The following is a 57,671-nucleotide window of genomic DNA, read 5'->3' as shown; positions in this document are numbered from 1 at the left end:
CCCGTACCTGGCGTTCTCGGCGCTGCTGCTCGCGGGCCTCGACGGCGTGAAGAACAAGATCGAGCCGGCGGAGCCGATCGACAAGGACCTCTACGAGCTGGCCCCGGACGAGCACGCGAGCGTCCCGCAGGTCCCGACCTCGCTCCCGGCGGTGCTGGAGGCGCTGGAGGCGGACAACGAGTACCTGCAGGCGGGCGGGGTGTTCACGTCGGACCTGATCGAGACGTGGATCGACTACAAGCGGACGAGCGAAATCGCCCCGATCCAGCTGCGGCCGCACCCGCACGAGTTCGAGCTGTACTTCGACATCTAAAGATCAGGTCTGGGTGACCTGGGCGGGAATCCTGAAAACATGCGTTGACCTGCGAAAACACTGCTCAGCAGTGCTCGCAGTTCCCGCTTGCTTTCCGCCCCCTTGTGCACCGCGTGTGCGCCGCCCGACCGATCCTCTGACGTAGCGTCAGTTACAGTGAGGCCGCCACTCCCCATCGGGGTGGCGGCCTCACTCGTTTTATGGCGCGGCCGCACCCGAGACCTACTCACGTGGGCCTGCAAGGTCGTGACGGGTGATGAGCCATGATCACGTCCGATCCGGTTTCACCTGGTCAGAGAATTGCAGGATTCGACCGTGTGACGTCCGATCCAGCGGGTGCTGAGCCGTCCGCCCACGCATCGCTCACGCAGAGAGGCACGCTGACCAGGCCGTTAAGCACGTGCGCAGCACAACTCTGACAGCGTCACCCAGCGCCCCACTCAGCACTGCCGGTTGTCGCACTCAACGGCTAGGAACCGACTGCGCAGTTGACCAAGGGTTGGGCTGGGCCCTAGTAGGACTCCGTTAGGTCGTTCTCGATCTTGGCGCGGTGTGTGTCCTGGCGGGCAGGGCTTGGTGGCATGTGGTGCAGATGCCGGTCCAGCACCTCAGTACGTCCTGGAGGGCGTCGAGGACTTGGTAGAGGGTGAGACCGGTCCGGGCGCTTTTGGGGCCAGGCGCTGTTCGGTGAGGAAGGCATGGGCGGCGGTCACGAGGGTGACGTGGTGGTGCCAGCCCGGCCAGGAACGCCCCTCGAAGTGGTCCAGGCCCAGGCCGTGTTTGAGTTCGCGATAGTCGTGCTCGATGCGCCAGCGGACCTTGGCCAGACGGACCAAGTCGGCGATCGGTGTGTCGGCCGGCAGGTTGGACAGCCAGTAATCGGTCGGCGCCTCGGCGCCGATGGGCCATTCGATCAGCAGCCAGCAGTCGGGCAGGACCCCGTCCCACCAGCCCTGTTCGGCCGAGGCGGCGGCCTTGACAGCGCGCTCGACTGCTTTGCCTGCGGGGCGCACACGCACGGCGGCAAAGCGGGAGCATAACTCCCCTCGCGAGCCGTTCCGCCAGGTGAGAGCGGTGAATGCCTCCTGTCCGAGGCCGGCGGCCAGGGCTGCCACCGACGGTGCGGGCTGCCGGTAGCGGGGCTGGGGCCAGCAGCCGATGGGACCGTTGCGGTCCGGGGCGACGGGTTTCGCATCAAACGGCTGGGCGGTGACATCCGCGCGGACGGCCAGCACGTAGGCGAGTCCGCGGTCGGACAGGGCGGCCCGTAGGTGCGCGTTGGTGCCGTAGGCGGCGTCGGCGACGATGACCGGCGGCGTCATGCCCCAGGAGGCAAGGGTGTCCAGCATGTCCAGGGCCAGCCGCCACTTCTCGCGGTGCGTGACATCGGGCGGGATACGGGTCGTGGACCGGCGGTCGGTGTCGGACGCCCAGTCCTTGGGCAGGAACAGGCGCCATTGCAACGGGCAGGAGGCGGTGTCGGTTGCCGCGTGGACGCTTACCGCGACCTGGCAGTTGGCCTGCTTGCCCAGGGCCCCGCAGTATTGCGGCGCAACGGCGACCGACATCCGGCCGTCCTTGGGCACCGACACATCGTCGATCACCCAGGCCGTCGGGGCGATCTGCGGCAGCATTCGTTCGCAGATCCGCCGTTGCACCGGCACCGGATCCCAGGTGGACTGGTTCACGAACTGCTGCAGGTTCTGCTCGTTGCCGTCCGGCAGCCGCGAGGCCATCGCCTGGATGGACTTGCGGCGACCGTCCAGCATCAGTCCCCGCAGATAGCAGTCGCCCTTGGCCCGCTGGTCCTTGCGCGGCACCGACGCGAATACGTCAGCCACGAATAGCGCCAACTTCGCCCGAACACGGTTCACTTGGTGTGCGTCCACACACACAACATGCTCCCAAACAGGCCCGACCGGAAGACCTAACGGAGTCCTACTAGGGCCTGTCTGATAATTGATCTTGTGGCGGGTCGTGGTGAGCTGACGGATGCGGCGTGGGATCGGATAGTTCCGCTGTTGCCGGGTGTGGACGGGCGGGGTCGTCCCTGGCGGGACCACCGGCAGGTGATCAACGGGGTGTTGTGGCGTTTGCGGACGGGTGCGCCGTGGCGTGACCTGCCGGAACGGTATGGGCCGTGGCAGACAGTGTATGAACGGTTCGCCCGCTGGGAGACGGACGGAACCTGGGGCCGCCTGCTGGAGCGCGCCCAGGTCCGGGACGACTCCGTCGGAGCGTACGCCGCGGATCGGCGGCCGGCAGACCACCGGCCTTCGACCGCGAGCTGTACAAGGCCCGCAACGTCGTCGAACGCTGTTTCAGCCGACTCAAACAGTTCCGAGCCATCGCCACCCGCTTCGACAAGCTGGCCGCCCGCTACCTCGCTGGACTTCACCTCGCCTCACTCATGCTGTGGCTGCGTGAGCCCGACATGAACGATTACCGGCCGGTTCTTAGGCCGGCTTGCGCACCATGAATACGTCCACCGGATCCTCGGTCTCGAGTGTGAACCCATGCCGCTCGTACAGCTGCCGGGCCGAACTGCCCTGCAGCACGTTCAGCCGGACAAGGGCGCCGTCGCGGTCGCATCGCTCCAGCAGCCCGCGCAGCACATCCGAACCGATGCCCCTGCCCTGCAGATGCGGAGCCAGGTAGAAGTGCTCCAGCCAGTGGGCGTCCTCAGCCTGTCGCAGCGCCACACAGCCGGCCAACGCGTCGCCCACCTCGATTACCCAGGTGTGCGTCGGGTCGAATTCGTCCCGCAGCCGCTGCCGCACCCGCTGCTCGTCGTACCGCCCGAGCCGCTCCAGGTCATCCCGCAGCACCAGGGCACGCAACTCGGCCACCGCCTCGACGTCCACCACCGACGCTGGCCGAACATCCCAGTCCACCATGATCGCCACGCTACTCCGCCGGACGCACCCTGGTTCCGTTGATCCTCTAACTCCACGGAACCACGCGGTGTTTGTCAGACAGGCCCTAGCAGACGCTCAAGCGAGTCAGTCGTACGCCGAAGGCCTGTTCCCGTCATTCTGCGCGATCTACCTCCGGAGCCTGGGAGCCTCTGGCACGCTGCTAAGGCAAGAGAACTGCGTGGACTGATGCTCGGCCGAGCGTCTCGGAGGGGCCCATGGAATGGTTCTTAGGACCAGGCATCGCTCTACTGGCGGCCTTCGCCGCATATGGCGCATGGAGGCTCTACAGAGAAGCCCATGAGAAACGGCGTGGCTCACATGCTCCGCCACGGCCACCTGAGCAAATTCTGCTGGATGCCTACAGGCAAGCCCTACGCGCGGTGGGCGACAATGCATGGCTAGCAACGGAGGATGCTGGAAGGGGGCAGCTCACCGACCTCCACGCGCGCTGGGACGAGGTCCACAAGAGAGAGCTGCCGACGAAGCAACCCTCCCCCGCACACCACGCACAGCTAAGCCGTCGCGAACCCCGCGAAGTACATCCGGTCCTGAGGCGGTCCACCGTTCCGCCCTCTGCACTCGATCTCCTCGCGCAGGCCCATTCGGGACTCAAAGACGCATCAACCATTGAAGATTCGAATTCACGGTATGCGGCCGCCCACCTCGCTGCTTTGCGGACCGCTGCTGCAGTTCTAGCAACCCGGGGACGTCCTGAAGGCACTCCGCGTCGCCGAAATCGAATCAGGAGCGCGTGGGAAGTACTACCTGAGATAGCCCCCGAGTTGGCAGATTGGAGCGCCTTATTTGCTTCCGGCGCGAGACGTAGAGCCCGGGCGGAGGCTGGAATTGAGAATGCAGCCACGCAGAGGGACGCCGACGAAATAATGCGCGATGCGTCGATGTTCCTCCGACTGGTCGAGCGAATGCTCGTAGCACCAAAGCCTGATCAGCCAACCTCGATTGACCTGATCGAATTGACAGAAAATCGCGACGCAAACACGGCAGTACGACACCTGTCGGAGGGCTTCGACGATCTGTTCAGAGCCCTAGGGCCACCACCTCCCGGGCTGAGGCAGAAGCAAACTGTGGGCGATGGCGGCGGGGGAACTGAGCGATGACGCGTGAGGCTTCGAACATACCGCGGCACGAGCAGACTGGCCTTGATATTGCCATGCAGTGGGCGGATCTTCCCGCTGAGCACTTGCAGGTAGCCCTCAAAGCACTAGAGCCTCAACTGCGCCGTGAGCACGAGCTGAGAATGGCGCAACAATCCGCTCTTCAACAGATGCAACTGGAGAGCCTCCGCCTCGAAACTCGGGAGAGGACAGCTCGACGGTCTCACTTCCTGCTAATTACTGGCCTAGTGGCAGGATTTCTACTTAGCGCAGGAATGCTTGTCGCGGCAGTACTGGTGGGAATGCAGGGGCATGTTGGACTGGCTTCGATGCTATCCGGCCCCAGCGTATTAGCTCTTGCGTCGCTGTTCGTATTACGCCGATCCGATGCTGCCCAAACTCGGGCGGTGGCGCGAGCACAAGCCAATACAATCCAAGCTGCAGCGCCCCCTCCGCCGTGACCTTCCAGGAGTTTTCCCGGCTGTCGTGACCTGGACGGAATCCAATTCTGAGGACCGGGGTCCACTGTCGGTGCGGCGAACCTGCCTTCGGGCCCGGCCCTTCACCGGTCAGGTCCCGTCGGTCACCAACCGTCGAGGGAAACCTCCGGGCCATCGTTGAGATAGCGGTGCAAGGCGCTGGCCGTCGTGTCCACGAACTCCTCGGGGATGGCCGCGGCATCGACCCAGCGGACCTGCGCATGCTTGTGCGGCTCGCAGTTCTCAGGTTCCCCGGTCCACTCATGAGCGGCGAAAACGACCGTGAGGAAGCCGTTGGGCGCCTCGACTCCCCACGCCCCGTGGATGATGTGGGCGACCATCAGCGCCTCCGGCTTCACCGTCAGCGCCGTCTCCTCGTACAGCTCCCGCACCGCAGTCTCAGTGATCGGCTCGCCGGGTTCGCTCTTGCCGACGGGGAGGTCCCACTTGCCCTGGGCGAACTTGGCGTTCTGGCTGCGCTGGAGGAGGACGACGCGGTTGGTGGCCTTGTCGTGGACGATGACAGCAGCGACCAGCAGGGTCATGGATTCGAGGGCGGGCTTGAGGGCTTTGGGCTGCTGTTCGTCGGTTGTCGGCTGAGCCACGATCTTCCCTTCGTCGGCCGGTTTGTTGGCAGCTTAGGCGAGTGCTTCGCGTGCGCGGCGGGTGAGTTCCGCGGCTCCGGGGACGCCGCGACGGTGGTAGACGGCGAGGGTGGATCTGAGCGACGTGATGGCCTTGCGGGTGCGGTCGGAGGTCATGCCCTCCATCAACGTCAGCGCTTGGGACCAGGCGGCGACGGCTTCGTCGGCGCGAGCCTGGGCAGCGAGGCTGTCGCCGAGATCGGCGTACGTGAGGGCGTGGACGCGCTTGTACTTCTCCGGGTCCCAGCGGGTGAGGGCGTCGCGGTGCTGTTGTTCGGTGCCGATGTGGTCGGCGAGGTCGGTCAGGGTGCGGGCGGTGTGGCTGGCCACGGTGCCGGCGGCGGGGCCGCTGACGCGGGAGTAGCTGGGCTGGGGACCGTCCTCGCGTAGGAGGGCGTCTTCGGCGGCGAGGAGGGCACGGGCGGCCAACGGGCTCTCGCCTGTGGAGGCGTAGGCGCGGGCGTGGGCGATGTGGAGGAGGGCTTCGGTCTGTCCGTCGACATGGCCTAGGCCGCGGGTGAGGGCGCCTTCAACGAGGTCGACACAGTGGTGGGGCTGTTTGAGGCTGAGGGCCTGGTGGGCGAGGGCGCGCATCATCCAGGCGGCGTGACCGTGAGGGTCGGCTTCGCAGGCGAGCTGGTAGCCGACCTGGTAGTAGCGCTGGGCGGCGCCTTCGTGGCCGAGGTCGTGGTGCTTCCAGCCTGCGAGGTAGGCGAGTTCGGCGACGGCACCGAAGGCGGCTTGGCGTAAGGCGTCGGAGGGGAAGCGTCCGCGGAGCATGGGGGCTGCGGTGTCGGCAAGGTAGGCGGTGACGGTGGTCAGACCGTGGCCCCCGCCGAGGCGTTCGTCGGCAGCGCTGAAGGCCGCAGTGATCTGCCGTACGACGTCGATGTCCTCGCGGCCGACGAGGGAGCGGGCTGTGCGGGCGCGGAGCATGCGGGACGTGGCTTCGTGGTCGTGCAGTAGCGGCATTGCGACGCCGGCCGTGGTGAAGGCGGCCACGGCAAGAAAACGGCGGCGCTCGACGTCTGCGCGGCCGAGGTCGGTGACCGTGGTGACCGGGTCGATGCCGGGTGGGAACTCCGTGTCTGGTGATTGGAGGCCGATTTCGGTCTGGGTGATGACGCGGCCCAGGCGGCGGGAGAGAGCTTCTGCCAGGTACTGGCCTGCCTGGCCAGAGGGAGTGCGGGTGCCAGTTGTCCAGTGGGAGATGGCCGACTTGTTGGTCTGGATCAGCTCGCCGTTCTCGGCTGCGATGCGGCGTACGTCCCTGGCGAGTGCCTCGTACGTGCATCCGGCGGTGGCGATGACCTCGCGCAGGCGGGAGTTGGGGTCGGTCGGCGCTGGCACGATCCTCCGTCCCGGAGCTGTAAACCGCGTATACCGCTTGGCCTCGGTCACACCGTACCCACTCTGCGTAGCGGCAGGTTCACTTATCGACAGCCGCCCCACTCTTGGGCCGGGCGGCCCCCAAGTTCCGTACGCCCTACCGGGCTCGGGCATTCCTATGCCTCGGCCCGGCCGATCAGAGACGGAGAAACGGTGACCACCATCGACACCGCCACCATCACGGTCGAGCTGCCCGACGCCTTCGACCCGCGCTGGAGCCGCCTGCCCGGCATCCAGGTGGACGGTCGGCGCATCACCATCGACCCGGCCGAGTACTTCTTCCGCTTTGAGTCAAACACCTGGCTCGTAGCCGATTGGGACCTGGTCAAGGCCCAGCTGCTCGACGCGAACGAGACGACCGAGAGTGCGGTCGAGCAGCTCGCGCTCGACTTCATCAAGAACCACAGCGAGTCCACGACGGATGCCGCCCGCGTGCTGGCGACGGCGTACTCGGTCTACTCGTACCTCTTCCGCAAGGAGCACCTCGAGTCGCTCGGCCTCCCGCAGATCACCGCCAGCCACCTGCGCATGCTGCGCGAGGCGGCCACGCTGATGGCGCTCAACAAGGTCGAGCTGGACGGGCACATCTCCAACGTCGGCCCCTGCTGGTTCTTCCCCGCCGCCACCTCGGTCGTCTTCGACCTGGACGACCAGATGGGCGGAATGCTGGACGAGGTCTACCACGGCGGCTGGTTCAACGAGCACCGCCGGATCGAGTCCATCAAGGCCCACGCCGCCCTCGGCGGCCGGCTCGTGCACGGCTGCCAGTCCGTGCCGGACCAGTCCGGCGGGGTCGTCGCGCCCTACGGTGCCTCGATGGCCAACTTCCGTGACGACCTGGCCGAGTTCAAGGCGGGCTGGATCGAACAGGTCTACGCCCACCGCGTGACCGCGGCCGAGTAACCCCACCCCGAGAACGGCTCCGGGGCGGGCTGACCCGCTCGCCCGCCCCGGAGCCACCAGCCCCTGGAGAACCCCATGAACCAGAGCCTGACCGCCGCCCTGCTGGACGACCTGTGCACCCTCGTCGGCCAACCCCTCCCCGAACGTGCCGAGATCCGCGTCTGGGGCATGTCCGGCGTCGAACGCGTCACCTACCCCGACGGCACCACGGCCGTCTTCAAGTACGCCAAGGAGCCCTTCGACCACGAGGCGCAGGCCCTGCTGGTGGCGCACCAGCGCGGGCTGCCGGTCCCCGAGCTCCACGCCACCGCCATGCAGGACAAGTGGCTCGGGATGCTCATGGACGACCTCGGCACCCCCGTACGGGATGCCGACGACCTCGACGGCATCGCCGCCGCCGTGATGCTCCACGCCGCCCGCCCGGCGCGCGGCCTGCCCCTCCTCGACGGCGCCGGCCTAGCGGCCCTGCCCGGCCGAGCCCTCGATCACCTCCAGCAGCTGAGGAAGGCCGACCGGTGGACGGACTGCGACGACATCGAGACCACGCTGGGGAAGATCTCCGCTGCGGCCGAGGCCCGCGTCCAGGGGGCGACGCTCGACCCATTCGGCTGGGTCCACTCCGAGTTCCACCCCACAAGCGTCCACATCGGGGAGAACGGCTGGCACCTCCTCGACTTCGCCCGCGCCTTCACCGGCCCCGGCCTGATCGACCTCGCCTCCTACCACGGCACCACCGACGCGCCGAGTCCCGTGCGACTTCGGGTGTTCCTGGAGCAGTACGTCACCGCAGGCGGCCACGAAGACGCCCTCGCCGCCCGGGGCGGCCTGGCCGCCGAGGCATGGGCCCTGGGCTGGCACCGCATGTGGGCCGTGGAGTGGTTCATGGAGCAGGCCATTCGCTGGATCAACGACCCGGCCAAGGACCCCGGCTATATCCCCGTCGTCCGCCGCCACCTGAACGACGTGGTCCAGCTCCTGGAGGTCTAGGTGCTCGCCCAGGTCTCTCCCTGGTACGCCCACGCCGCCCAGCGCATGGCCGCTGCCCCCGCTCACGCGCTCACCGCACCGGCCCGCATGGAATGGAGCACCCACCCGGGCCTCGGTCCCGGCGCCGAGATTCTCGGCCCGGACCTGCGCCGCAAGCGCCTCCTGGAGCTGGGCTGCGGCCCCGGCCACAACGTAGCCCACCTCGCGAAAGACCATGAGTCCCGCGTCACCGGCGTGGACCTGATCGGACTCCAGATACGCCGTGCCCGCTCCCACTACGGACACATCGACGGCGCCACGTTCGCCGCCGACCACGCACTGCACCACCTGCAGACCACCGGCCAGACCTTCGACGCGATCTACTCCGTCTTCGGCGCCATCGGCCTCGTAGACCCCGAGCTCCTGCTCGCCCCCATTTCGCGCCGCCTGAAGCCGGGCGGTGTCCTGGCTTTCTCCGTCCCGCACCCGGCACGGGCCGGAAGACATCCATCCGCGGACGACCGTCCGCGCGAGGACTACGTCACCGCGCCCGACAACACCCGACTACCCATCGCCCGATGGGAGTTCGACGCCCGCCGCTGGGGCGCCCACCTCGCCCGGACCGGCCTGCGCATCACGTCAGCCCTGGAGCTTCGCCACCCGCGCCGTGACCCGTGGCCGACCACCCTGCTGATCACCGCCCGCAAACGCTGACCCCGGAGGCACCGATGCCCCTGCCCTACCTGCTGCTGGACATCGACGGCGTCCTCATACCGTTCCCGGCTGCTGACGGCAGCACCCCGCCCACGCACGTCCGCCACACCGTCCTGCCCACCGGTCGGCACCTCAACGACCCTGTCCCCGTCTGGCTCGACCCGAACCACGGCGGCGTCCTCACCGCCCTCCTGACCAACGGCCTCATCACCCCCGTGTGGTGCACGAGTTGGCGCAAGGACGCGACCACGATCATTGGGCCCCTCCTGGGCCTGCCCGACTTCCCCTACCTCGACCTCCCCCGCCCTCAGATCACCACCAGCCACCCCAACGGCTACCTCTGGAAACGCGACCATGTCGACCCTTGGATCGGCAGAAACCCCGTCGTCTGGATCGACGACGACTTCACCGCCCTGGACCACGCCTGGGCCGCCGAACGCACCGCCCGCGGCCACCCCACCCTCCTCATCCAGCCCGACCCATACACCGGCCTCCAGCCGGACCACCTCGCGAAGGTACGTGAATGGGCTGCTCGCCAGACCACGGCGCCTGGGCGGTCGACGCCGCGTAGGACGCCAGAGCCCGGTGCCAGGGTGGCGCTCCCACACTTCGACGACTCCTATCGATAGCTGTACTTCGACATCTAATGACGCCGCGGGTCGGAGCGGGTTTCCGCTCGCCTGGGCTGTCTGTGGGCCGTCGGCCGTGTTCTTCCGTCACCGGAAGGGCGCGGCCGACGGTCGTTTCTGCGAGGGCACTCCCCCTGTACTGCTGGCCGCCCAGCCCGTGACATGTTCATCCCGATGCCAGCTGAGTAGGGTCGTGGGCGTGACCGTTTCGAAGAGCCGGTGGCCGAAGACGGACCCGGAGAGCGGCGTCGAGGACGCCGTTCTGCTCATCCTTGAATGGCTTGGCGAACAGGGCGTGGACGCCATGATCAGGATCGACGCTGAGCGGATGCGTGACGGGAAGCCACCGTGGACTTTCGTTGCCAGCGGTGGCCCACTGCCCAGTGGGCTCAGGGCCGATGGTGCTTCAGCTCATGAGTGCCTCGGCAAGGCGCTGGTCCGGCTACGTGACACCGGTCTACCGGTGCCCTTCTGAAGGACGTTATGAGCGCGAGGTCGCGGCCACCCGTGCCGCCCGTCCCCCGGAGCTGTCGAAGTGACCGAGCTCTCCCCCGCACACGACGCCGAAGTGACCGACCGTGGCCGCCTCGCCGGGAGCGCGTACAACGACGACCGCTACCTCGCCGCACTCCAGTCGCTCTACCGGTGGCAAACACCTCGCTACGACCTGCCCGGCATGGTCGGTAAGCAACTGAGCGCGATACGCGGGCTGGTTGTCGATGTCGGCTGCGGGAACGGCAAGTTCATCAAGCGCCTTCGGCAGGACCGACCCGACCTGAGCCTCCTCGGTCTCGACATCGCCGCCGGCATCCTCGCGGACGTCCCCGGCCCCGTCGCCGTGGCGGACGCGTCGCGTCTCCCGCTGGCAACGGCGAGCGCCGACGCCGCTCTGGCCCTGCACATGCTGTACCACGTCCCGGACATCGCCCAGACGGTCAAAGAGCTGTCCCGCGTCGTGACCGGCGAGGGCCCGGTGATCGTTTCCACCAACAGCGAACGTGACAAGGCAGAGCTGAACGATCTGTGGGTACACGCCGCAGGCGACGTCCTGGGTGTCGCTCGCGGCCCCTCCCGAATCTCGCTGAGCGCCCGATTCTCTCTGGAGAAGGCGCCGGCCTTCCTCGGGAAGGAGTTCAGTCGCGTCGAGACGATCGAGCTCCCCGGAACCATCACGGTCCGCGACCCGGAACCCGTGGTGGCGCACATGGCTTCCTACCGTGCATGGCGGACCAGCACGATGTGCCATTCGAGGTGACCATCGATCGGGCCCGCGTCATCCTGGTCGATCACATCGCCCGGCACGGGGCGTTCGAGATCACCTGCCAGGGTGGCATCCTCGTCTGCCGCCGCTGAATTTCGGCTCCGCTTGCGGCGTCCGAGAGAAACCGAGTGCGTACCGCTGGTGTCGTTGATTGGTGACTGCCGTCAGAGGGACTGAAGCTCAGCAGCGAGCCGCGCCGCTTCTTTCCGGGCGGGCTCCAGCCGGGGGTCCGCCTCATGCGGGTGCGGACCCATGACTTTCGCGCAGAAGAAGAGCGCTATCAGTCGGCCGGACCTGCTCTCAAGGTCCGGTCGGTGAGTCATGTCTCCTGGTGTGGTGTAGCGGCGAGCAACTGTTCTCTGCCCTGGGTGGTCAGCAACCTGTCGCGGTGCCCGTCGCGTCAAGTGGTGATGGCATGGACCGTCGCGTGCGCCGGGCCAGGAAGCGGTTCGCGAAGAAGGTGATCCATGGACTGTTTGCGGCCCGACCGCGATCGGCCGTTGTGGTTGCGGTACTTCGCTGCCGTACCGCCTCACGCCTCGTGAAGAGAGTGGCCGCCGACGACTGACTTGAACGTGTTCAAACACTGTGCCAGGGTACGGCGTGCGTTCTTGAGCCCATCGGTCGCGCACGCGGCCTGCGGAACCCGTTAGGGGTGGAGTGTGTTGCGTTCCTGTCGTGCTGCGCCGATCTTGCTCGCCATGGCCCTCGCCCTGACGGCCTGCGGCAGGTTGACCGTCATGCCGCCGCCCGAAGGCGATGCGGTCGTTCTGAAGCCGGCCGAACTTGCGACCACGTGGACCGATGCCGACGGCGGCACCCTCACGCTGAAGCCGGACGGGACGTTCATCGCCGATAAAGTCTGCATCGCCTACCGCTGGGACGAGGGTTTGACCGGGTCCGGAACAGGCACCTGGGTGCAAGACTCCAACAAGAAGCAAACCTTCGTCGGTGTGACCTTCGACGCCGCTCACCCTGAAACGGGTGAGCGGGAGCCCGACTCCTACGACGCCTTGAGGCAAGGCAAGGTCCTGAAGCTCTGGGTCGCCGTCGGCGATCCGGACAACGATTATCCGAACTGTGTCCTGACCAGCCCGGCGAGTTGACCAGGTTGCCGCGCGGCCGGGTGAGCTGCACATGGTCCGGCATCGCGCTTGAGCGGTTTTAGTCGATCGTGTCCCTCTGCCGTGATGGAGGGGATCAGCCCTCGGTAGTGCCGGGGAGGGCCTCGGTGTCGACGGAGCATTGGCTCCAGACTGTAGTCAGCCCGCCCGCAGCCAAATGTCGAGAGCAGCGAAGTCCGCGTCTGTGAGGCCTTGTCGATGGTCGACGCGATGCAGAAGGGCTCTTCCTGGGTGGTGCGCTGCTACCCAGGCCCGATCAGCATCGGTGATCTCATCGTCGACCCAGGCGAATGAGCGCCCGGCTGCCCAGTCGAGGAGAGTGCGGGTCTTCCAATGGAGCCCACCGTGCTCATCCTCGTCGGACGGCTCCGGCCAGATCACCACGGGCAACTCCGGCAGGCCGATCCGCGGTGCGATGCACTCGTTCGCGTCTGACATCCACGTCGTGGCCCACACCAGGTCGCACGGTAGCGCCAGCAATCGAGGCCCGTGCGCGGGGTTGATCCTGGTCAGCAGTGGATTCGCGTAGGCCTCCAGCGGTTCGGGGCCTGTCTGATACGTCGGATACCCGCTCGGATGCTGTTGCGGCGTCGCCCCGAACGGAATAAGTGGTCCGTCGACATCGAGAAAGAGTAGTGAATGCTGTGCAGAACCGGTCACGACTGCACGGTAGCGATCCTTCCCGCTGGTGCGGCAGCCGGTGAATATCGTGTGGACCCCACAAGCCGCAGCGCTGTCAGCAAAAGCCTGCGGTCGGTGAGGGCTGAATGAGGGCCGACACCCCGATGCGGTGTCGGCCCCTTCCACTCCAGCCCCGGCAGCCGATTCAGCCCTCGGACCGCTCCGGCGCCAGCAGCTCCCGCAGCTCCCCCACCGCCTCCCGGAGCCGTTCCGCGAACACCTCCATCTGGTCCGCCACCGCCAGCGGCGTGCTCAGATAGATGTTGAACCGCTCGGGCAGCAGCACATAGGCCACGCCGATGCACTGGAGGCTCGTCGAGCCGAAGCCGAAGTACTGGATGTTGTGCGACGGCGCCGAGCTGGTGCTCAGGTAGTCGTCTCGCATCGTCACCCAGCCCGGCGTCCGGTAGAGCGCGGGCTGCTCGAGCACTCCGAGCTCCGCACCCCGTCGGCGCTGGATCAGTTCCAGTTCCCACAGGTGCTGCTCGGGCACCTGGCCGGCCTGGCACTCCTTCGCGCGTGCCACATGGGCCTCCGCGGCGGCCCGGAACGCGGCGCGGCGGGTCGCCGTGTCCGTCGACGGGTTCTCCATCGCCGCCACGAACGCCACCATCTCGGGGGTGACGACACGCATCGCCTCGGTCCGCCCGTGCTGGTACTGCCGGGTGGCGATCGATTCGTACGTGGCGCCCAGGTGCCCCTTGGCGCGCTGGTGGGCGAGCTGGTAGGCGACCTGCACGAATGCGTCCGGTGAGACCCGCAGCGTCTTGGCGGCGGTGCTGCCGAAGTCCGCGAAGGACACGGTGCGGGTCGCGGTGTTCTGCCCGTACGCCGCAAAGGCATCGGCGGCCGAGCGCGCCTGGGCCCGCAGGGCGTCGTCCAGTTCGAAGACGATCGGCTCCAGCGCCGGGAGGCCCTGGGAGAGCGCGCCGGACTGGTGGGACTGTTCCTCGGCCGGGGTGCTGAGCAGTGCGTCGGTGAAGCTGAGGATGGTGGTTCCGTCCAGCTCGCAGTGCTCGACGTTGATGCCGGCCCGGCCGTCGGCGAAGACGATGAAGGACACGGCCTTGTCGAACCAGCGGTTGCCGCGGTCGCCGTACAGCAGCTCGTCGCACGCCTCCTGGATGTCCGCGGGTGTGAAGTCCTCCAGCGCGACGCAGAACAGCGCGGTCTCGATGTCGTCCAGTGCGTCCGCATTGCGGGGGTGGCAGGCGAGCAGGGACTCACGGGCGGCCGCCCATTCCGCCCGGGCCATGGTCGTGAGGTGGCCCACGGACGTGTCCGCCGGTTCGGCGCCGGCCTTCATGACGGCGCGCAGGCCGGCCTCGAGGTCGTCCAGGCTGTGCGGGACACCGTCGGCGCCGAGTACGTCCAGCCGGAACATGGCGCCCCGGAAGAACACCACGATGTGCCGGGCCTTGGACGGGCCCGGCTGCGCCTCGCTGTAGGGGGCGCGGACGGTGTCCTGTTGCGCGCCGGGGATCCGGGTGGTGGAGAACAGGTACTTGTTCTGCACCATCGACTGGGGCTGCCCGCGCTGCACCACCGGCGCGATGAGCTCCTGATCGAGCTGCCGCTTGTAGCTGAGGGCCCCGGCGATGAGGCCCGCCGCCCGCTCCAGCTGCGGTCGGTCGGAGTCCTGGAAGAGGAAGAAGAAGTTGGCGTTGAGCGCGATCCGGTCCCGGCGGCCCAGGTAGCGGTACGGCCAGAAGGTGTCGAGCCAGCTGTGTACGCCTTCCTTCGCGTCGTACTCCGCCAGCGCCGCGTGCAGCAGCCGGCCGGGGCCGTCGGGCCGGAGGAAAGCGGTCACCTCAGCCTCGGTCGCCGCCAGCTCGTCGGCGGTCAGCAGGGGCGCGCACCAGGCGAGGAACCTCTCGCAGCTCGCCTCCGGCGTAGGCAGCGGCACGCGCGGCAGCGTGTCCTCGTACGCGAAGGTCGTTGCTGCTCCCTGACTGGCCTGACTGGTGTTCAATTCTGTTCTCGATTCCATTCGTTGGGACCTGTCGTGCGTGTGCGTGTGCCGTGCGGCCGGGAAAGGTAGAGCTCTGCGTACAGCCAGCCTTCCGTTTCCAGGCCCCGCGCATCCACCCCGTTGGCAGACATCGTGTCCAACACGAGCGTCTGTTCCTCCTCAGAGGCGAACCGCCGCTGTTTGAAGACACCTTCGACGCGGACGGTCCGGTAGCCCAGTTCGTCGAGCGCGCGGTCGACGGGGTCGAACGGGAACATCCGCAGCACGAAGTGCGCCATCCAGGGCAGGCGACCGCCCTGCGCCCGCACGACGCGGGTGAGTGTCCGCTGGGTGACATAGCCGAGGCAGCCCGTCGAGATCACCAGGTCCGTCCCGGCGAGCTGGGCGCGCTGCGGCGGTGTGGGTTCGTGCTCCTCCAGGTCGGCGTGCACCGCGTCGTCGAGGAAACCTGCCCCGAGTGCGTACGACAGGGCACTGTCGGAGGCGTCCAGGCCGACGAAGCGGATGCGCTGCGCGGGCTGTCGTGACCGGGACAGCTCCCGGTCCCGGGCCAGCAGGGCTTCGCGGCTCTCTCCCCGGCTCTTCTCGTCGTCATAGCGCGCGTACAGCTCGTCCATGGTCGCGTCGTACTTCAGCAGGGCTGCGTTGATTCCGTACGAACACCCTATGTCCAGCACTTGCGGCACCGCGACGTGCTGGGAGTCCCGGTACTCCTTGATGAGTTTCGCGAAGTAGGGCTTGGCCTGTTGCGGAACGCAGTAGCCGAGCGGGCGCAGCACATTGAAATACGCGCGCGGATCGGGCTGCGTGTAGATGTGGTCGAGCGAGACTTTTCCGGTCGCGTCGAAACGCACAGGGCTTACTCCTCCGTGGATCGCAGAGTGGGGAAACGGCCTACGACGGCTGCGGTCGACCGCGCGCACGTACGTCCTCGCCGCCGCTAATCCAGCAGTCGATCGCCTCGCACCGCCCGGCCCTCGGCCGCCAGATGTTCGGGCAGTACCCGGCCGAAGAGCTGCCTGGTCCGTGCCACGCTCCCGATGACGCCGGGGCGCTCGCTGTAGGCGAAGATCGCGGAGTGGCGCGCGATCTCGCCACGCACGGGGCTTACGCGGTGCAGCGAGTAGCGGCCCTTGAAAAGCTGCAGGTCACCGGGTTGCAGGGGCAGGCGCCGGATCATCCGCTCGCCCCGGCCGTCCAGTACGTCCCGGACGTCGTCGAAGCTCTCGTCGTGCGCGGATCTGATGTTCGGGCAGTACTCGAAGACGCCGCCGGCCTGCGCTTCCTGGGTGAGCATGCTGACGGTGAACTCGTTGGTGTCGAAGTGCCAGGGGTGCTCCATGCCGGGCTCGACGACGTTGAGAACGAGCCCGGAGAGCGGGTCCGCCAGCTCGTGCAGCTGCGGCAGTCTGAAGCAGTCGGCGATGAAGCGCTGGAAGACCCGGTGGGAGTAGAGCCTGCTGATGAGGGAGCTTGCGGGGATACGGTCCCGCGCGACGAACGCGTTGCCCCGCTGGAAGGTCCTCCGGCCGGGGTGGTCCGCCGGCAGAGCCGAGTCGACCGCGATGTTGTAGACGTTGACCGTTTCGACGTCGAAGTGCGCGCGGGGGGCGATGGCCGAGCACTCCTGCCGCAGGACGTCGCGGAGCGAGGGGCGGATGAAGTCCGGCAGCACGGTGCAGCCGACAGCCGCCAGTTCGCGCCGGGCGCGGGAAATCACGGCCTGCCCCTCGGCGCTCTCGAGTTCGGACAGGGGATATCGAGCCGTGTCGACCACCTGGTCAAGCGTCATTGCTTCCAAAGTGCTCATTCGATCCTCTCCACGTGCGGGCAGATCGTCGACTCTTCAGCAACTCACCTGAGGAGTAACGGAGTTGAAGCTCCCACAGGCCCGCCGGGTTGTCTGTGACACGTCGCACTAAGATGGCGTGATTGCGTTTTGCACTAGTGCAACATAGGATTGCAACTAGTGCAGATGGCGGCTACCGTTTGCGTCATGCCTGCCAAGACACCACTGCCCGTGACGCTGACCGGCCACTACGTCCGTCTTGAACCGTTGACGATGGATCACCTCCCCGACCTTTTCGCCGCGGGCGGCGGGGACGACGAGGTCTGGCGCTGGCAGGGCGGGCCGACGCCCCATACGCAGGACGAGCTCGGCCTGAAGCTGCGCGCGCTGCTCGATGACGCAGAGCGGGGCGAGTACGTGGCGTTCGCCGTCATCCACCGGGCGTCCGGGCAGGCCGTCGGCTGGACCACGTACCTGGACGTCGACACGGTGGACGAGCGCCTGGAGATCGGCTGGACCTGGTACGGGCGCGCGTTCTGGCGGACTGCCGTCAACACGGAGACGAAGCTGCTGTTGCTGACGCATGCCTTCGAGGAACTCGGCATGGGGCGCGTCCAGTTGAAGACCGACCATATGAACCAGCGGTCGCAGGCCGCCATCGCCCGCATCGGGGCGCAGCGTGAGGGCGTACTGCGCCGCCACCGGCTGCGGCCGGACGGGACGTGGCGGGACAGCGTGTACTTCTCGATCCTGAGCGAGGAGTGGCCGGCGGCGAAGGCGCGCCTAGGTCCTGTCCGGTCGATCAGGCCGGATCAGTGAGTGGGGGTCCCCCCACGCCCCCAGGGCGTAGGGGGAGGGTCTGGTGCGTGCAGATGCAAGGCGGAGGAAGGAGCCGACGCGGAGCGTCGGCGACTGACGACAACGCAGCAGATGTGCGTGCCAGGGCACGCGAGCCCGGCAAGATCGGCCGGACAGGGCCTTAAGCGCGCGGCTCTGAAACCGGCCGGCCAAAGCCTCAGGCAGGCTCGGTCGCCGAGATGCGGTACTTCTGCACATCCGCATCGACGATCGCCACCAGTTGGTCCGGCGCCGGGCCCGAGTCGCGGAACGCGGTCAGGGACTCGTCCGACTCCCAGCGTTCGTAGACGTTGATACGGGTCGGGTCGAGCGGGTCCGGTGAGAGAGCGAAATCCAGGCAGCCGGGGGCCGTACGGGCATGGGTCACGACCTCGCGGCAGCCGGTGAGGAAATCGTCGCGGGCCGTGGCAGCGACGTGGAGTCGTCCGGACACGATGAGCATGTACGTCTCCCTGGTGGTCGTCCCGTTGATCGTCTCACCGGTCGGCGCGGGACGCACGTACGATCGGTCGGCATGGGGATCACTGTGCAGAAACTGACGTACTACCCGGTCAAGGGCTGTGCCGGTACCGCTGTCGAAACCGCCCGGGTCGGCGAGACGGGGCTGGAGCACGACCGCACGTTCATGGTCGTGGACGCCGCGGACGGTACGTTCCGCAGTCAGCGGGCGCTGCCCGCCATGGCCGCGATCCGGCCGGAGATCGTCGACGGGGGTGTCGCGCTGCGACTGTCCGCGGGCGGGGTCGAGAGCGTACTGCTGGAGGTGGACCCGGACGGGGAGCGGCGGCCGGTGAGTATGTTCGGCAGGGACATCGGGGAGGGCGCCGACCAGGGGGACGCGGCCGCCGAGTGGTTCTCCGAGGTGCTGGGGGCGAAGTCACGGCTGGTGCGGGTGCCTTCGGGCTTCGACCGGGACGGGTGGGGCGAGACGCCCGGCAAGGTCGCCTTCGCGGACGCGCATGCGGTGCTGGTGGCTTCACAGGCGTCGCTCGACGGGCTGAACGCGCGGATCGCGCAGCGCGGCGCGGAACGGGGCACGGAACGGGGCACGGAACGAGGTACGGAACGGGGCACGGAACGAGGTACGGAACGGGGCATGCGGCAAGCCGCGGCGCCGGTGCCGATGGACCGCTTCCGGGCGAACATCGTCCTCGACGGCTGCACCGAGCCGCACGCCGAGGACGAGATGCGACGGCTGGAGATCGGGACGGTCCGGCTCGCCTACGCGGTACGGGCGATGCGGTGCAGCGTCCCGCTGGTCGACCAGCTCACGGGACTGCGGGCCGGTCCCGAGCCGATCCGTACGCTCGCCACCTACCGGCGGGAGCCGGAGTACGAGAACAAGGTCAGCTTCGGCATGAAGGCGGCCGTGGTGCAGCACGGGACGCTCGCCGTCGGAGATCCCGTGCTGCCCACCTGGGCGTCCGGCGCGGCTGCCTGAGTCAGCAGCGGGGAACCGGCTTGCTGTAGGTCGTGTTGCTGGGTGTCGCCACGTAGTAGTCCGAGACATAGCGGCCGTTGTCCATCCGGTCCCAGACACTGGTGGTGCCGACCTTCGAACCCGGCCGCTGGCAGTACACCCACGCCAGGGACCCGTTGGGAGACGTCCCCGCCACGGGGTACGACGTGCCGGGGCCGGTGTGTTGGGCGAGGCCGCTCGCCGCGGTGGTCTGATACGGATACGTGCAGCGCGACAGCGGGGCGCTGTAGTTGGTGTTGGACGGGGTGCTCACGTAGTAGTCCGTGACGTACGTGCCGTCGGAGAGCTTGTCCCATACGCGGGTGGTGCCGACGGTGGAGCCGGGCGCCTGGCACACCACCTTGAGGGCCGCCCCGGGCGCGTACGACTTGGCGACGGGGTAGACCGTCGAGGGGCCGGTGCGGGCGTTGAGCGTGCTGGAGCTCGTCACCGTATGGGTGTACGCGACGGTGGCGACCGGTGCGTTGAGCCGGTCGGTGTCGATGTTGATGGTGACGCCGCCGTAGGTCTCGTTGTGGTCGCCCTTGAACTGCTTGGCCCGCTGGGTCACGGCCCATTTGGCGTCGGCGATGTTGGTCCAGCCCGTCAGGGAGTCGACTCCGTCGTAGCGGGCGATCCACAGCGCGTCGGGACGGGCGTAGGCGGTGGAGGTGTAGGCGTCGGAGAGTTGCTTGGCTCCCTGGTTGAGGTTCATGTAGACGCCGGAGACATAGCCGAGCCGGTGCAGCTCCTTCGTCCAGGCGGAGGCGTACGACAGGACGGCGATCTTGCAGGTGTCGTCGGTCTGGGAGTAGTTCTCGATGTCGTTGTAGAAGGCGCTGCCGGGCTGCATGCCGAGCGCTTTGGCCTTGGCGATGGCGTCCGCGGCCGCCGCGGTGCCCTGGGATCGGGCGGTCGCCGGGACGGTGCTGATCTTGGCGTCGGTGGGGCGGCCGCCGCACGGCGGCTGCAGGCCCTTGTAAATGGGCAGCAGACGCCACTTGAGCGCCGACACGGACGCGACCCACGACGCGGTCAGTTGGGGCTGGGCGCAAGTGCGGTTGACGCCCCCGATGTAGACACCGATGGCGCGGTACGGGGAGGCGCCCCACGCCTGGATCGCCGTCAGCGGCGGCGCGGTACAGGTGTCGAAGGCGAGTCCGGAGTATCGGGTCGCGCTCGCCCCTGCGGGATAGGCGACCGCCGTGGCCGGTTCGGCGGCGGCGGGTGGGGCGAAGGTGAGCGTGGTGCCGGCGCTGAGGACGCCGGCGGCGCAGAAGACGAGGAATCTTCGAAGGGTGCGGTACGGATGCGACATGGCTGGCCCCCGGGGCTGCTCGAACCGAGTGGGTTCAGAATGCCCCAATGTGTGCCAACTGCACCCTGTGCCGGTGTGGTTTCTTGCCCGTGTCGAACCTGCCGCCGTCACCCGGGGTGACGGCGGCAGGTCATGCCCCTTGCTCGACCCGATCTATCGGCCGTAGCGGATCAGCGCCCGCACCATCCGGCAGGTCGTGTCCGACGGCGGGTGGATCCCGATGCGCTCCGCCGTCGCTCGTATCTTGATGTTGTCGGCCGTCGCCGGGTGGTAGACGCCCGAGTCGAGCAGGGCGATCGACAGGCGCATGGCCTTCAGCCGGCGATTGTGGGAGACGTACCACTCGCGCGGCTGTCCGGCCGGGAGCGGCTTCTTCTTCAGTGGGTGGTGCGAGGACTTGGTCTGGTTCGTCGTCTTGGTCGTCTTGGTCGGCTTCGTGATGAGTGTGGCAACGGCCATCGGCAACCTCCTGGCGCGGTGGCGGGACCATCCCGAACTACTGTTCAGTCTACCGGCCACCACTGACAATCGCCGCTGGCCAGGCGGTGTTTGAGGGCCGTCTGCGCGGTACCGTGGCGGGATGGAGATCTGGATCAATCCCGCCTGTTCGAAGTGCCGCAGCGCGATCAGCCTGCTCGACGAGGAGGGTGCCGAGTACACCGTCCGGCGCTATCTGGAGGACGTGCCCAGCGCGGACGAGATCCGGGCCGTCCTTGGGCGGCTCGGTCTTGAGCCGTGGGACATCACGCGGACGCAGGAGGCGGTGGCGAAGGAGCTCGGGCTCAAGGAATGGGCGCGGGACGAGGATTCACGCGACCAGTGGATCGAGGCGCTGGTGAAGCACCCCAAGCTGATTCAGCGGCCGATCATCACGGCGGACGACGGGACGGCCGTCGTGGGACGTACGGACGAGGCGGTACGGGACGCGCTCGGCCGGTCCTGAGACATCACCGGTCCGAGGACATCACCGGTCCGAGGACTTCACGGGTCCTGGACGTCACCGGTCCGAGGACTTCGCGGGTCCTGGGACGTCACAGCGGTACTGCGTACCAGCGGCGGTGCGTCAGCGGTTCCACGAGCAGCACGCCCACCGAGGCTGCCGCCGCGACTGCTGCCGCCGGGAGAGAGCCCCAGACCGCCGCGCCCGCTACGGCCAGGACGACGAACGGGCGCAGCAGCGTCAGCGGGCCGACTGGCGAGGGCGACGAGAACATGGGGGCGGAATGACGGAGTACCACCAGGGCGTGCCCGACGGCGTCGGGGCCGGCCGCATACCGGGCGAACCCGGGCTCGACTTCTATGTCGACGTCATTGCGAGCGGATCCGTGCGCGGCGCCGACCCCCGGTGCACCCCCGACGACGTCACCACCCTGCTCGGCACGGACTTCTTCGAGCACCCGAAGAAGGATCTGCTCTACCGCAGCTACGGGCCGAACGGACTGATCGACTTCTGGTGGCAGCGCTGGGAACCCGACGGGGACTGGGTCGGGCACTACTTCAGCCTCAAGCCGCGCCGGCTGGAAGTGCCCTTGCTGCTCGCCGACTTGAGGCAGGCAGCCCAGGCGGCCGGCTGCCCGCTGAGCGAGCCGGTCCCGGACGATTCCGGTGGCTATGTGCGGTGTCACCGGCGTGAAAGCAGTATCGAAGTGATCGCCGACGACGAGGGTGAAGTGTTCTCGATCACGGCGAACGACTTCCTTCCTCCGCCGAGCCCATGGTCCCGGCAGGCCGTGCAGGACTCGCTGAGGCATCTGCTCGGGATCCCGGACGAGGACCGGCGGCGCTGGGTGGAGCGGCGGATGCCGGAGCCGCCGGAGTCGGCGGACTGGTGGGGCAGTCTCCGGCGCGAGTGCAGTCATCAGCTCGACCTGGCGGCACCCGGCGAGCGTGACGCCTGGGTGCGGCTGCGGCTCTGGCTGGAGCTGCATGCGGCGGTGTCCGGGGCCTTCGACCGGGCGGACTCCGCCATGAACCTCGCGTACGTCGTCGACCAGCTGAAGGCTCCGGAGCCCACCGCCGACGAGGTCGTACGGGGCTGTCTCGACGCACTCCCCGTCGCGCGGGCCGATGTGCCGACCCGGGACAACACCGCGCTCGCCCGCCAGAATCTGGACGCGATGCGTATCTCGCGCGGCGCCAAGGACCTGGTGGATGCCGCCCTCCTGTGTCGCGATCGCGTCCAGGACCCCGAGCTGCGCGCCGAGTTGGCCGCCTGGGTGCACCTCCTCGACCGGTTGTTCTGAGGCCGGCGCTCGTCCGTGCCCCACCGGCGCAGGCGTGACCAGCTGGTGGCTGCCCTGGCGGAGCGGGCGCCGCAGGTGCGGGACCGGGCTCTCCCACCCGAGTGAGACGTGAGTGGAAACTCGGCTCAGGAATCGGCCGACAACTCGCTGAGCTGCGCCAACCTTAAGAAAAGTTAAGGAAGTTGTGGGTGAGACCCCTGAAACGAACCAGATGCCTACTCGTACGTAACGGCACACGGAACCGACCCGACAGGAGTCCCACGTGTCGCGCAAGAAGACCCTCAGCGGTAAGAAGAAGATCGCTCTGCTCGTCGGCGCCGCCGCCGTCGTCGGCGGTACGGCAGTGGTCATGACCGGCGTCAGCAATGCGTCGTCGGTGGCCTGCGACGGGCTGGTCACAGCCCTGCAGAACAACGAGAAGTTCATCGCCGAGCAGCGCGCAAACCCGGACGCGCAGTCCGAGGCGCGGATCGCCAACCGGCAGGCCGTGATCGAGGAGATCAAGCGTAAGCAGGCGGCGTCGGGGTGCGAGGTCTCAGGCGGGGGAGGTGAGGCCGCTCAACCGCCGGCGGAGGACCAGGGCGGCGGCCAGAACGGCGACCAGGGCGGAAATCAGGCCGGTGACCAGGCCGGCGGCGGACAGGCCAACGGCGAAGTCGTCTGCGCAGGCTCGACCGTCACCCTGTCCGGCGAAGGCGGCGCACCCGCCGCCTCCAGCAACCAGTTCCCGATCGGCACCACCCTCAAGGTGACCAACCTCGACAACAACAAGTCGACCACGGTCAAGGTCACCTCGACGTCCGGCAGCTGCGCCCTGCTCAACAACGCGGCCTTCGAGCAGGTCCGCGAGCCCGGCAAGAACCTCATCCGCAAGGCCAGGATCGAGAAGATCGGGAACGGCGACCAGGCCGGAAATCAGGGTGGCGACCAGGCCGACGACCAGGCCGGCGACCAGGGCGGAAACCAGGCCGGTGACCAGGCCGGTGACCAGGCCGGCGGCGGACAGGCCAACGGCCAGGTCGTCTGCGCAGGCTCGACCGTCACCCTGTCCGGCGAAGGCGGCGCACCCGCCGCCTCCAGCAACCAGTTCCCGATCGGCACCACCCTCAAGGTGACCAACCTCGACAACAACAAGTCGACGACCGTCAAGGTCGCCTCCGCGTCCGGCAGCTGCGCCCTGCTGAACAACGCGGCCTTCGAGCAGGTCCGCGAGCCCGGCAAGTTCCTGATCCGCAAGGCGCGGATCGAGAAGATCGGCTGACCCTGACGGTCCTTCCGGAATCCAGGACGGTGCCGCACCCCCCATACGGCACCGTCCTGGGCACTACATACGGCACCGTCCTGGGCACTACATACGGCACCGTCCTGGGCACTCCATCACCGATTGAGCCGGAGCTCCGCCTCCGCCAGGATCTCCGTCAGCCGCAGCCCGAACCGTACGTCGCAACCGTGCGCCCGCCCCGTACGCGCCGACTCCACCAGCGCGTCCAGCGCCGCCCCGAACGAACGCACGGCATCGCCCCACTCCGGCAGCACGGCCTTCCCCTGATCGCCGGCCAGCTCGATGCTCACGCCGGAGGCCTTCAGCGGCGCGCTCAGGCCGAGCGTCGCCGTGCTCGACGCCCCGGACGTGTGCCGCAGCACCAGATGCACGGTGTCCACGGGCCCGCGCGCCGCGGTCACCTCCGTCACATCGCCGAGCACCGGGATCAGCACCGACAGCACATGCGGGCCGACGTCCCACAGACCGCCCTTCTCGCGTCGCCACGGCGACTGGGCGTACGGACTGTCCGCGCCCGGCGCGTACAGCGAGCCGAGCCACCGCGCATGGGCGGTGAACCAGCCGCCCACCGCCGCATGTGCATCGATCCAGGGCGCGGTGTCCGCGGCGAAGCGCAGGGTGCAGAAGACCACCGATGCGACCCCGGCGCGCTCCGCCGCGGCGGCCGTCTCCCGCGCAAGCGTCACGCTCGTCGCGACCGGCTTGTCCAGCAGCAGATGACACCCGGCCGCTGCCGCCCGGGCCGCGAGCGGCGCCTGGATGTCCGGCGGCAGCGCAAAGGCGACAGCGTCACAGTCGGCGAAGAGGGCGTCCGCGCCGTCGTCGCCGGAGTACGACGTCGTGCCGTGCGCGGCGCCGACGGCGGCAGCCGCTTCGGGCCGTCTGGCCCACACCCCGGCGAAGTCGACATCCGGGTGGGCGGCGAGCGCGGGGGCCTGGGTGCGCTCCGCCCAGGGGCCGGCGCCGAGGAGTCCGATACGCAGCTGCTTCGCGGGCTTCGTCATGCGGCCCAGTGTGCCCGCAGCGGAAAATTCCCGCGGAACGACTGACCAACGGTGTTACGTTTTCGGGGCCGGCCGCGGGACTCCGGTGCGACTTCCGGGACTTGCCTATAAAGCAGTGATTTCGCTGATCGCGCCCCCATTCCCCGGCCGGCACCACTGTGTACGGGGATTGCAGTACGTGTATTGCAGTACGGGGGAGACGATGGCGGAGACCCATGCCGATCTCATCGCGGCCGAGGACGTGCTCCTCTTCGTGAACGCCGCGGTCACGGCGACCGGACAGCGCGAATTCCGCTCGGAGGCCCACGAGCAGCAGCTGTCACTCGCCTTCCTGCACGAGTACGTACGCGTCAACTACCGCTCCCTGTACTCGGCCACGCTCGCCCTCGACATCAATGACCACAACTGCGTCCGGATCGTCGAGCAGCTGCTGCGCACGGCGTCGGACGCGAGCCCCGAGCAGAAGCGGACGGAAGGCCGGCTGATCGCGGCCCGGCTCGCCCTACTGCCGCCGCAGCGCGTCTACCGGCTGTTCCGTGCGCTGCGCGCCGCGAAGGTCAACAACCGCCGCACGCGCGCGATTCTGCGCGACTGGCTGGCGGCCCGACCGGACCTGGGCCTCGACGCCGTGAAGTACCGCAACGGACTGAAAACCGCCGTCCGGCATACTCATCTCCCCTTCGATGAGGGCGAGTTCGGGGACTTTCTGTTCCGGCCCGGCAAGCGTGTCCGGTACGGGCACGCCTTTCTCGACGCGTACCGCCGTGCCCACTTCGAGCAGAGCGCCATCTACGAGCTGCCGTTCACCGTCGCCGAGGGCTTCGCGGCGAAGCACGGCATCCCGCGCGGGGCGTTCCTGGAGCGGATCGCCCCGCGTATGACCCGTTTTGAGCGGCTGCGTACGCAGCGGGCCGGGACGCAGACCGATCTGGACGTCATGCCGCTGACCCGGCTGGCGCTGTACGTCCTCTCGCTGGAGCGGGACGAGCGAGTGCGGCGGCGCACGGAACTGACCGGCGCGCTGCGGGCCGCCGCGCTGCGAGCCGCGGGTCCCTACGTCGGGGCCTGGGGGCGGGTCGGCGCCGTGCTCGACGACAGCTACTCCTCGTCCGGCTCGGGTGTGAAGCGCCGCCGACCGCTGGCGGTCGCGCTCGGCTGCCACTTCCTGCTGGAGGCGCTGGCCGGTTCGTACCGGGCGCACTGGACCTCGGGCTCGGACGATCCGCTGCTCATACGGCCGTGGGGCCCCACGCCGCTCGGCAGCAGGATCCTCGACGCCCTGGAGCACTCCCCCGAGCGGCTGGTGATCGTCTCGGACGGCTGGGACAACGCGCCGCCGGGCCTGGCCAAGGAGGTGCTGCGGGTCTGGCGCACGCGGCTCGACCCGGACCGGCGCACACATGTCGTGCATGTGAATCCCGTATACGACGCGGACGGTTTCGATGTGCGCCGCCTCGCTCCGAACGTGCCGACCGCCGGCATCCGCGACGCGGAGGATCTGGCGGCGCTGGTGGAGATCGCGCAGTTCGCCGAGGGCCGCACCGGCCTGCCCGAGCTGCAGGCGTATCTGGACCGCCGCACGGAACGCTTCCTGGAGGGGGCGCGATGAACAAGCTGGACATGACCGGACTCACCACCCTGCCCGCCCAGGTGTGGGGCGGCATCCGGCTGGTGCCGCTGGCGCGCGAGAAGCCGGTGGACGGGCTGCGGCTGCGCCATGAGATCTACGGTCCGGGCTACGGCGAGGTCGAACTCGGCCCTCGCGACCACTATCTCTCCTACATTCCGCACGGCTTCGTCGCGGACTGGTCGGGCGAGGGCGGCCAGTCGGCGGCGTACGGAACCCAGCTGGGCGACGGGTGCCCGGCCTGTGTGCCCGTGCGCCGTCACCACCGGCTGGCCAAGCGGCGCTCCACCAAGGGGGTCAAGGAGAACCGGCTGCGCTTCCTCCCCCTCCATCTCGCCCTCGAGGGCTATCTGGCGCTGCACTTCGGCGGCCCGTCCATCGTCTGGGACGAGTGGTCCCAGCAGGCGGTACGCCAGGGCCTGTCGCCACGTGCCGAGGACGCCTACGCGGGCTGGGCGGTGCGCGGCCTCGGCGAGGCGCTGCGGATCTTCGAGATCCACCCTGGCCAGTGCGGCGTGCTGGTGTACGCGGCGGACTCGCTCGCCGCGGCCTTCGTCGTGCCGCACCCCGCCGACTACCGCGCCCTGCACCCGTCCCTGATCGAGGATCTGTACGGGGAACTGGTCCATCAGTACGCCTTCTTCGGCGGTCCGGTGCCCGACTTCGAGGCGCGCATCCGCGACCGCGGGCACATGACGACGCTCGCCGATCTGCGGATGGCGGCCCGCGGCCAGGAGCGCGCGTGGGCCGAGAGCCACGGCTCCCTGATGGCGGCCCGGCTGCTCGACCCCTCGTACAGTTTCGAGCGGGTCCACACGATGGACTCATTCAGCCTGTGGCGCTTTCTGCCGCCCTTCCGGCGCGGGGAGAGCGAGCAGCACATCGGCGAGGCGATCACCGACCACAAGGGCCGTGTCGCCTATCTCAAGACCTTCCGGCTCTCCGAGGCGCAGATCCGCCGCGGCCATCTGCTCAGCCGGCTGCACGACCACGACTGGCACCTGGGCCGCACCGCCGAGGCGCTGGGTACCAGCTACCCCGATCTTGTCCGCCGGATCCGTGCCGCGGGCTTCGATTCGCTGCTCAAGCAGGGGGCGGAGCTGAGGGCGCGGACCTGAAGTGTCGTGCGGGCGCTGCCGGAGTGCTGCCGGTCGGGCTCATTGCGACCGTTCTTCCGGTGCGGGTCGGGCGTAACGTGGGGTTCACACATGGGCAACGGACGGGAAATCGCGAATTGCGAAGCTGCGCGGCATACCGCTGCACCCGCAAAGGATGAGGCCCCGTGACCTTCAAGGCTGAGTACATCTGGATCGACGGCACCGAGCCGACCGCCAAGCTTCGCTCGAAGACGAAGATACTTGTCGACGGCGCCGAGCTGCCCATCTGGGGCTTCGACGGATCCAGCACCAACCAGGCCGAGGGCCACGCATCCGACCGCGTTCTCAAGCCGGTCTTCTCCTGCCCGGACCCGATCCGCGGCGGCGACAACGTCCTGGTCATGTGCGAGGTCCTGAACACGGACATGACCCCGCACGAGTCCAACACGCGTGCCGCGCTCGCCGAGGTCGCCGAGAAGTTCACGGCCCAGGAGCCGATCTTCGGCATCGAGCAGGAGTACACCTTCTTCAAGGGCTCCCGCCCGCTGGGCTTCCCCGAGGGCGGCTTCCCGGCCGCGCAGGGCGGCTACTACTGCGGCGTCGGCGCGGACGAGATCTTCGGCCGTGACGTCGTGGAGGCACACCTGGAGAACTGCCTCAAGGCGGGCCTGGGCATCTCCGGCATCAACGCCGAGGTCATGCCCGGCCAGTGGGAGTTCCAGGTCGGCCCGCTCGCCCCGCTGGAGGTCTCCGACCAGCTGTGGGTCGCCCGCTGGCTGCTCTACCGCACCGCCGAGGACTTCGAGGTCTCCGCGACCCTCGACCCCAAGCCGGTCAAGGGCGACTGGAACGGCGCCGGCGCGCACACCAACTTCTCCACCAAGGCGATGCGCGAGGGTTACGACGCGATCATCACCGCCTGTGAGTCGCTGGGCGAGGGCTCCAAGCCCCTCGACCACGTCAAGAACTACGGCGCGGGCATCGACGACCGGCTGACCGGTCTGCACGAGACCGCCCCGTGGAACGAGTACAGCTACGGCGTCTCCGACCGCGGCGCCTCGGTCCGCATCCCGTGGCAGGTCGAGCAGGACGGCAAGGGCTACATCGAGGACCGCCGCCCGAACGCCAACGTCGACCCGTATGCCGTGACCCGCCTGATCGTCGACACCTGCTGCACCGCACTGGAGAAGGCCGGCCAGGTCTGAGCGACCGCTGACTGACGAGAGGGGCGTCCGCCGATTCGGCGGGCGCCCTTTTTGCCTGCTGATGGCTCCCGATGTCGACAAGATCACGTATCAACGTACGAGAGGACCCTGCTGTGACGGCGGGGGGTCTGCTTCAATAGGGCCATGCCCGGCTACCAGCACTTCGCAACAGGTCCCAGCGACCTCGAGCCGTTCTGGCCTTCCCGGCAGCACCACGACTTCGACCGGGTGTGTTGCCGCGCGGTGAACGCGCAGGCCCTCTAAAGCCGCTCATCCGGCCTTCGGCCAGCGCGCACGACGTACGTCCGTCCCATCGACGAACTCGACGACTCCTCCGCGCGAAAGAGCTGACCTCTCATGGCGAACACCCGTAGCTCCGCCCGTTCCTTCTCCGCCGTCCCCGACGTCCCGGCCGCCACCGTCCAGGCTCCGGCGGGCCGCCACCGACTGCGTGCCGTCGACCGTGACGAGGTCGTCGATGTCGCGGACTTCCTTCCGCCGGGGGCCACTTGGCTTCCCGCACCCCAGCACGCGCTGCCCGCGCTCCCCGGCCAGCCGCCGATGATCGGCTACCTGGTGCTCGTACCGGCCGATCAGCAGCCCGCCGCGCTCGTGCCCGCACCGCAGCTGCAGGCACCGGCCGACGGTCCGGTGCTCATCGATCCGGTGCAGCGCACCGCCGCGGTGGACGGCCGGACACTGGACCTGACGTACCTCGAGTTCGAGTTGCTCGCCCATCTCGTCGCGCATCCGAACCGGGTGCACACCCGTGACCAGCTGGTGACGACCGTGTGGGGCTACGGACATGTGGGCGACGGCCGGACCGTCGACGTCCATGTGGCCCGGCTGCGCCGCAAGCTGGGTGCCGAGCACCGCCGGGCGATCCAGACCGTGCGGCGGGTGGGCTACAAGTACACGCCGTGATCCGATGCACGGGGCCCGGTTCCGGACGTCACCGGAACCGGGCCCCTGTCGCAGGCGGCCGGACAGGGCCTGGTCCTGTCCTGTCGATCAGGCCGGATCAGTGAGTGGGGGTCCCCCCACGCCCCCAGGGCGTAGGGGGAGGGTCTGGTGCGTGCAGACGCAAGGCGGAGGAAGAAGCCCACGCGATGGGGGCACCTCCCGTGCCCGAAGGGCTACGGGGGAGTAGGCGACTGACGACAACGCAGCAGATGCGCGTGCCAGGGCACGCGAACCCGGCAAGATCGGCCGGACAGGGCCTAAGCCCGGGAGCGGGCCTTCGCCACCGCGCCGAGTGCCATGTCGATCACCAGGAACACCAGCAGGCTGATGCCGAGCATCGGCACGAGCCAGCCGACCAGCGCCGTGGCCGCGGCGATCGGCAGCAGCACGGTCACCGGCAGCTTGCGCCAGGCGCCGCGCGGCATCGGCCGGCCCACGCTCAGCGTGCGGTCCTTCGTCGGCCTGCGCAGCCACCACATCCGGTATCCCCAGACGATGAGCAGGATCAGCGCGAGGGCGAGCGCGGCCAGGGCGAGCTGGTTGGCGAGGCCGAAGAGCTTGCCCATGTGGACGTCGATCCCGAACCGGGTCAGCTTGGCGAGCAACGGGTAGTCGGCGAACCTGAGCTCGTCCATGACCCCGCCGTCGGCCGGGTCGACAGCGACCGAGTCGAGATGGACCGGGAACTGCTTGTCGGTCTCCTTGATCACATAGCCGCTGCCGTCGGCGGGCAGGGTGACGGCGATCTCCCCGTCGACTCCCTTGGCCGCGGCCGCCTCGACCGCCTTGTCGATGCCGATGTCCGGGCCCTGGTGGCCCGCTTCGCCACCGCCGTCGTGGCCCTCGTGTCCACCGCCCTCGCCGCCGCCCGGCTGGAGTTCGGCCGAGACGGAGGGGGTCGCTCCGCCGAGTTGGGTCTGGATCGCGTCGATGTTCTCGCCCGCGTACTTGGACCAGGTCAAACCGGTCGCGGAGAGCATGACAAGACCGGCGACCGCCCACATGCCGATCGCACCGTGCCGGGTCAGGGCGCGGCGGCGGCCCGTCGCGCCACGCTCGGGAAGCAGCAGCTCACGCTTGGCGCGGCGCCTGCGGCCCAGCCACAGGAGCAGTCCGCCGAGTGACACGACCCACAGCCAACTGGCGGCCATCTCACTGTAGTTGCGCCCGAAGTCGCCCAGGTGCAGGTTGGAGTGGAGCCCGCTGAGCCAGGCTCGCAGCGGGAGAGCGCCGAAGGAGTCGGCCAGCTCGCCACGTATCTCGCCGGTGTACGGGTTGACGAAGATGGCGAGGGACTCACCCTCCTCGACCTGCGGGGTGGTCATCAGGACCCGGGTGGTCGCGCCGTCCTCGGACGACGGCCACACGGCGGTCACCGTGCCCTCGGGGTGGGCCTTGCGGGCGGCCTCGACCTGTGTCGCGAGGGGGACGGAGCGATCGCCGGCCGGCACCTGGAGCTCGTGGCGGTAGACGAACTTCTCGGCCTGGAAGGAGAGCGAGTAGAGCAGACCGCTCACGGCGGCGATGAGCAGCAGCGGGGCGATCAGCAGGCCCGCATAGAAGTGGAGGCGCAGTACGAGGGGGCGCAGTGCGCGCCAGGGGCCGGCCTTGGTGGTCTCGGGTGCGGCGCTGCCGGTATCGCTACCGGTCTCGTCCGCCGGTTCGGTGCCCTTGCGGGGGACTTCGATGGACATGGTGGTCCTAAGGAGTCGGCGTTGACATGGGGAAAGCGGCCCCAGGTCAGACGGCTGCTCCAGGGGCCGTGGCACGGGGGACGAGAAGCGCGGGCGGGCCCCGCCGCACGAGGGTGTGCGCGAGGACCACGCCGTGCAGCGGGCGCGGGGTGCGGGAGACGGGACACGGCGCGGGTCGCACTGGCCGGGGCAGCCGTACGACCGCGAGCAGCAGTCGCAGCGGGGTGAAGGCGAACGCGGCGACGGCGTGCGCGAGTTTGAAGAGTGCGGTCTCGCCGTGGGCCAGCCACAGGGCGCAGCCGACGGCGGCGAGGAGGTGGACGGCGATCATGTCGACGTCCGTGGCGATCGCCATGCCCGTGTCCAGCGGGGCGGACGGCTCGTGCGCCAGGTGGTCGTAGTGCTCGTGGGCCGTGTGATGGTGCGGGGCGGGCCAGCGTCCGGTGGTGAACAGCAGGTGCAGCACGCCCTGCACGGCGAACAGCCCGGCCCCGTAGGAGCGGACCCCGCGGCGCCGGCCGGCTGCGAGCCACCAGCCGGCCGCGGTCACGGCCAGCGCGGTGAGCAGTGCCGGGATCGGGATGTCATGCGCAGACAGGGATGAATGCCCCACGGCGGCCAATGTGACGGCAACTGCCGCGAAAATTGCGGCCCGAAGGGCGCGTATCGGCGACCGGGCATCCGTCATGGTCCGCACATGCTGCCATCCCGCAAGCGGTTGCGGCGAGCGGACCTGCACGTTTGATCATTCACCTGGCAGCGGAATCACTGGGCGTGCCTGGTGGGCGCGCGGCACAGTCGCAGTCATGAGGCTTCTGATTCTTGGTGGGACCGAGTTCGTGGGCCACGCGGTGGCTCAGGCGGCGCTGGCCCGCGGGTGGGAGGTGACGGCCTTCCACCGCGGACGGCATGCCGCTCCGGAAGGCGTGACCACGCTGCTCGGGGACCGTACGGCCGAGGGAGGGCTTGCCGCGCTCGCGGATGCCGAGGGCGACTGGGACGTGGTGGTCGACACCTGGTCGGCTGCGCCGGCTGCCGTGCGGGACACGGCACGGCTGCTGGCCGGGCGGGCAAGTCACTATGTCTATGTGTCGAGTTGCTCCGTGTACACCGGGCCGCGGACCGCCGGGTACGACGAGAGCGCACCGGTGGTGGACGGTTCGCCGGACGCGGACGATGTGCCCTACCCGGAGGCCAAACGCGGCGGTGAACTGGCCGTGCTCGACGCCTTCGGCGAGGAGCGCTCGGTGCTGGTGCGCGCGGGCCTGATCCTCGGACCGCGGGAGAACATCGGCCGGCTGCCGTGGTGGCTGAACCGGATCGCCCGCGGCGGTCCGGTCCTGGCGCCGGGCCCGCGGGATCTGCCGGTGCAGTTCATCGACGTGCGCGATCTGGCCGAGTGGATCCTGCACGCGGCGGAGCACGGGCTGAGCGGCCCGTACAACCTGGCGAGCGCGCCGGGCCATACGACGATCGGGGAGCTGCTGGAGGCGTGCGTACGGGCCACGGGTTCGGCGGCCGAGCTGCGCTGGACGCCGGCGGAGACGGTGCTGGCGGCGGGCGTCGAGCCGTGGACTCAGCTGCCGATCTGGGTCCCGCGCGACGAACTGCCGGAGGTGTACGCCTCGGTGTACGGCCTCGATGTCGCACGGGCGCTCGGGGCGGGGCTGAGGTGCCGGCCTGCCGGGGAGACGGTGGCGGACACGTGGGCGTGGCTGGAGTCGATCGGCGGCGCGGCGCCACAGCGGGCGGACCGGCCGGTGGTGGGGCTCGCGCCAGAGGTCGAGGCGAAGGTGCTGGACGCGTGAGGTTCGCCTGCGGCGCGCTTTCCCCTCCCCGCCCCTTCCGGTAACTGGGGCTTCGCCCCAGACCCCGTACGCCCTACGGGCGTGTCCTCAATCTCCCCCAAACTTCGTCCGGGGGGACCCCCAGACGGGCTTGATATGCCCGGGCAAATCAAGCCTCGCCGGCGATTGAGGCGTGGGGGTCCCCCCACGCCCGCAGGGCGTAGGGGGAGGGTCTGGGGCGGAGCCCCAGGTCTGTCAGTGGTGCGACGGCACCGGGAACTCCTGGCGGGCCGGGCCGGCCGGGGCCGCAGTCGGCGGGTCCGCGTGGTCGAGGCTCGGGAGCCACCGCAGGCCCCTCGGCGTGCGCCAGTTCCGTTCGCCCAGCAGCGCCATCACCGACGGCAGCAGCACCATCCGCACAATCGTCGCGTCCAGCAGCACCGCCACCGCCAGGCCCACGCCCATCTGCTGCATGTCCTGCATGGACAGTGTTCCGAAGACCGCGAAGACCGCGACCATGATCACCGCCGCGCCCGTCACCGCTCCCGCCGTGCGGCGGATGCCCTCGCGGATGGCGGTGCGCGTGTCCGTCCCCCGGTCACGCGCCTCGCGGATCCGGGAGACCACGAAGACGTGGTAGTCCATCGACAGACCGAACAGCACCACCAGCACGAACAGCGGCATCCAGCTCTCGATCGCGCCGACCGCCTCCGTACCGAGCGCGGACGCGCCCCAGCCGTGCTGGAAGACCCCGACCATGACGCCGTAGGCGGCACCCACCGAGAGCAGGTTGAGCAGGATCGACGTGACGGCGATGACGTAGGACCGGAAGCAGAGCAGCATCAGCAGGAAGGTCACGGCCGTGATGAAGGCGAAGACCGGGACGATGCCGCGCTTCAGCTGGTCGTTGAAGTCGACCGACGCGGCGAGCTCGCCGCCCACGTAGACCTGCGCCCCGGTGCCGTCGAAGGCCGCGGGCACCGTCTTGTCACGAAGGTCGGACAGCGCGTCCTTGGAGCGGGTGTCGGTGCCGTTCCCGGCCAGCACGACCTCGATCTCCGCGATGTTCTGCGCCCTGTGCACGGTCACCGTGTTCTTGTCGAACTTCGCGAGCGCGCCCCGCATCGGCGCCGAGTCGATGCTGTCCGCCTTGACGACCACCCGCGCCGGCTCCGGGCCGCCCGGGAAGGCCTCGGTGATCTTCTTGTACGCGACCGACAGCGCGGCGTCCGAACCGAACTGCTTCTCCATCCCGAGCTGTTCGGTCTTCATGCCCACCGCGGGCGCCGCCAGCGCCAGCAGCACCGCGACCGCGGCGAATGCGAACAGCTTCGGCTTGGCCAGTACGGGCCGGAGCACCGCGCCCGCGACCGCGCCGCTCTCGTGCGCGCCCTTCTTGCCGCGGCGGTTGAGGAAGGGGATCCGGCCCGCGTCGATCCGGTCGCCCAGCCCGGCCATCATCGCCGGGAGCACGGTCATCGAGCCGAGCATCGCGATGAAGACGACGAGGATCGTGGCGAGGGCGAAGCCCTTGAAGAGCATCAGCCCGGACAGAAACATTCCGGCCATCGCCAGCATGACGGTCACGCCGGAGACGAGGACGGCCCGGCCGCTGGTGGCGGCCGCGATCCGCAGTGCGCTCTCGGCGTCGCGGCCCGCGGCCCGCTCGTCCCGCTCGCGCCGCAGATAGAACAGGCAGTAGTCGACGCCGACGGCGAGACCCATCAGGAACATCACGGAGTATGTGGACTGGAACAGGTGCAGTTGGTGGCTGGCGAGCGAGAGCAGACCGAAGGCGGCCAGGCACGCGGTCAGCGCGAGGCCGACCGGCAGCAGGGCGGCGACGATCGCACCGAAGGCGACCAGCAGAATGCCGAGCGCCAGCGGCACCGCGGTGAACTCGGCCTGCTTGAAGTCCTCGGAGAGCAGGTCGCCGAGCCACTTCTCCGAGCTGGCCTTCCCGAACTGGTGCACCTCAACACCCTGTTGGGCCTTGGCCGTCGTGCGTACGGCATCGAGCACGGGCTGCACCCGGTCCGCGGCCGTCTTGGCATCGCCCTTTATCTCAAAGCGGATCAGCGCGTCCCTGCCGTTCTTGGCGGCGAGCGGCGGCTCGATCTTCTGTGCCTCGCCGGTCTTCTCGATGGCCGCGGCCAGTTCGCGTGCCGCGTCCTGCCAGCCGCCCGCCGCCGCGCTGCTGACCAGGACCAGTTCGCCGGCCGGCCGGCCAAGTCCCGCGTCGTCAAGGATCTTCTGGGCCCGGGCGGAGTCACCCGTACCCTGCTCGGACTCGGACATCTCGACCATCCCCGATGCCCCGCCGACGGCCGTGGCCAGGATGACGAAGAGCAGCCAGCCGATGATCGCCGTTTTGCGGTGGTGTGCGCTCCACACACCGATACGTGCCGCGAGGTTTCGCCTCATCGCGATTCGCCCCCAAGATATGCGTCGAATAAGTCGAGTACGACGCTAGAAACCGGCGGCCTCGCGCCCCAGCCGTCAAAGCCCCCTGCCGTGAGACAAAAGGCGAGTTCAGGAGGGTGGTGCTAGGTACACCCCGGTCCGGTGTCGGGGACCAGTGCCCTCGCACTCGCACTCCAGCCACACTTGTGCCTGAGACCGGACAACGAGGGGAACCCCAATGAATGCGACGAAGGCACGTGACGCGGTGGTGGCCGGCGCACAGGGACTGGCGCTGGCACTGACGGCACTGATCGGATCGATCACGCTCTTCGTCCTGGCGGTGACGTCGATCGCGCTGATCCCCGCCGGCGTGGGGGTGTTCACCACTCCGGCGACTCTGACCCTGGTACGGGCCCACGCCAATAAGCGTCGGCTGCTCGCCGCCCAGTGGTCGTCGCTGCGGATCCCCGTTCCGTACCGCCCCTTCCCGCGCGACATACGCAGCGGCATCACCGGCCAGGTCGAGCGCTGCACACTGATGCTGAGGGACCCGGCGACCTGGCGGGACATGCAGTGGCTGCTGGGGGACATGACCGCGGGCGCGATCGTGGCGCTGATCCCGCCGGCCCTGGTGCTGGACGGCATCTTCGGGCTGCTGCTCGCCGCCGGACTGTGGCAGCCGATCGTGGATGCGGGCGGCACCTACTGGTACTCGTTCCTGCCGGTCAGCAGCTGGGGCACGGCCGGTGCGGCCGCGCTGCTCGGCCTGGTCTGGCTGACCATCGCCATGAACGCCAACAGCGTCCTCGTCCGCACCCACTTCAGGCTGACCCGCGCCATGCTCGCGCCGGAGCACGAGCAGGAGCTGGAGCAGCGCATCGACCGCCTCACCGAGACCCGGCACGACGCGCTGGACACCTCGGCCGCCGAACTGCGCCGTATCGAGCGGGATCTGCACGACGGGGCGCAGGCCCGACTGGTCGCCATGGGCATGAACCTCGGCACCATCGAGGCGCTCATCGAGAAGGACCCGGCGCAGGCGAAGCAGCTCATCTCCAAGGCCCGTGAGTCCTCCGCCGAGGCGCTGACCGAGCTGCGCGATCTGGTCCGCGGCATCCACCCGCCGGTCCTGGCGGAGCGCGGGCTCGGCGACGCGGTAAAGGCGCTGGCGCTGCGGCTGCCGGTGAAGACCGAGGTGGCTGTGGAGCTGTCGGGCCGCGCCGACGCGCCGGTCGAGTCGGCCGCGTACTTCGCGGTCAGCGAGGCGCTCACCAACGCGGTCAAGCACTCGGGCGCGGACCGGCTCTGGGTCGATGTGACGTACTCGGACGGCTCGCTGCGCATCTCGGTCACGGACAACGGCAAGGGCGGGGCGGCGATCGGGTCCGGCTCGGGGCTGAGCGGTATCGAACGCCGACTCGGTACATTCGACGGCGTACTTGCCGTCAGCAGTCCCGCAGGCGGCCCCACCATGGTCACCATGGAGATCCCTTGCGAGTTGTTCTAGCCGAAGATCTGTTCCTGCTGCGTGACGGCCTGGTCCGCATGCTTGAGGCGTACGACTTCGAGATTCTGGCCGCCGTGGAAAGCGGGCCCGAACTGACCAAAGCGCTCGCGGAGTTGGAGCCGGACGTCGCCGTCGTCGACGTCCGGCTTCCGCCGTCCCACACGGACGAGGGCCTGCAGTGCGCCCTGGCGGCGCGGCGGGCGAAGCCCGGGCTGCCGGTGCTCGTCCTCTCGCAGCACGTGGAGCAGTTGTACGCGCGCGAGCTGCTGGCCGACGGAAACGGCGGGGTCGGCTATCTGCTGAAGGACCGGGTCTTCGACGCCGAGCAGTTCATCGACGCGGTACGACGGGTGGCGGCCGGCGGCACGGCGATGGACCCGCAGGTGATCTCCCAGCTGCTGTCCCGGCGGGCGCAGGACAAGCCGATGGGCGGACTGACCCCGCGCGAGCTTGAGGTCATGGAGCTGATGGCGCAGGGCCGTTCCAATGCGGCGATCGCCGGTCAGCTGGTGGTCACGGAGCGGGCGGTGGCCAAGCACACTTCGAACATCTTCGGAAAGCTGGACCTGCCGGTCTCGGACGACGACAACCGCCGGGTGCTTGCGGTGCTGGCGTATCTGGACCGCGGCTAGCTTTCCGTCCTCGAGCGCCGGACAGGCCTGGTTTTCAGGCCTGTCCGGTGCCCGAGTCGTTGTGTGGTCAGGCCTGGTACTCCGTGAGGTCGATCGCGTAGACGTGCAGCGGGAAGCCGTACACCGGGTGCGTCGTCTCGCTTTCCAGCTCCATGCCGAGCTTGCGCATCACGTTCTCGGACGCGTCGTTGCCCAGCCGCGCGATGCTGATCACCCGGTCGAGGCCGCGGTCCTGGAGCGCGAACTCCAGTGTGGCGGCGGCGGCTTCGGAGGCGTACCCCTGGCCCCAGAACGGGGTACCGAGCCGCCAGCCGATCTCCACCGCGGGCAGCACCTCCGGCAGGAACGTGGGCACGGACAGGCCGACGAGGCCCGCCAGTTCGCCCGAGGCGAGCAGTTCGACGGCGAAAAGTCCGAAGCCCTCCTCGTCCCACTCCTCCTCCCAGCGCTCGATGTCCTCGGCGGTCTGCTCCAGATCGCGTACGGAACCGTCACCGATCCACTGCATGACCTGCGGGTCCGCGTTGATCTCGGCCATCGGGACAAGGTCGTCGTCGTGCCAGCGGCGCAGCAGGAGCCGGGGGGTGTGGATCTCGGTCATGCGCCCCATCCTGCCATCCCGGCCGCGGTCCGACTTCGGCGCAATGCGCCGGGTTTGCTGATGGAGATTTCTACGAATTCCCATGTCTGCCGCACTCCGCTTGAACACCACATGAGCCACACCCGTATGGAACGACGCGCTTCTCCCTCTGCCGGGATCCCCCAAACCCACCCCGGCAACGAAGCAGAGGAGTTCCATGGGACGCACAAGAAAACGCTCGACGCTGGCGAACCGGGCGATCATCGCCTCGGCCGCATTGATCCTGGGCGGGGGTGGGCTGGCTGCGGTCAATGTGTATGCATCCGCGAGTGAAGGCTGGTCCTGGTCCGGTCAGCAAAACGAGCAGGCGCAGACGAAGTCCGCCGGGCAGGCGGTGTCCACCATCGACTGCCCCGAGGTCGCGAACGAACTCCCGGAAGTGCCACCCCAGGCACGCCAGGAGGTCGACGGTGAGCTGGCCAATATGGACAGCCAGATCACCGACGCGTACAAGCGGTTCGCCGACCAGAAGGAGCAGATCGAGCGTGATCCCCAGCTCGCCGACAATGCCATCCTGAATCCGCTCAGGGACAAGCGGCGCGCGAGCATCGACCGGATTGCCAACGCGATCGACCGCAACGGCCAGCGACCGCAGGGCATGGACGACCTCGCCGACTGCGCGCTGCAGGCCGACGACCAGGCCGACGGTCAGAACAACGACGGCCAGAACAACGACGGCCAGGACAACGGCGACGGGCAGGGCGACAACAACCAGGGCCAGGACGGTGGTCAAAATGGTGACCAGAATGGCGGTCAGGACGACGGTCAGGGCAATGACCAGGGCAATGACAATGGTCAGGGCAACGATCAAGGAGGTCAGGGCGGCAACGGACCCGAGGCATCCGACTTCGTAGACATCCAGTCCGTCCAGCCGAACGTCCAGCGGCCCCAGCAGCAGCAGGGCGGCTCCAACGGTAAGTTCGTCACCAAATGCGGAACGAACGAGAACGGCAAGTTCAATCCGGACAATGTGATCGTCGCCCCTGGTGTGAGCAATGGCGCGCACCATATGCACGACTACGTCGGCAACCAGGCAAATGACGCCTTCGCCAGCGACGACGATCTCGCGAACGGCCAGACGAGCTGCCAGAATCAGGGCGACAAGTCCACGTACTACTGGCCGGTCCTGCGACTGCAGAACGGTCAGAACGAGAACGACGCCCAGGCGGACGGTGGCGGCAAGGACAAGAACGTCGGAGAGATCCAGACTCCGTCGCAGGTCACGCTGAATTTCGTGGGCAACCCGGTCAGCAAGGTGACCGCCATGCCGAAGTTCCTGCGCATCATCACCGGTGACGCCAAGGCATTCACCAACGGCGACGCGAACGCCAATGCCTCCTGGAGCTGCACCGGTTTCGAGAACCGCCAGCTGAAGGACAAGTACCCGATCTGCCCCGAGGGCAGCCAGGTGGTACGGAGCTTCAAGTTCCAGAGCTGCTGGGACGGCCAGAACACCGACAGCGCGAATCACCGCACCCATGTGGCCTTCGCGGACGGCAATGGCAACTGCGGCAATGGATTCAAGGCCATTCCTCAGCTGGTGCAGCGGATCGTCTATGACGTCCCGCCGGGTCCCGGCTTTGCGGTCGACTCCTTCCCCGAGCAGCTGCACAAGCCGATCACCGACCACGGTGACTTCATCAACGTCTTCGACGAGAACCTCATGAACAAGGTGGTGAACTGCATCAACAACGGACAAAAGTGCCAGTGACGCAGGCGACCTGACCTGACCTGACACGGCCGGATCGGCCCTCCGAAACGGGGGGCCGATCCGGCTTTTTCGGCCCCCCGTCCAGTGTGTGCGCGGTCAGCTTCCGTGGCTCCCCGAGTGGCCCGAGCCCGTGTGGCCCGTGTGGCTGTCCCCGCCGCCGGTGTGACCCGTGTGATCCGAGCCGGTCTCGACCGTGCCGCCGAGCCGGCCGCGAACCGCCGTCACCACCTTGGCGTCGCCGACCACGACCCACTTGCGGCCGACCAGATACGAGCCGCCGTAGTCATTGGCCACATTGATCCATTCGCGCTGGCCCCGGTCGGTGGCGAAGGTGGCCAGCACATACTTGCCGTCGCCCGTGGTGCAGTTGGCCTGCCGCAGCTCGTCCGCATCCGTCTGGATGTTCGGCTTGCACTCGGCCTTCTCGGCCAGCTGCTCCAGAGTGCCGGTGGCCGTCTTCGGGGCCTTGTCGTCCCCGCCACGCCCATCGCCGTCGTCGCTCGCTCCGCAGGCGGCGGCAAGGGTCAGCGCCAGAACTGTCAGTGCTGCGCGGGCTGTACGCCTCGCGCCCTTGTTCGTACTCGTCCGCATCCGGCCATCGTGCCCTGTCACCCGCCTCTCGCGCGAGAGAACTCCCGGTAACCTGCGGCTCCGCACGCACCTGTTGTCACTTGAGCAACACGGAGGAGCGCTGATGATCGAGCTGTCGAGACGTACCGTACTGGGCACCGCAGGAGCGATCGGCGTGGGTGCGGCACTCGCCGGACACACCCCCGCAGCCGCCACCCCGGCTGCCACCACCGCCCGCGCGACCACCGCCCCCGCGACCACCACGGCCGGATTCAGCACAGCGCCCGCCCAGCAGGCCCTTGAGCGGCTGCTGCCCCGGCACGCCGGGCAGTTCCTGCTGGCGGCCCTGGAGGGCCCCGAGCGCTTCCGGGTCACCGGCTCGAGGGGCCGTATCGAGGTCGCCGGCACCAGCCCCGCCGTACTCCTCACCGGCGTGCACTGGTACCTCAAGTACGTCTGCCGGGCGCACATCTCGTGGTCGGGCAGCCAACTGGACCTGCCTGGCCGGCTGCCCGCGCCCCGCGAGGCGCTCGAGCGGTCCGCGACCGTCCCGCACCGGTTCGCGTACAACGACACGCACGACGGCTACACCGCCCCCTACGCCGACTGGGCCCGCTGGGAGCGACTGCTCGACGTCCTCGCCCTGCACGGCTGCAACGAGGTGCTTCTCACGCCCGGCCAGGAGGCCGTCTACCACCGGCTCCTGATGGACTTCGGATACTCCGACACCGAGGCGCGGACCTGGCTGCCCGCGCCCTCGCACCAGCCGTGGTGGCTGCTGCAGAACATGAGCGAGTACGGCGGGCCGCTCTCCCCCGAGCTCATCGAAAGACGCACGGACCTCGGCAGACGGATCGCCGACCGGATGCGCGAGCTCGGTATGCACCCGGTTCTGCCCGGCTACTTCGGTACGGTCCCGGACGGCTTCGTTGCCCGTAATCCCGGCGCCCGTGTCATCCCCCAGGGCATCTGGAACGGGCTGCGCCGGCCCGACTGGCTCGACCCCCGCACCCCGAACTTCTCGGACGTCGCCGCCGCCTTCTACCGGCACCAGCAGGAACTGTTCGGCGAGGTGAACCACTTCAAGATGGACCTGCTGCACGAGGGCGGCACCGCCGGGGACGTCCCGGTGGCGGCTGCCGCCCGCGCGGTGGAGAAGGCGCTGCAGACCGCCCGACCCGGCGCCACCTGGGTGATCCTCGGCTGGCAGTCCAACCCGCGGGCCGCGCTGCTCGACGCCATCGACACCGACCGGGTGCTCATCGTCGACGGCCTCTCCGACCTGGACACGGTCAACGACCGCGAGGCGTCGTGGGGCGGTGCTCCGTACGCCTTCGGCACCATCCCGAACTTCGGCGGGCGTACGACCATCGGCGCCAACACCGACCGGTGGACGAGCAAGTTCACCGCCTGGCGCGACAAGCCGGGCAGCGCACTGGCGGGCACCGCGTACATGCCGGAGGCCGCCGAGCGGGACCCCGCCGCGCTCGAACTGTTCAGCGAGCTCGCCTGGCGCGAGGAACAGATCGACCGGGACGCCTGGTTCGCCGACTACGCAGAGATCCGCTACGGCGGCGACGACGGCTCGGCGCGCGCCGCCTTCGCCGCGCTCGCCGCGACCGCGTACCGGCTCACCAGCACGGACGGCCGCCCCTACGACTCGCTGTTCTGCCGCCGCCCCAGCCTGACCTCGTCCATCGGGACCGCCTTCGATCCGGCGGACTTCGACCGGGCGTTCGCGGCGCTGCTCGGCGTACGGCCCTCGCTGCGGGACAGCGACGCCTACCGCCACGATGTGACCGACCTGGCCCGGCAGGCACTCGCCAACCGTTCCCGCACGCTCCAGCTCCCGCTGCGGGCCGCCCATCTCAACAAGGATGTGGACACCTTCCGCGCCCTGTCGGCGCTCTGGCTGAAGCTGATGCGGCTGAGCGACACGATGGCCGGCTGCCACCGCGCCTTTCTGCTCGGCCCCTGGCTGGAGGACGCCAAGCGGCTGGCCACCAGCGCGGACGAGGCGGTGGAGCTGGAGCGCACCGCGCGGGTCCTGATCACCACCTGGGCGGACCGGGCCGCGGCCAATGAGCTCAGCAATTACGCCAACCGCGACTGGCACGGGCTGATCAACGATGTCCATGTGCCGCAGTGGGAGGCGTATCTGGAGGAACAGGCCGCCGCGATGGCCGAGGGCCGCGCCCCCAAGTCCTTCGACTGGTACCCGGCGGAGGAGGCATGGACGAAGGACCGGCGCGCCTACCCGGTACGGGCGACGGGGGACGCGTACCGAACGGCCAGGCGCGTGCACGACACCCTCGCGACCGCCCCCTACCAGGGGTTCGTCGACCTCACCGTGGACCCGCCGGCGTTCACGCCCGGCAGCACCGGCACCACCACGGCCGCCTTCCGCAATCTGAACGGGCTGCGCTCCACCGGTCGCGTCGACTTCGCCCTGACGGGCCTGGCCGCCGAGCCGCTGGGCGAGACCTTCCTCAGGAGCGTCCCGGCGGGCGGCACCGGCACGGTCGGCTGGCGGGTGACGGCTCCGGCAGAACCCCTCACCGAGCCGCTGGTCCCGATGCCGTACGAACTGGGCACGCAGTACGGGCCGCGCGGCGAGGACCGGGTGACCGTGACCCAACAGGGCTCGCTCTGGATGGCGACACCGCTGGAGCCGGGATGGCGCACCTTCACCAGCAACAGGGCGGTCTTCGGACAGCTCGGCGAGCGCTTCGCGATCAACGGCGCGGGCAATGACCTGTGGCGGGGCACCACCCACTTCGGCACCGCCTACCGGGAAGGCGCGCTCACCGCGGGCACGAGCGTCGTGGTGCGGGTGGACTCCCAGGAGAACACGAGCAGTTGGGCCCGAGCGGGCATCGTCGTACGCAACAGCCTGGCCAGGCCCGGCGACAGGGGATTGCTGAATCTGGCCGCCACACCCGGCCAGGGCATCGTGCTGTCGTACGACACGAACGGTGACGGCACACTGGACACCTACCGGCGCATCACCGGTGTCAAGGCCCCGGTGCTGCTGCGGCTGACCCGCAATGCCGGGACGTCCTTCACGGGCGCCTGCTCGACGGACGGCGGCGCGACCTGGCGCACTGTCGCCACCGTCTCGGTGCCGGGGACCGCCGCGGCCCAGGACGCCGGACTCTTCATGAGCGCAGCCAACGGCGGCAGTGGGGCCCGCGGCACGGTGCAGTTCAGCGGCTGGTCGATCACGGTCGCATGACCCCGCGGGGGTCGTGGCCCTTGGTTCGCGTTCGGCATGAAATAGGTTGCTTCGGTAGATAACAGCCATGTGCCGAGCCAGGGAGCCGTCCCGCCATGACCGCGATCCCCGCCACCACCGTCGCCAATCTCCGCGACCTCGGCGGCACTCCCCTGCCCGCCCGTCGTTCCGTACAACCCGGTCTGCTCTTCCGCTCCGGGCAGCTCGACCGGCTCGACCCCGTCGCCGATCCGGCCGTCGCCGCGCTCGGCATCCGTACGATCGTCGACTTCCGCACCGAGGCCGAGCGCCGGGACCGCCCGGACCACATTCCGCGAGGCGGTCGGCTGCTGCTCGCCGATGTGCTCGCGGACCAGGTGGCCGCGGGCCGGATGCCGCCGGCCGCGCAGCTGAGGCGGGTGCTGGCCGATCCGGTGCTCGCCGAGCGGGAGTTGGGCGGCGGCCGGGCGCAGACGTGGTTCGCCGACACCTATCGCTCCTTCGTCACCACCGACTCGGCGCACGCCGCCTACGGCGCCTTCCTGAGCGAGGTCGCCGACCCCGAATCAGGCCCGCTGCTCTTCCACTGCACCGCGGGCAAGGACCGCACCGGCTGGGCCGCGACGATCGTCCTCTCCCTGCTCGGCGCGGATCCGGAGACCGTCGAGGCGGAGTATCTCGCCGTGAATCCGGCGGTACGGCAGGCCTTCGCGCCGCTTGTCGAGGGCTTCACGGCGCAGGGCGGCGACCCCGAGACGGCCCTCGCGGTCATCGGTGTGCTGCCGGAGTATCTGGCGGCGGCGCTGGACGAGGTCGACGCCCGCTACGGCACGATGGAGAAGTACGTCTGCGATGGGCTCGGCGTCGCGGCGGCGGCGATCGAGCGGATCCACGAGCGGCTGACGGGCTGAACGGATGAGCCGGGCCGACGGGCCGGGTCACGCGCAGCTCAGCGGGCGATGGCGTCAAGGGCGCACGCGCCGCCCCCCGATCGGGGGGCGGCGGGTGACCATAGGACCATTCGCTCGTTCTGCTGAACGTGCGCTCACAGGATGTCGTCTCCACCCCCGCTCCGGCTCCCGCCTCCGCCCCTGTCGCCCTCGAACAGGCCGAGGCCGCCCTCGTCGAGCACTACCCCCGGCTCGTGCGGATCGCCTATCTCGTACTGCCCCCGACCCTCGGCCGCAACCGCCGTGTGCTGACCGCGCACGCCCTCGCGCAGCGCTCGCTGCCACGCGGCCGCACCGCCCCTGCGGTCGCCCGGGACGCCGACTCCGCGATCCCCGGCTCCCGCCGCGGGCAGGGCGACGCCGACCCCGGATACACCTATGTACGAGGGCGGGTTCTCCGCCAGGCCCTGGACGCCGGCTTTCCGCTGAAGCGGTTCGCCCGGCCGAAACGCGCCCAGCTCCCGCCGCTGCTGCCTCATGTCTGGGGCCTGCGTGTCTTCCCGCGCTCCGGAGGTGCCGACGAACTCGCCCTGGACCAGCAGCTTTCCGCGCTGTCCGGGCCCGCAAGGGCGGCGTATGTACTGCGCGGCCTGGAGGGGCTGTCCGACAGCGAGGTACGCCACGAGCTCACCGCCGCCGAAGTGGCGGACCCGCATGCGGCGCTGGCGGAGGCGGGCGAGGTGCCGCCGCAGTACGAGCTTCTGGAGTCGCCCGAGTTCGACCCGTGCTCGCTGCAGGCGCGCCCCACCGATCTGATGCGCCGCCGCCAGCACGCCAAGGCGGCTCTGGTGGCGGCCGCGGCGCTCGCGGTGTGCGGCGCGCTGCTCGGGCTGCCGGGCGACGGCTGGGGCCCGAACGGCGCGGCCGCGCCGCCGTACGCGCGCAACCCCGCGGCCGAATCGGCCCTCGACCCGGCCACATTGACGCGGGTCTCCCCCACGGCCTGGCAGAGCTCGTCCCGTACCGACTTCTCCGTCTGGCCGACCCGGGGCTCTCTCACCGACGACACTGCTCTGTTGCGCCGCGCGCTCGCCGTCTGGGCCAGACCCGGCAGCACGGTCCAGGTCTCCGCCACCCCCGGCACACCACCGGGACCGCCGATGGGCTCGCCCCAGCTGCTGTACGCGGGCGACGTCGACCAGGCCCGTGTGGTGCTCCTCCACGACGGGCTGCGGGTCGTCCGCTATGCCGAGCCGAAGGGCGGCACCGGTGGTGTGGCGCTCGACTTCGCGCGTACGGACGGGGCGGACGCAACCTCGTCGGCCGCGCTGGTGGCGGGCCGTACCAGCGGCAATGTCCGCTATCTGACCGCGCCCTGGGTGCGCAGGGCCTCCGTACGGGACCTGCTCGACCCGGCGGGCGACGCGCGCCCGCTGACGCGTGACGCGGACGGGCTGACCGGCCCGCTGCCGAGCCCGGCGCAGGCGCGGGACTGCCGGGCCTGGGACGTGCTCGAGCTGCGCGACGGACCGGCCGACCGGCTGCTCACCGACCTCGGCGAGCTGACCCCGGCGCGGCTCACCTCGGGTCCGCCCTCCGCTCCGCGGGACGTCACCGGCCGGGCGGAGCGCGCCTCGTGGGCCCGCACGGCCTGCCTGCTGCCCGGGGTCCGGGCGCACGGGGTGCGCAGCGTCAACTCCTGGCAGTACGCGCGCCAGGCCCTGCCCGAGTCCAACGGCATCGCGGCCTGGCTGTGTACGCGCGCGGAGACCTGGCGGGGCACCGGGAGCCGGGTCATGGCCCAGTTCCAGGCCCCGGCCGCGCAGGCGGGCACGCCCGCCGCGATCGCGGCGCGGGCCGAGGACTCGCCAGCCTGCGGGGTTCGCGACCCGAAGGTGCTGGCGGGCGTGGTGTGGAAGTCGCAGTCGGGCCGGTGGTACGTACTCGCGGCGGGCAGCGAGCAGTTCACCTCGCTGGCCACCTCGGGCGGGGTCGATGGCAGCGCGAACGGGCATCTGCTGGCGGTGCGGACGCAGAAGGGCGCACAGGCGGAGCTGAACGGGCGCTTGGGGGACGGGAGTCGGGTGGGCGCGTTGCACTGAGCCGTGCGTGGCGGGGCGTTCGGCCGCTCCGCGGCCCGGTGTGTGGACGCGGGCGTCTTGCACTGCCGAAGCGGAAGGCTGGTTTTCGCCTGTAGACGGCCTGTGGAGCACCTGTGGAAAGTGCACGCGGGCCACTCGGTAGGCTGTTCGCATGACGACCGGGGTACGCCGCAGGATGGGCGTCGAGGAGCGCAGGCAGCAGCTGATCGGAGTGGCGCTGGAGTTGTTCAGCCACCGATCCCCCGACGATGTGTCGATAGACGAGATAGCGGCGGCCGCGGGTATCTCGCGGCCGCTTGTCTACCACTACTTCCCCGGCAAGCAGAGCCTGTACGAGGCGGCACTGCGACGGGCGGCCGAAGAGCTGGCCGGCCGGTTCATGGAACCGTCGGAAGGACCGCTCGGGGCGCGGCTGCTGCGGGTCATGGGCCGGTTCTTCGACTTCGTGGACCACCACGGGCCCGGGTTCTCCGCGCTGATGCGGGGCGGTCCCGCGGTGGGCTGTTCGACGACGAACGCGATGATCGACGAGGTCCGGCAGGCCGCGTACGAACAGATCCTGGCCCATCTGCGGATCGAGACCCCGCCCGCGCGGCTGGAGTTGGTCGTCCGTTCCTGGGTGTCGCTCGCCGAGTCGACGGCGCTGATCTGGCTGGACGGGCGACGGGTCCCGCGCGCCGAGCTGGAGTTGCAGCTGGTGCACGACTTCGCGGCGCTGTGCGCGGTGAGTGCCGCGTACGACGAGGAGATGGCGGGCGTGCTGCTGCACATCCTGGCGGACGAGCCGACCGAGGGACCGTTCGGCGATCTGATCGGCCGGCTCATGTCCTTGGCGCCGGTACTGGTACGTGGGTCTGTATGACCCCGTCAATAATGCCGGAATGAAGATCATCTGTCGGCTCGCCGCCCACTCCGATACGGAAACCCTGGTCGCCCTCTTCGACGGGGCCGCCCGCTGGATGCAGCTCAACGGCATCGCGCAGTGGAAACCCGGCGACAAGGACGCCGACCACTTCCGGCACTGGATCAAGGAGGGGGAGGTCTGGATCGCCGAGACCGGGGAGGGCGAGGCCCTGGGCGCGTACGAACTGTGGTGGGAGGACCAGCCCGCCTGGGGGATCCAGCCTCCCGTGGCGGGGTATGTGCACCGCCTCATGATCGACCGGGACACGGCCCCGGAGGGCTTCGGCCGACTGCTGCTCGCGCATGCCGAGCAGCGCATCGCCGACACCGGGCGGGAGTTCGTACGGCTCGACTGTCTGTCGAACAATCCCGCGCTGCGGACCTACTACGAGGCCGCCGGCTACCGCGTCGCCGGCGAGGAGCCCGGCAAGGTGGCCAAGGACGGCAGCCGTTACGGAGTCGTCCTGCTGGAGAAGGCCGTCAAGTGAAGCCCGGTCAAGGTTGCGGGGCGGACCGATCCGTACTCGGCCCGCCCCGCCGACCAGGGCGTGTTTTAGAAGTAGCGCCGTCCGCCCGCAGGGCGGGCCCCGCGGCGTCTGGTGCGTGCAATCGCAAGGCGGTGGGGGCACCCCCGGACGAAGTCTGGGGGAGATCCCCCTCGTACTGGACGTACTTGGGCGACTCCGACAACATCGCGAGTGTGCGTGCCAGGCGTCGCGGGGCAGGCGGGACTTCTAAAACACGCCCTGGCCCGGGTCAGCCTCGGGTGAAGACGCCGACGGTACGCGCCGGCACGGTGAAGCTGCCCGAACTCCCCTCATATGCTGCCGACTTGGCCACAGAGTCCGCGCCCGCCGCCTGGGCGGGGTGCAGCGCGTACGGCTTCCCGGCGAGCGCCGGGATCTTCTGCGTCTGCTGCTCCGGTGTCGCGTTGAAGACCACCACCAGGTCGCCGAGGACCATGGTGATCACGCCCGGGGTCTCGTCCTTGCCCGACAGCGGGAAGGAGACCGTCGACTGCACCTCGCCCGCGGACGCCAGGCTGAAGGCCTTCTCGGTGCTGCGGATGGTGAGCAGGTCCCGGTACGCGGCCGAGGCGCCCTGGATCTGCCCGCATCCCACCGCGAGCGACTTGGCCGTCAACAGCGGTTTGGCGAACGGCCACTTGGACTTGTTGTCGGCCTCCGGCGGCAGCCCGCGTCCGAAACCGTTGCCGTCCCGGCAGTCCCAGTGGATCGCGTTGAACCAGTCCCCGCTGTCGTAGGAATTGCGGTCCAGCGACTTGGAGCGCAGCAGATCCGAACCGGCCTGGGAGAGCGCGGGCCCCTGGGAGAGCGCCGCGGTCGCCATCGCCAGCACCTGCATCCGCGCCCGGTCCGCCGGTGAGGTGGCGGCGGGCAGTTTGAAGGCGAGGGCGTCGTACAGGGACTCGTTGTCGTGGGCGTCCGCGTAGGCGAGTGCGTCGCCGGGGGCGGCCGCGTACCCGGCGGGGGCGCCGTTGTAGTCGACCTCGGAGCCCTTGACGGTGCGGCCGGAGCTGTCGGTGAAGGTGTACGCGGCGAGGTTGCCGGTGAGACCGACCTTGATCAGGTCCTGGTAGTGCAGGAGGCGGGCCTTCTGCTCGGCGGGGGTGCCGTTCGCCGCCGAGGAATTGGGGTCGGTGAACAGGCCGGAGGCGAAGCCCTGGATGCCGGGATCCCCGTCGAAGGGGCCGCCGCCGCGGACCGCGTCACGGGCCCGGTCGGAGAAGGTCGCAATGCCCGTCCCGGCCATGTTCCTCTGGGTTGCCTGGACGAAGCGGGCGTCGTCCGCGATCTCGCCGAAGTTCCAGCCCTCCCCGTACAGGATGATCTTCTTGCCGTCGACGCCGTCGCGCTGCGGGGTCAGGGAGTCGAGGGCCGTGCGCACCGCGAGAATATTGGCCTTCGGGTGGTGGCCCATCAGGTCGAAGCGGAAGCCGTCGACCTTGTACTCCTTCGCCCAGGTGACGATCGAGTCGACGACGAGCTTGCCCATCATGGCGTGCTCGGGGGCGGTGTTCGCACAGCAGGTGGAGGTGGCGACGGTGCCGTCCGCGAGCAGCCGCTGGTAGTAGCCGGGCACGATCTTGTCGAGTACGGACTTGTCGGCCTGCCCGCTCGCCACTGTGTGGTTGTAGACGACGTCCATGACGGTGCGCAGGCCACTGGAGTTCAGGCCCTGGACCATCTGCCGGAACTCGACCGTGCGCCTGGTGCCTTCCGGGTCGGAGGCGTACGAGCCCTCGGGCACGGTGTAGTGCAGCGGGTCGTAGCCCCAGTTGTAGGCGTCCTTGGCGGCGGCCTTGGCGATGCACGCCTGCTGCTCGTCGGAGTCGGGCGCGTACACCAACAGGTCGCAGGCGGGTGTGGCCTGGTCGGACTTCCTCTCCGGGACGGTGCCGATGTCGAAGGCCGGCAGGAGATGGACGTAGGAGGTGCCGGATGCGGCGAGCGACGCCAGGTGCTTCATCCCGGCCGAATCGCGGTCGGTGAACGCGAGGTACTGACCCGGGTGCTTGGACGTCCGGTCCGCGACCGAGAAGTCGCGGATGTGCAGCTCCTGGATCTGAGCGTCGCGCAGGGGCGTTGCGGCCGGCTTCTTCAAGGTCCCCCAGCCCGCCGGGGCAAGCTTCGGGTCGGCCAGGTCGACGACCAGACTGCGGGCCGAGTCGGTGGTCAGGGCGGTGGAGTACGGGTCGGTGACCTTGTTGGTGACGATCTTCTGGACGCTGGGCGCCCAGACCCGCACCGCGTAGCGGTACGGCTTGCCCGCCCAGCTCCTCGGCCCGGTGACCGACCAGACGCCGGTCGCCTCGTTCCGCCGCATCGGGACCGTCTTCCCGTCGAGTTCGAGGGAGACGGAGTGAGCCGTGGGGGCCCACAGGGAGAGGGTGGGACGGCCGCGGTCGAAGACCGGCCCGAGCTTCGCGCCCGTCGCGTCGTACAGGTCGTCCAGGACACCCGGGATCTGTACACCGGTGGCGGCGAGCAGCGCGCCGTTCGCCGCCCGCTGGGTCGCGATCAGCTGACCGCGCAGCGCATTGCGCACCCGGTCCCGGTCGCGGGCGTCGACGGTGAAGGCCGGATAGTCCTTCAGGTGCGGGTACTTGGCCTTCTGCGGCTCGGTGAGCGCGGCGGGGGTGAGCCGCAGCCACTGCCCTTCGTCACTCAGCGCGCCGTCGACGACGGAGATGCCGCCGTCCTTCGCGTACACGAGCTGCTGGCTGGTCGCGCCGGTCGTCTTCACCTTCCAGACGACGGTGTCCCGGTCGATCCACTCGGCCTCGGCCTTGGTGAGGTCGAGCGAGGGCGCGCCGCCGGTCTGCGGCAGCAGGTACTTCGGCACTCCGGCCAGCAGCCAGACCTCGTTCGTGTACGTCGCGAGGTCCAGGGACTGGTCGCTCGGCAGGTCCTTCTGGTCGCCCTTGTGGACGATATAGCTGAGCGAGGTCGCGCCGGGCGCGAGCGGCACCTCGAAGGTCACTCCGTACGCGTCCTTCTTCACCGGCTGGAGCGGCTTGGACCAGTCGGTCGGGTCCTTGGCGCCGGTCCAGGTGTGCAGACCCCAGCCGTCGTAGTCGCCGTCGGCCCGGTGGTAGTGGAGGACGGCCTTGGTCTTGTCCTGCGGCGGGTAGGCGCCGTCGGGGGCGGTGTCGCTCTGGCCGTCCTTGCCCTGGGCGATCCAGACCTCACCGGTGCGGGCGAGGGTGACACTTCGCTGCGGGCCGTCCGCGGTGCCGTTCTTCTCGACGGTGTACGGGACGGTCGCGGCGCCTTCGGGAACCTTGACCCAGGCGAACGCGCCGTACGCGTCACGGCCGGTCAACGCCGTCTGCTGGTCGCCGGACTTCAGCTGCCAGCCGCCGTAGTCCCCGTCCGGGCGCTGGTAGTGGACCACCGCGTAGTCGCGCTCGACGGCCACCGGCTTCTCGGGCGGCGGGGCCTGACCGGCGGTCGTCGATGCGAGGGCGCTTGCGGTGCGGCCCGCGCTGTCCACCACAACTGCCTTGTAGTGCAGGGGCGTTCCGCCCGCCACCTTCGGGTCGATGTACTGGGTGACGCGGTAGGGGGCATGGTCGGCGGAGCCGAGCGTGCGCCACCTGCCGTTGCCCGTCTGGGCGGCGAAGACGACGCGGTTCAGCCGGCCGCCGGCCACGTCCGCGTTGATCTCGACGGTGCCGGTGGCACCGGCCGCCGGGGCGCTGAGGCTGATCGTGGGCTTGACGGTGGGCTCGGGCAGCGGCGCGGTGGACTGGAGCACGAGCGAGGAGAGCGCCGGGACGGTGACGGTGATCTTCCCGTCGGTGGCGCCGACCGTGCCCGAACCGCCGTAGAGGGTACGGAAGTCGGTGGCATCGGCCGGGATCGACACCTTCTTCGCGGTGTCGGCGTTGTTGACGGCGACGACGTATTCGGTGCGGGCCTTCGGGTCCGTACGGGAGAACGCGTACACGGAGTCGGCCGAGTACCGCTGCGTCTGGACGCCGTCGCGCAGCGCCGGGTGCTGCCTGGTGAGCTTGGACAGCTGAGCAATTGCCTTGTAGAGGGGGTGCTGTGGGTCGTACGCGTCGGATGCGTGCGTGCGGTCCGTGCCGAGCTGGTCGTCGTCGAGGTAGTCGGCGGTCCTGGAGGCGAACAGGCTCTGCCGGGCGTCCTTGTCGCCGCCGGCGCCGGTGAAGCCCTGCTCGTCGCCGTAGTAGATCACCGGATTGCCCCGGGACAGGAACATCAGCTCATTGGCGAGCCGGGCCCGCTTGACCAGTTCGGCGTCGTCGGCCTTGGGGTTGTCCTGCTTGAGGAAGCTGCCGATGCGGCCCATGTCGTGGTTGCCGAGGAAGGTCACCTGCTCATAGGCGTTGGCCTTGTCGCTGGTGTAGCGGTAGTCGTCGGCAAAGACGCCTGCGAGCCCTGCGGCGGACGCGCCCTGCGAGGCGTAGGCGCGGGCCGCGCTCTGGAAGGGGAAGTCGAGGGTGGCATCCAGCCGGCCGCGCGTGACATACGGCGAGGTGATGGCCGGGTCCCCGGCGAAGACCTCGCCGAACATGAAGAAGTCGTCGCGGCCGTGCCGTGCGGCGTACGCGTCGAGGGCGGTGGCCCACTGGGTCCAGAAGTCCATGTCGACATGCTTGACGGTGTCGATACGGAAGCCGTCGATGTCGAAGTCGCGGACCCACTTCTCGTAGATCTGCTCCATGCCCTTGACGACTTCGGGGCGCTCGGTCCACAGGTCGTCGAGGCTGGAGAAGTCGCCGTACTCGGAGCTCTCGCCTGCGAAGGTGGAGTCGCCGCGGTTGTGGTACATGGTGGGGTCGTTGAGCCAGGCGGGGACCTTCGGCGCGGTGACCTTGGGCGTGTACGGGAAGGAGTCCGCGTCGACCTTCTTGATGCCGTCGCGGTCGTCGAAGGGACGGCCGTCCTTGTCGAGGTAGGGGTAGGCGCCCTTGGGCCGGTATCCGTACGCCTTCTCGGCGTAGTCGACGGTGTCGGCGGTGTGGTTGGTGATGACGTCGAAGAAGACCTTCATGCCCTTGGCGTGGGCCTTGTCGATCAGCTTCGCCAGATCGGCGTTGGTGCCGAAGTGGGGGTCGACCTGGGTGAAGTCGGTGATCCAGTACCCGTGGTAGGCGGCCGACGCGTCCTTGCCGGTGCCCTGGACGGGCCGGTTCTTGAAGATGGGCGCCATCCAGATGGCGGTGGTGCCGAGGCCCTTGATGTAGTCGAGCTTCCGGGTGAGCCCCTTGAGGTCGCCGCCCTGGTAGAAGCCCTTGTCGGTGGGGTCGTATCCGGTCTCGAGGCGCGAACCGGAAAGGCCGCCGCGGTCGTTTTTGGTGTCGCCGTTCGCGAACCGGTCGGGCAGTACGAAGTAGAACTGCTCCCGCGTCAGATCATGCCGCGCGGGCGTGGCTGCGAGCGCCTTGTCGGAGGGCGGTGCGGGCGGTCTTGGGGTGCCGGCGGCCGGCCCGGCGGATATGAGCGCCGCGAGGAGGGCGGCGGCGGTGCCGGCCGCGCTGACGCGGGGGGTGGTGGTCACCGGTTGGTTCTCCTTGGGTGGGGCGGAGGTGTTGGTGTCGGAGGGGGCGGGGTGCGGCTGGCCGCTGCGCGGGGCGTTCCCCCACCCCGCCCTCCCCCTACGGCCTGGCGGCCGTGGGAGGTACCCCCATCCCGTAACCGGGGCTTCGCCCCGGACCCCGGTACGCCCTCCGGGCGTGTCCTCAATCGCCGGACGTGCTTGATATGCCCGGGCATATCAAGCCCCGCCGGCGATTGAGGGGTGGGGGTCCCCCCACGCCCGCAGGGCGTAGGGGGAGGGTCCGGGGCGGAGCCCCGGTTCAGGGGCGGCCCGGGCCTAACTCGACCCGCAGCCAAGCGCGTTCACATGCAGCGCCACCGCCGTGTTCGCGCCGAGTGTCGCCGTGAACTGGCCCGAGCCGTTCACCGTCACGCCCCTGCCCGACTGCACGTCGCAGTAGTCGCCCGCCGGCAGCGAGGTCTGGAAGGTGCGGGTCAGCGACCACCCCTCGTGGTTGATCGCGACGTACGCCTTCGAGCCCCGCCCGAACGCGATCTGGTCGCCGCCGTTGTCCCACCAGTTCACGACGCCCTGACCGCGCGCCGTGTTCCGGAAGGCCACCATGGACGCGATCTCGCGCCAGGCGTGCTGGCACTTCCAGCCGTCGGTGTAACAGGCGTTCACGGTGCCACCGTTCGGCGGTCCGGCGTCCTTGTCGGTCCACTCGTAGCCGGAGTGGACGTCCGGCGCCCCGTACGGCCACGCCAGCATGAACACATTCGCCAGCGTGTAGTTCGCGCCGTCCTTGTAGTTGAGGGTGTCCCCGCCGCGCTCGGTGTCGTGGTTGTCGACGAAGACCGACGACTTCCCCGACTCCATGTAGGCCCACCCCTCGCCGTAGTTCTTCAGATACGCGAGGTTCTCGTTGTTGAAGACACGCTTGAGGTCGCGGGCGTACCGGAACTCCTGCACGTCGCCGTTCCCCAGGTACTCACTGGGCGAGACCGCTTCGCCCGCGCCGTAGATCGCCTCCTGCTTCCAGTACACGCCCGGGTTGCTGAGCCTGGACTTGATGTTGGCGAGGTCGGCGGCCGGCATGTGCTTTGCGGCGTCGATGCGGAAGCCGTCGACGCCGAGCGAGAGCAGGTCGCTGAGGTACGCGGCGATCCGGCCCCGGACGTAGTCCTCGCCGGTGTCCAGGTCGGCCAGCCCGACGAGCTCGCAGTTCTGGACGTTGGCGCGGTCGGTGTAGTTGGTGATGTTCGACCGGCAGTCGTCCATGTCGGCGCCGGAGTAGATCCCCGGGTAGCCGTACTTCGTATACGACGAGCCTCCGGTGCCGGTCCCGTCCGCCGAGGCCATGTGGTTGATCACCGAGTCGGCGACGACCTTGATGCCCGCCGCGTGACAGGTGCTCACCATGCTGCTGAACGCGGCACGGTCGCCGAGCCGTCCGGCGATCTTGTAGCTGACGGGCTGGTACGAGGTCCACCACTGGGGGCCCTGGACGTGCTCCTGGGGCGGGGAGACCTGGACATAGCCGTAGCCGGCCGGGCCCAGACTGTCGGTGCACGCCTTGGCCACCGACGAGAACTTCCACTCGAAAAGGACGGCCGTGACGTCCTTGTCCCCCGGCGGGGCCGCCTGCGCGGGGCCCACCGGTGCAATCACACTCACCGCCGCGCCCGCCACAAGGGCGAGCGCCGCGGCAAGAGGTCTGCCGGCCATGATTCCTCCTGCATGGGGGGGAGGTGCGGGTGACGGTGCAGCCTTGTCCGGCAACGCGCCGTGCCCGTAAGGCCTTTGATGGTTCCGATGATGTCTGCTGCGCCACTTGACGGTTCTTGCTGCAAGAACGCAGAAAGTTATTGCGGTCGCGACCGTACGAGCCACCCCGGCCCAGGGTCAACCCTTTGGACACACTCTCGTCGCGCCGCAGAAATCTTGCCGTTTCCCAACTGCAAGACCTTTCGCAAGGTTTGCAGTGGTGTTACGTTCAACCATGACTCCGGGCCGGCCGGCCGGGGGCCCGGCAGGTCCGGGCCCCACGCGCCCGGCCGGCCGGTCCGGTCACGGGCTCCTACCGGCGCGCCTGCGCGGTGGTGCCCCGGACAACGAGTTCGGGCTGGAACACATACTCCGTGCTCTGTACGGGACTTCCCTGCAGCTCCTCCAGCAGCGCACCGACCGCCGCGGCCGCCATCGCCTTCACCGGCTGGCGCAGCGTCGTCAGCGGCGGATCCGTGAACGCCACCAGCTGCGAGTCGTCGAACCCGACCACCGAGAGGTCGTACGGCACATCGAGGCCACGCTCCCGGGCCGCGCGGATCACGCCGAGCGACTGCGAGCGGAGCTGGAGGAGGCCCAGGACAACTTGGGAGGGCTCCGAGCGGCTCTCAAGCAGATGATGCGGGACAAGAGCGCGTAGGGGTTCGTCGGGGGTTGTTGACCACCCGACCCCCTCGATCGGCCCAGTCCACGGGGCTGACCTTTGCACAACAGCGGTACGCGACTGGGCACGTTCACGGCTCTGGCAAGATTTTTGTAACCGGAGATCATCTCGGCGCCGGGGGCGGCCGGTCCGCGTAACGGCGGCGGAGATGGGCGATTAGGACGACGCGGTGGCGGAGGAGTGGGACTCCCGCGCGTCCTGCCATCAGGCGTTTCTGGAGCTTGACGTCGGTGATGCGGCCCTCGTTGACGCCGGAGTTGTAGGGGGTGGCGATCCCGTAGCGACGGCCTGCTGGTCTTCGCGGAGAGCTCCGGCAACACCAGCAAGCGGTGCCAGTCCGCTGTGGGCGAGCTCGTCGAGCCAGGCCGCCAGGGTGTGGCGTCGCGGTTGTCGAGCATGGCGGCGAACCGGCGGACCAGGTCGTGGGTGTGCCTCAGTTCCGAAGTACGGGTTCCGTCGCCACTACGCGGCGGGCCGGGACTCGTCCTGGTCGGCGGCGACTGCCCGCAGTGCGTCAGCCAGGGCCGACGGTCCGAGGAGCATCAGAGCCCGGAGTGCGCTGATCGCACGGCCGGAGTCCCACCCGCCTGCCGTCGGAGTGCGGAACGGCGTGACGGTGATACCGCGGGAGGTGAAGAGGTCGGTCTCCAGGTATTTCATGCCGCCGGTCCCGCACAGATATGACCTTGCCCCGGTGACTGCGGCCAGATCAGCGAGCCGCTGTGAGCGCCCCGGCCGGGCCGCCAGCTGGCTGCTGCGGAGGACCTGGCCCTTCCAGCCGAGCAGGTCCAGCAGGATGTGCGTGGACGCCTCGGTGACATCGGCGGTCTTGTCGGTGGTGGTGAACAGGTCGAGTACCGGGACCAATGCCTGGTCGAGGGCGGGCCAGTGCGGGCTGGACCCAAAGTACTGCCAGAGCATCTGCATCGTCCGCCGCCGGGACCGCATCGGATCGACGATCAGAGCGTTCCTGATGGCCGTCTGGCGGCCACCGGGAAGGCGGGTGGGGATGGAAAGCCACTGCCGTTGGAGCGGGTCGCCGAGGGCCGCCAGGCGGGCCCGGTGCTGGTAGTCGCGGCGGGTGAACTGAACGTCGTCCAGGACGATCCAGTAGTCCGCCGCGAACAGCTTGGCCAGGGTGGTCAGCCGCGGGAACAGGTTGGGCTGGTGGATCGAGCACAGT

At 69.2% G+C, this 57,671-nt stretch carries 45 protein-coding genes and 6 pseudogenes (2 of these 51 cut by a window edge); 29 read left to right on the top strand and 22 right to left on the bottom strand.

What is annotated here, in order from left to right:
- Nucleotides 1–313: the final stretch of a type I glutamate--ammonia ligase gene (gene glnA, locus OG729_RS28770; protein WP_360866722.1), read on the top strand. 1,097 nt of this gene lie to the left of the window's left edge; only the last 313 of its 1,410 coding nucleotides appear in the window; its start codon lies beyond the left edge, outside the window; the stop codon is at nucleotides 311–313.
- A 608-nt stretch (nucleotides 314–921) separates the two neighbouring features.
- On the opposite strand, the gene OG729_RS28765 is transcribed toward glnA, so the two are convergent.
- Entirely contained in the window at nucleotides 922–2,202 is a 1,281-nt protein-coding gene (locus OG729_RS28765; RefSeq protein ID WP_405803592.1) for an IS701 family transposase, read from the bottom strand.
- 78 nt (nucleotides 2,203–2,280) lie between these two features.
- Here OG729_RS28765 and OG729_RS28760 point away from each other — a divergent pair.
- A pseudogene (locus tag OG729_RS28760) lies at nucleotides 2,281–2,792 on the top strand (transposase).
- Here OG729_RS28760 and OG729_RS28755 read toward each other — a convergent pair.
- Entirely contained in the window at nucleotides 2,770–3,210 is a 441-nt protein-coding gene (locus OG729_RS28755) for a GNAT family N-acetyltransferase (protein WP_405808765.1), read from the bottom strand. The pseudogene OG729_RS28760 and the gene OG729_RS28755 overlap by 23 nt on opposite strands.
- Before the next feature lie 494 nt (nucleotides 3,211–3,704).
- Between OG729_RS28755 and OG729_RS28750 the strand changes: the two genes are divergently transcribed.
- On the top strand, nucleotides 3,705–4,349 hold the full coding sequence (locus tag OG729_RS28750) for an SAV_6107 family HEPN domain-containing protein (protein ID WP_405811326.1): 645 nt from the start codon (nucleotides 3,705–3,707) through the stop codon (nucleotides 4,347–4,349).
- Nucleotides 4,350–4,929: 580 nt separating this feature from the next.
- On the opposite strand, the gene OG729_RS28745 is transcribed toward OG729_RS28750, so the two are convergent.
- The gene (locus tag OG729_RS28745; RefSeq protein ID WP_360866728.1) at nucleotides 4,930–5,430 is read right to left on the bottom strand and encodes an NUDIX domain-containing protein; all 501 of its coding nucleotides are present in this window, start codon (nucleotides 5,428–5,430) and stop codon (nucleotides 4,930–4,932) included.
- 33 nt (nucleotides 5,431–5,463) lie between these two features.
- On the bottom strand, nucleotides 5,464–6,819 hold the full coding sequence (locus OG729_RS28740; RefSeq protein ID WP_405808762.1) for a tetratricopeptide repeat protein: 1,356 nt from the start codon (nucleotides 6,817–6,819) through the stop codon (nucleotides 5,464–5,466).
- 192 nt (nucleotides 6,820–7,011) lie between these two features.
- Between OG729_RS28740 and OG729_RS28735 the strand changes: the two genes are divergently transcribed.
- The 7 genes and pseudogenes from OG729_RS28735 (at nucleotide 7,012) to OG729_RS28705 (ending at nucleotide 12,437) form a co-directional block, all read left to right on the top strand.
- Nucleotides 7,012–7,761 carry a hypothetical protein gene (locus OG729_RS28735; protein WP_405808761.1) on the top strand — a complete coding sequence of 250 codons (750 nt, stop codon included), beginning with the start codon at nucleotides 7,012–7,014 and terminating at the stop codon, nucleotides 7,759–7,761.
- Between the two features lie 75 nt (nucleotides 7,762–7,836).
- A complete protein-coding gene (locus OG729_RS28730; protein WP_405808760.1) occupies nucleotides 7,837–8,748 on the top strand; it encodes an aminoglycoside phosphotransferase family protein in 912 nt (303 codons plus the stop codon).
- Nucleotides 8,749–9,441 carry a class I SAM-dependent methyltransferase gene (locus tag OG729_RS28725; protein WP_405808758.1) on the top strand — a complete coding sequence of 231 codons (693 nt, stop codon included), beginning with the start codon at nucleotides 8,749–8,751 and terminating at the stop codon, nucleotides 9,439–9,441.
- Nucleotides 9,442–9,455: 14 nt separating this feature from the next.
- Nucleotides 9,456–10,070 (top strand): HAD domain-containing protein, encoded by a 615-nt coding sequence (locus tag OG729_RS28720; protein ID WP_405808757.1) that lies wholly within the window; start codon nucleotides 9,456–9,458, stop codon nucleotides 10,068–10,070.
- A 199-nt stretch (nucleotides 10,071–10,269) separates the two neighbouring features.
- The gene (locus tag OG729_RS28715; protein WP_405808755.1) at nucleotides 10,270–10,545 is read left to right on the top strand and encodes a hypothetical protein; all 276 of its coding nucleotides are present in this window, start codon (nucleotides 10,270–10,272) and stop codon (nucleotides 10,543–10,545) included.
- A gap of 60 nt (nucleotides 10,546–10,605) precedes the next feature.
- Nucleotides 10,606–11,423, top strand: a pseudogene (locus tag OG729_RS28710) (class I SAM-dependent methyltransferase).
- Between the two features lie 609 nt (nucleotides 11,424–12,032).
- Nucleotides 12,033–12,437, top strand: a complete 405-nt coding sequence (locus tag OG729_RS28705) for a hypothetical protein (RefSeq protein ID WP_360880346.1) — start codon at nucleotides 12,033–12,035, stop codon at nucleotides 12,435–12,437.
- Nucleotides 12,438–12,593: 156 nt separating this feature from the next.
- On the opposite strand, the gene OG729_RS28700 is transcribed toward OG729_RS28705, so the two are convergent.
- The 4 genes from OG729_RS28700 to OG729_RS28685 all read right to left on the bottom strand — a co-directional run bounded on the left by OG729_RS28700 (nucleotide 12,594) and on the right by OG729_RS28685 (nucleotide 16,918).
- Entirely contained in the window at nucleotides 12,594–13,115 is a 522-nt protein-coding gene (locus OG729_RS28700; RefSeq protein ID WP_360866750.1) for an HAD domain-containing protein, read from the bottom strand.
- Nucleotides 13,116–13,281: 166 nt separating this feature from the next.
- Complete coding sequence (locus tag OG729_RS28695; protein WP_360866753.1) at nucleotides 13,282–15,126, bottom strand: choline/carnitine O-acyltransferase; 1,845 nt, start codon at nucleotides 15,124–15,126, stop codon at nucleotides 13,282–13,284.
- Entirely contained in the window at nucleotides 15,105–15,962 is an 858-nt protein-coding gene (locus OG729_RS28690) for a class I SAM-dependent methyltransferase (RefSeq protein WP_405808753.1), read from the bottom strand. Before OG729_RS28690 ends, OG729_RS28695 begins: the two co-directional genes overlap by 22 nt.
- Before the next feature lie 86 nt (nucleotides 15,963–16,048).
- Nucleotides 16,049–16,918, bottom strand: coding sequence for an arpA protein (locus OG729_RS28685; protein WP_405808752.1), 870 nt, complete (start codon nucleotides 16,916–16,918; stop codon nucleotides 16,049–16,051).
- A gap of 186 nt (nucleotides 16,919–17,104) precedes the next feature.
- On the opposite strand from OG729_RS28685, the gene OG729_RS28680 reads away from it, so the two are divergent.
- Nucleotides 17,105–17,716 (top strand): GNAT family N-acetyltransferase, encoded by a 612-nt coding sequence (locus OG729_RS28680; protein ID WP_405808751.1) that lies wholly within the window; start codon nucleotides 17,105–17,107, stop codon nucleotides 17,714–17,716.
- 196 nt (nucleotides 17,717–17,912) lie between these two features.
- Here OG729_RS28680 and OG729_RS28675 read toward each other — a convergent pair whose 3' ends face one another.
- On the bottom strand, nucleotides 17,913–18,254 hold the full coding sequence (locus OG729_RS28675) for an antibiotic biosynthesis monooxygenase family protein (protein WP_360883697.1): 342 nt from the start codon (nucleotides 18,252–18,254) through the stop codon (nucleotides 17,913–17,915).
- Between the two features lie 15 nt (nucleotides 18,255–18,269).
- Between OG729_RS28675 and OG729_RS28670 the strand changes: the two genes are divergently transcribed.
- The gene (locus OG729_RS28670; protein WP_405808749.1) at nucleotides 18,270–19,196 is read left to right on the top strand and encodes an MOSC domain-containing protein; all 927 of its coding nucleotides are present in this window, start codon (nucleotides 18,270–18,272) and stop codon (nucleotides 19,194–19,196) included.
- Nucleotide 19,197: 1 nt separating this feature from the next.
- Here the strand turns inward: OG729_RS28670 and OG729_RS28665 are convergent, their stop codons facing one another.
- Together OG729_RS28665 and OG729_RS28660 are read right to left on the bottom strand one after the other, a co-directional pair.
- Complete coding sequence (locus OG729_RS28665) at nucleotides 19,198–20,532, bottom strand: glycoside hydrolase domain-containing protein (protein ID WP_405808747.1); 1,335 nt, start codon at nucleotides 20,530–20,532, stop codon at nucleotides 19,198–19,200.
- Between the two features lie 153 nt (nucleotides 20,533–20,685).
- Nucleotides 20,686–20,991, bottom strand: a complete 306-nt coding sequence (locus OG729_RS28660) for a hypothetical protein (RefSeq protein WP_405808745.1) — start codon at nucleotides 20,989–20,991, stop codon at nucleotides 20,686–20,688.
- A gap of 121 nt (nucleotides 20,992–21,112) precedes the next feature.
- Between OG729_RS28660 and OG729_RS28655 the strand changes: the two genes are divergently transcribed.
- On the top strand, nucleotides 21,113–21,475 hold the full coding sequence (locus OG729_RS28655) for an arsenate reductase family protein (RefSeq protein WP_360883686.1): 363 nt from the start codon (nucleotides 21,113–21,115) through the stop codon (nucleotides 21,473–21,475).
- 88 nt (nucleotides 21,476–21,563) lie between these two features.
- Here OG729_RS28655 and OG729_RS28650 read toward each other — a convergent pair whose 3' ends face one another.
- Nucleotides 21,564–21,746: a hypothetical protein gene (locus OG729_RS28650; RefSeq protein ID WP_405808743.1), complete on the bottom strand. Its 183-nt coding sequence runs from the start codon at nucleotides 21,744–21,746 to the stop codon at nucleotides 21,564–21,566.
- 9 nt (nucleotides 21,747–21,755) lie between these two features.
- On the opposite strand from OG729_RS28650, the gene OG729_RS28645 reads away from it, so the two are divergent.
- The 3 genes and pseudogenes from OG729_RS28645 to OG729_RS28635 form a co-directional block, all read left to right on the top strand.
- Complete coding sequence (locus OG729_RS28645; RefSeq protein ID WP_405808741.1) at nucleotides 21,756–22,775, top strand: hypothetical protein; 1,020 nt, start codon at nucleotides 21,756–21,758, stop codon at nucleotides 22,773–22,775.
- Between the two features lie 262 nt (nucleotides 22,776–23,037).
- Nucleotides 23,038–23,670, top strand: a pseudogene (locus OG729_RS28640) (hypothetical protein); the annotation flags it as partial.
- Nucleotides 23,671–23,685: 15 nt separating this feature from the next.
- Nucleotides 23,686–24,036 (top strand): annotated as a pseudogene (locus tag OG729_RS28635) (hypothetical protein); the annotation flags it as partial.
- A 116-nt stretch (nucleotides 24,037–24,152) separates the two neighbouring features.
- Here the strand turns inward: OG729_RS28635 and OG729_RS28630 are convergent.
- Nucleotides 24,153–25,061 carry a Gfo/Idh/MocA family protein gene (locus OG729_RS28630; protein WP_405808739.1) on the bottom strand — a complete coding sequence of 303 codons (909 nt, stop codon included), beginning with the start codon at nucleotides 25,059–25,061 and terminating at the stop codon, nucleotides 24,153–24,155.
- A gap of 202 nt (nucleotides 25,062–25,263) precedes the next feature.
- Between OG729_RS28630 and OG729_RS28625 the strand changes: the two genes are divergently transcribed.
- The 4 genes from OG729_RS28625 (at nucleotide 25,264) to OG729_RS28610 (ending at nucleotide 29,914) form a co-directional block, all read left to right on the top strand.
- The gene (locus tag OG729_RS28625; RefSeq protein ID WP_405808738.1) at nucleotides 25,264–26,670 is read left to right on the top strand and encodes a hypothetical protein; all 1,407 of its coding nucleotides are present in this window, start codon (nucleotides 25,264–25,266) and stop codon (nucleotides 26,668–26,670) included.
- Nucleotides 26,667–27,806, top strand: a complete 1,140-nt coding sequence (locus OG729_RS28620) for an ARPP-2 domain-containing protein (protein ID WP_405808737.1) — start codon at nucleotides 26,667–26,669, stop codon at nucleotides 27,804–27,806. Before OG729_RS28625 ends, OG729_RS28620 begins: the two co-directional genes overlap by 4 nt.
- Nucleotides 27,807–27,970: 164 nt before the next feature.
- Entirely contained in the window at nucleotides 27,971–28,990 is a 1,020-nt protein-coding gene (gene glnII, locus OG729_RS28615; protein WP_405808735.1) for a glutamine synthetase, read from the top strand.
- 357 nt (nucleotides 28,991–29,347) lie between these two features.
- Complete coding sequence (locus OG729_RS28610; protein WP_360883667.1) at nucleotides 29,348–29,914, top strand: winged helix-turn-helix domain-containing protein; 567 nt, start codon at nucleotides 29,348–29,350, stop codon at nucleotides 29,912–29,914.
- Between the two features lie 296 nt (nucleotides 29,915–30,210).
- Here OG729_RS28610 and OG729_RS28605 read toward each other — a convergent pair whose 3' ends face one another.
- Both OG729_RS28605 and OG729_RS28600 read right to left on the bottom strand, forming a co-directional pair.
- Nucleotides 30,211–31,647, bottom strand: a complete 1,437-nt coding sequence (locus tag OG729_RS28605) for a PepSY-associated TM helix domain-containing protein (protein ID WP_405808733.1) — start codon at nucleotides 31,645–31,647, stop codon at nucleotides 30,211–30,213.
- 46 nt (nucleotides 31,648–31,693) lie between these two features.
- On the bottom strand, nucleotides 31,694–32,260 hold the full coding sequence (locus OG729_RS28600; RefSeq protein ID WP_405808732.1) for a hypothetical protein: 567 nt from the start codon (nucleotides 32,258–32,260) through the stop codon (nucleotides 31,694–31,696).
- Between the two features lie 193 nt (nucleotides 32,261–32,453).
- Between OG729_RS28600 and OG729_RS28595 the strand changes: the two genes are divergently transcribed.
- Nucleotides 32,454–33,455 (top strand): NAD-dependent epimerase/dehydratase family protein, encoded by a 1,002-nt coding sequence (locus tag OG729_RS28595; RefSeq protein ID WP_405808730.1) that lies wholly within the window; start codon nucleotides 32,454–32,456, stop codon nucleotides 33,453–33,455.
- A gap of 234 nt (nucleotides 33,456–33,689) precedes the next feature.
- On the opposite strand, the gene OG729_RS28590 is transcribed toward OG729_RS28595, so the two are convergent.
- Nucleotides 33,690–35,858 (bottom strand): MMPL family transporter, encoded by a 2,169-nt coding sequence (locus tag OG729_RS28590; protein ID WP_405808728.1) that lies wholly within the window; start codon nucleotides 35,856–35,858, stop codon nucleotides 33,690–33,692.
- 217 nt (nucleotides 35,859–36,075) lie between these two features.
- On the opposite strand from OG729_RS28590, the gene OG729_RS28585 reads away from it, so the two are divergent.
- On the top strand, nucleotides 36,076–37,344 hold the full coding sequence (locus OG729_RS28585; protein WP_405808727.1) for a sensor histidine kinase: 1,269 nt from the start codon (nucleotides 36,076–36,078) through the stop codon (nucleotides 37,342–37,344).
- Nucleotides 37,329–37,976 carry a response regulator transcription factor gene (locus OG729_RS28580; RefSeq protein WP_360883650.1) on the top strand — a complete coding sequence of 216 codons (648 nt, stop codon included), beginning with the start codon at nucleotides 37,329–37,331 and terminating at the stop codon, nucleotides 37,974–37,976. The genes OG729_RS28585 and OG729_RS28580 overlap by 16 nt, the downstream gene beginning before the upstream one ends.
- A 67-nt stretch (nucleotides 37,977–38,043) precedes the next feature.
- On the opposite strand, the gene OG729_RS28575 is transcribed toward OG729_RS28580, so the two are convergent.
- Entirely contained in the window at nucleotides 38,044–38,577 is a 534-nt protein-coding gene (locus OG729_RS28575) for a GNAT family N-acetyltransferase (protein ID WP_360883648.1), read from the bottom strand.
- A gap of 196 nt (nucleotides 38,578–38,773) precedes the next feature.
- Between OG729_RS28575 and OG729_RS28570 the strand changes: the two genes are divergently transcribed.
- Nucleotides 38,774–40,327: a DUF1996 domain-containing protein gene (locus tag OG729_RS28570; protein ID WP_360883645.1), complete on the top strand. Its 1,554-nt coding sequence runs from the start codon at nucleotides 38,774–38,776 to the stop codon at nucleotides 40,325–40,327.
- A gap of 96 nt (nucleotides 40,328–40,423) precedes the next feature.
- On the opposite strand, the gene OG729_RS28565 is transcribed toward OG729_RS28570, so the two are convergent.
- On the bottom strand, nucleotides 40,424–40,918 hold the full coding sequence (locus OG729_RS28565; protein ID WP_405808724.1) for a hypothetical protein: 495 nt from the start codon (nucleotides 40,916–40,918) through the stop codon (nucleotides 40,424–40,426).
- A gap of 103 nt (nucleotides 40,919–41,021) precedes the next feature.
- Between OG729_RS28565 and OG729_RS28560 the strand changes: the two genes are divergently transcribed.
- From OG729_RS28560 to OG729_RS28540, 5 genes are all read left to right on the top strand, one after another.
- Nucleotides 41,022–44,132, top strand: a complete 3,111-nt coding sequence (locus OG729_RS28560) for an alpha-N-acetylglucosaminidase (RefSeq protein ID WP_405808722.1) — start codon at nucleotides 41,022–41,024, stop codon at nucleotides 44,130–44,132.
- Between the two features lie 95 nt (nucleotides 44,133–44,227).
- Entirely contained in the window at nucleotides 44,228–45,022 is a 795-nt protein-coding gene (locus OG729_RS28555; protein ID WP_360883637.1) for a tyrosine-protein phosphatase, read from the top strand.
- Between the two features lie 128 nt (nucleotides 45,023–45,150).
- Nucleotides 45,151–47,103 carry a hypothetical protein gene (locus OG729_RS28550; protein ID WP_405808720.1) on the top strand — a complete coding sequence of 651 codons (1,953 nt, stop codon included), beginning with the start codon at nucleotides 45,151–45,153 and terminating at the stop codon, nucleotides 47,101–47,103.
- 151 nt (nucleotides 47,104–47,254) lie between these two features.
- Nucleotides 47,255–47,965, top strand: coding sequence for a TetR/AcrR family transcriptional regulator (locus tag OG729_RS28545; protein WP_360883631.1), 711 nt, complete (start codon nucleotides 47,255–47,257; stop codon nucleotides 47,963–47,965).
- A 19-nt stretch (nucleotides 47,966–47,984) separates the two neighbouring features.
- Nucleotides 47,985–48,494, top strand: a complete 510-nt coding sequence (locus OG729_RS28540; RefSeq protein WP_405808719.1) for a GNAT family N-acetyltransferase — start codon at nucleotides 47,985–47,987, stop codon at nucleotides 48,492–48,494.
- Between the two features lie 268 nt (nucleotides 48,495–48,762).
- Here the strand turns inward: OG729_RS28540 and pulA are convergent, their stop codons facing one another.
- The 4 genes and pseudogenes from pulA to OG729_RS28520 form a co-directional block, all read right to left on the bottom strand.
- Nucleotides 48,763–54,057, bottom strand: a complete 5,295-nt coding sequence (gene pulA / locus OG729_RS28535; RefSeq protein ID WP_405808717.1) for a pullulanase-type alpha-1,6-glucosidase — start codon at nucleotides 54,055–54,057, stop codon at nucleotides 48,763–48,765.
- A 327-nt stretch (nucleotides 54,058–54,384) separates the two neighbouring features.
- Nucleotides 54,385–55,764, bottom strand: a pseudogene (locus tag OG729_RS28530) (alpha-amylase family protein); the annotation flags it as partial.
- A gap of 352 nt (nucleotides 55,765–56,116) precedes the next feature.
- Nucleotides 56,117–56,377 (bottom strand): annotated as a pseudogene (locus OG729_RS28525) (substrate-binding domain-containing protein); the annotation flags it as partial.
- A gap of 573 nt (nucleotides 56,378–56,950) precedes the next feature.
- Nucleotides 56,951–57,671 carry the 3' portion of a WbqC family protein gene (locus OG729_RS28520; protein ID WP_405808715.1) on the bottom strand. The gene runs 77 nt beyond the window's last position, so 721 of the gene's 798 nt are visible here — the last part of the coding sequence; the start codon falls outside the window, past its right edge; its stop codon occupies nucleotides 56,951–56,953.

This window comes from Streptomyces sp. NBC_00210 (assembly GCF_045160975.1).
Taxonomy (GTDB): domain Bacteria; phylum Actinomycetota; class Actinomycetes; order Streptomycetales; family Streptomycetaceae; genus Streptomyces.
The sequence above is the reverse complement of the archived record's forward strand: the minus strand, read 5'-3'. Positions and strand labels throughout refer to the sequence as shown.

Coding starts and splice junctions, on each gene's coding strand:
- OG729_RS28755 (WP_405808765.1), bottom strand. CDS start 3,210: ATGGTGGACTGGGATGTTCGGCCAGCGTCGGTGGTGGACGTCGAGGCG.
- OG729_RS28730 (WP_405808760.1), top strand. CDS start 7,837: ATGAACCAGAGCCTGACCGCCGCCCTGCTGGACGACCTGTGCACCCTC.
- OG729_RS28720 (WP_405808757.1), top strand. CDS start 9,456: ATGCCCCTGCCCTACCTGCTGCTGGACATCGACGGCGTCCTCATACCG.
- OG729_RS28705 (WP_360880346.1), top strand. CDS start 12,033: ATGGCCCTCGCCCTGACGGCCTGCGGCAGGTTGACCGTCATGCCGCCG.
- OG729_RS28695 (WP_360866753.1), bottom strand. CDS start 15,126: ATGGAATCGAGAACAGAATTGAACACCAGTCAGGCCAGTCAGGGAGCA.
- OG729_RS28685 (WP_405808752.1), bottom strand. CDS start 16,918: ATGAGCACTTTGGAAGCAATGACGCTTGACCAGGTGGTCGACACGGCT.
- OG729_RS28680 (WP_405808751.1), top strand. CDS start 17,105: ATGCCTGCCAAGACACCACTGCCCGTGACGCTGACCGGCCACTACGTC.
- OG729_RS28670 (WP_405808749.1), top strand. CDS start 18,270: ATGGGGATCACTGTGCAGAAACTGACGTACTACCCGGTCAAGGGCTGT.
- OG729_RS28665 (WP_405808747.1), bottom strand. CDS start 20,532: ATGTCGCATCCGTACCGCACCCTTCGAAGATTCCTCGTCTTCTGCGCC.
- OG729_RS28660 (WP_405808745.1), bottom strand. CDS start 20,991: ATGGCCGTTGCCACACTCATCACGAAGCCGACCAAGACGACCAAGACG.
- OG729_RS28655 (WP_360883686.1), top strand. CDS start 21,113: ATGGAGATCTGGATCAATCCCGCCTGTTCGAAGTGCCGCAGCGCGATC.
- OG729_RS28650 (WP_405808743.1), bottom strand. CDS start 21,746: ATGTTCTCGTCGCCCTCGCCAGTCGGCCCGCTGACGCTGCTGCGCCCG.
- OG729_RS28645 (WP_405808741.1), top strand. CDS start 21,756: ATGACGGAGTACCACCAGGGCGTGCCCGACGGCGTCGGGGCCGGCCGC.
- OG729_RS28630 (WP_405808739.1), bottom strand. CDS start 25,061: ATGACGAAGCCCGCGAAGCAGCTGCGTATCGGACTCCTCGGCGCCGGC.
- OG729_RS28625 (WP_405808738.1), top strand. CDS start 25,264: ATGGCGGAGACCCATGCCGATCTCATCGCGGCCGAGGACGTGCTCCTC.
- OG729_RS28620 (WP_405808737.1), top strand. CDS start 26,667: ATGAACAAGCTGGACATGACCGGACTCACCACCCTGCCCGCCCAGGTG.
- OG729_RS28610 (WP_360883667.1), top strand. CDS start 29,348: ATGGCGAACACCCGTAGCTCCGCCCGTTCCTTCTCCGCCGTCCCCGAC.
- OG729_RS28605 (WP_405808733.1), bottom strand. CDS start 31,647: ATGTCCATCGAAGTCCCCCGCAAGGGCACCGAACCGGCGGACGAGACC.
- OG729_RS28595 (WP_405808730.1), top strand. CDS start 32,454: ATGAGGCTTCTGATTCTTGGTGGGACCGAGTTCGTGGGCCACGCGGTG.
- OG729_RS28590 (WP_405808728.1), bottom strand. CDS start 35,858: ATGAGGCGAAACCTCGCGGCACGTATCGGTGTGTGGAGCGCACACCAC.
- OG729_RS28585 (WP_405808727.1), top strand. CDS start 36,076: ATGAATGCGACGAAGGCACGTGACGCGGTGGTGGCCGGCGCACAGGGA.
- OG729_RS28575 (WP_360883648.1), bottom strand. CDS start 38,577: ATGACCGAGATCCACACCCCCCGGCTCCTGCTGCGCCGCTGGCACGAC.
- OG729_RS28570 (WP_360883645.1), top strand. CDS start 38,774: ATGGGACGCACAAGAAAACGCTCGACGCTGGCGAACCGGGCGATCATC.
- OG729_RS28565 (WP_405808724.1), bottom strand. CDS start 40,918: ATGCGGACGAGTACGAACAAGGGCGCGAGGCGTACAGCCCGCGCAGCA.
- OG729_RS28560 (WP_405808722.1), top strand. CDS start 41,022: ATGATCGAGCTGTCGAGACGTACCGTACTGGGCACCGCAGGAGCGATC.
- OG729_RS28555 (WP_360883637.1), top strand. CDS start 44,228: ATGACCGCGATCCCCGCCACCACCGTCGCCAATCTCCGCGACCTCGGC.
- OG729_RS28545 (WP_360883631.1), top strand. CDS start 47,255: ATGACGACCGGGGTACGCCGCAGGATGGGCGTCGAGGAGCGCAGGCAG.
- OG729_RS28540 (WP_405808719.1), top strand. CDS start 47,985: ATGAAGATCATCTGTCGGCTCGCCGCCCACTCCGATACGGAAACCCTG.